This is a genomic window from Thioalbus denitrificans (genome assembly GCF_003337735.1).
Taxonomy (GTDB): Bacteria; Pseudomonadota; Gammaproteobacteria; order DSM-26407; family DSM-26407; genus Thioalbus; species Thioalbus denitrificans.
In genome coordinates this window covers 1-51524 of the sequence record NZ_QPJY01000018.1, presented here as the reverse complement: position 1 = coordinate 51524, position 51524 = coordinate 1, and the positions used below count along the sequence as shown (strand labels likewise).

General features: G+C 71.8%; 44 protein-coding genes and 1 pseudogene. 27 read left to right on the top strand and 18 right to left on the bottom strand.

What is annotated here, in order from left to right:
• The first annotated feature begins 167 nt into the window (after positions 1–167).
• Complete coding sequence (locus DFQ59_RS19045) at positions 168–1391, top strand: glycosyltransferase (protein ID WP_114281326.1); 1224 nt, start codon at positions 168–170, stop codon at positions 1389–1391.
• A gap of 158 nt (positions 1392–1549) precedes the next feature.
• On the opposite strand, the gene DFQ59_RS19040 is transcribed toward DFQ59_RS19045, so the two are convergent.
• A complete protein-coding gene (locus tag DFQ59_RS19040) occupies positions 1550–3418 on the bottom strand; it encodes a pyruvate kinase (RefSeq protein ID WP_114281325.1) in 1869 nt (622 codons plus the stop codon).
• A 56-nt stretch (positions 3419–3474) separates the two neighbouring features.
• Positions 3475–4851: a YhjD/YihY/BrkB family envelope integrity protein gene (locus DFQ59_RS19035; protein ID WP_245937331.1), complete on the bottom strand. Its 1377-nt coding sequence runs from the start codon at positions 4849–4851 to the stop codon at positions 3475–3477.
• Between the two features lie 139 nt (positions 4852–4990).
• Here DFQ59_RS19035 and DFQ59_RS19030 point away from each other — a divergent pair, with 139 nt between their 5' ends.
• The 21 genes from DFQ59_RS19030 to DFQ59_RS18930 all read left to right on the top strand — a co-directional run bounded on the left by DFQ59_RS19030 (position 4991) and on the right by DFQ59_RS18930 (position 26908).
• The gene (locus DFQ59_RS19030; RefSeq protein WP_147275293.1) at positions 4991–5926 is read left to right on the top strand and encodes a M48 family metallopeptidase; all 936 of its coding nucleotides are present in this window, start codon (positions 4991–4993) and stop codon (positions 5924–5926) included.
• Positions 5927–6142: 216 nt separating this feature from the next.
• A complete protein-coding gene (locus tag DFQ59_RS19025) occupies positions 6143–7096 on the top strand; it encodes a DMT family transporter (protein WP_114281323.1) in 954 nt (317 codons plus the stop codon).
• Positions 7097–7122: 26 nt separating this feature from the next.
• On the top strand, positions 7123–8994 hold the full coding sequence (locus DFQ59_RS19020; protein ID WP_114281322.1) for a cation:proton antiporter: 1872 nt from the start codon (positions 7123–7125) through the stop codon (positions 8992–8994).
• An 86-nt stretch (positions 8995–9080) separates the two neighbouring features.
• Positions 9081–10070 carry a GTP 3',8-cyclase MoaA gene (moaA, locus tag DFQ59_RS19015; RefSeq protein WP_114281321.1) on the top strand — a complete coding sequence of 330 codons (990 nt, stop codon included), beginning with the start codon at positions 9081–9083 and terminating at the stop codon, positions 10068–10070.
• 23 nt (positions 10071–10093) lie between these two features.
• A complete protein-coding gene (locus DFQ59_RS19010; protein ID WP_114281320.1) occupies positions 10094–10552 on the top strand; it encodes an archease in 459 nt (152 codons plus the stop codon).
• A 471-nt stretch (positions 10553–11023) separates the two neighbouring features.
• On the top strand, positions 11024–11746 hold the full coding sequence (locus DFQ59_RS19005) for a 4Fe-4S dicluster domain-containing protein (RefSeq protein ID WP_211315008.1): 723 nt from the start codon (positions 11024–11026) through the stop codon (positions 11744–11746).
• A gap of 12 nt (positions 11747–11758) precedes the next feature.
• Positions 11759–12646 (top strand): NrfD/PsrC family molybdoenzyme membrane anchor subunit, encoded by an 888-nt coding sequence (nrfD, locus tag DFQ59_RS19000; RefSeq protein WP_114281318.1) that lies wholly within the window; start codon positions 11759–11761, stop codon positions 12644–12646.
• A 24-nt stretch (positions 12647–12670) separates the two neighbouring features.
• A complete protein-coding gene (locus DFQ59_RS18995) occupies positions 12671–15340 on the top strand; it encodes a molybdopterin-dependent oxidoreductase (protein WP_114281317.1) in 2670 nt (889 codons plus the stop codon).
• A 57-nt stretch (positions 15341–15397) separates the two neighbouring features.
• On the top strand, positions 15398–16147 hold the full coding sequence (locus DFQ59_RS18990) for a TorD/DmsD family molecular chaperone (RefSeq protein WP_114281316.1): 750 nt from the start codon (positions 15398–15400) through the stop codon (positions 16145–16147).
• Between the two features lie 11 nt (positions 16148–16158).
• Positions 16159–17316 carry a glycosyltransferase gene (locus DFQ59_RS18985; RefSeq protein WP_114281315.1) on the top strand — a complete coding sequence of 386 codons (1158 nt, stop codon included), beginning with the start codon at positions 16159–16161 and terminating at the stop codon, positions 17314–17316.
• A gap of 2 nt (positions 17317–17318) precedes the next feature.
• Entirely contained in the window at positions 17319–17744 is a 426-nt protein-coding gene (locus DFQ59_RS18980) for a methylglyoxal synthase (protein ID WP_114281314.1), read from the top strand.
• A gap of 10 nt (positions 17745–17754) precedes the next feature.
• Positions 17755–18897, top strand: coding sequence for an NADH-quinone oxidoreductase subunit I (locus DFQ59_RS20130; protein WP_114281313.1), 1143 nt, complete (start codon positions 17755–17757; stop codon positions 18895–18897).
• Positions 18898–18904: 7 nt separating this feature from the next.
• Positions 18905–19168 carry a hypothetical protein gene (locus tag DFQ59_RS18970; protein ID WP_114281312.1) on the top strand — a complete coding sequence of 88 codons (264 nt, stop codon included), beginning with the start codon at positions 18905–18907 and terminating at the stop codon, positions 19166–19168.
• Complete coding sequence (locus DFQ59_RS18965; RefSeq protein WP_114281311.1) at positions 19159–20235, top strand: Mrp/NBP35 family ATP-binding protein; 1077 nt, start codon at positions 19159–19161, stop codon at positions 20233–20235. Before DFQ59_RS18970 ends, DFQ59_RS18965 begins: the two co-directional genes overlap by 10 nt.
• Positions 20226–21155 (top strand): P-loop NTPase, encoded by a 930-nt coding sequence (locus DFQ59_RS18960; protein WP_114281310.1) that lies wholly within the window; start codon positions 20226–20228, stop codon positions 21153–21155. The genes DFQ59_RS18965 and DFQ59_RS18960 overlap by 10 nt, the downstream gene beginning before the upstream one ends.
• A gap of 21 nt (positions 21156–21176) precedes the next feature.
• Entirely contained in the window at positions 21177–21920 is a 744-nt protein-coding gene (locus DFQ59_RS18955) for a hypothetical protein (protein WP_114281309.1), read from the top strand.
• Positions 21913–22374, top strand: a complete 462-nt coding sequence (locus DFQ59_RS18950) for a rhodanese-like domain-containing protein (protein WP_114281308.1) — start codon at positions 21913–21915, stop codon at positions 22372–22374. Before DFQ59_RS18955 ends, DFQ59_RS18950 begins: the two co-directional genes overlap by 8 nt.
• A complete protein-coding gene (locus DFQ59_RS18945) occupies positions 22371–23237 on the top strand; it encodes a hypothetical protein (RefSeq protein ID WP_147275292.1) in 867 nt (288 codons plus the stop codon). The genes DFQ59_RS18950 and DFQ59_RS18945 overlap by 4 nt, the downstream gene beginning before the upstream one ends.
• Positions 23234–24109, top strand: coding sequence for a substrate-binding domain-containing protein (locus tag DFQ59_RS18940; protein ID WP_245937330.1), 876 nt, complete (start codon positions 23234–23236; stop codon positions 24107–24109). Before DFQ59_RS18945 ends, DFQ59_RS18940 begins: the two co-directional genes overlap by 4 nt.
• A gap of 1 nt (position 24110) precedes the next feature.
• On the top strand, positions 24111–25556 hold the full coding sequence (locus tag DFQ59_RS18935) for a sensor histidine kinase (protein WP_114281306.1): 1446 nt from the start codon (positions 24111–24113) through the stop codon (positions 25554–25556).
• The gene (locus DFQ59_RS18930; protein WP_114281305.1) at positions 25553–26908 is read left to right on the top strand and encodes a sigma-54-dependent transcriptional regulator; all 1356 of its coding nucleotides are present in this window, start codon (positions 25553–25555) and stop codon (positions 26906–26908) included. Before DFQ59_RS18935 ends, DFQ59_RS18930 begins: the two co-directional genes overlap by 4 nt.
• Positions 26909–26975: 67 nt before the next feature.
• On the opposite strand, the gene DFQ59_RS18925 is transcribed toward DFQ59_RS18930, so the two are convergent.
• From DFQ59_RS18925 to DFQ59_RS20580, 10 genes and pseudogenes are all read right to left on the bottom strand, one after another.
• Positions 26976–27206, bottom strand: coding sequence for a thioredoxin family protein (locus tag DFQ59_RS18925; RefSeq protein WP_114281304.1), 231 nt, complete (start codon positions 27204–27206; stop codon positions 26976–26978).
• A gap of 41 nt (positions 27207–27247) precedes the next feature.
• The gene (locus tag DFQ59_RS18920; protein WP_114281303.1) at positions 27248–27751 is read right to left on the bottom strand and encodes an arsenate reductase ArsC; all 504 of its coding nucleotides are present in this window, start codon (positions 27749–27751) and stop codon (positions 27248–27250) included.
• A gap of 21 nt (positions 27752–27772) precedes the next feature.
• Positions 27773–28729, bottom strand: coding sequence for a permease (locus DFQ59_RS18915; protein WP_114281302.1), 957 nt, complete (start codon positions 28727–28729; stop codon positions 27773–27775).
• Between the two features lie 4 nt (positions 28730–28733).
• Complete coding sequence (gene arsB / locus DFQ59_RS18910; protein WP_211315007.1) at positions 28734–29810, bottom strand: ACR3 family arsenite efflux transporter; 1077 nt, start codon at positions 29808–29810, stop codon at positions 28734–28736.
• On the bottom strand, positions 29807–30247 hold the full coding sequence (gene arsC / locus DFQ59_RS18905; protein WP_114281301.1) for an arsenate reductase (thioredoxin): 441 nt from the start codon (positions 30245–30247) through the stop codon (positions 29807–29809). The genes arsB and arsC overlap by 4 nt, the downstream gene beginning before the upstream one ends.
• 31 nt (positions 30248–30278) lie before the next feature.
• A complete protein-coding gene (locus DFQ59_RS18900; RefSeq protein WP_114281300.1) occupies positions 30279–30632 on the bottom strand; it encodes a metalloregulator ArsR/SmtB family transcription factor in 354 nt (117 codons plus the stop codon).
• A gap of 91 nt (positions 30633–30723) precedes the next feature.
• On the bottom strand, positions 30724–32106 hold the full coding sequence (locus tag DFQ59_RS18895) for a leucyl aminopeptidase family protein (protein WP_114281299.1): 1383 nt from the start codon (positions 32104–32106) through the stop codon (positions 30724–30726).
• Positions 32107–32356: 250 nt separating this feature from the next.
• On the bottom strand, positions 32357–33445 hold the full coding sequence (locus DFQ59_RS18890; protein WP_114281298.1) for an alkene reductase: 1089 nt from the start codon (positions 33443–33445) through the stop codon (positions 32357–32359).
• Between the two features lie 152 nt (positions 33446–33597).
• Positions 33598–33822: pseudogene (locus DFQ59_RS18885) on the bottom strand (GxxExxY protein); the annotation flags it as partial.
• Between the two features lie 180 nt (positions 33823–34002).
• Positions 34003–39957: an SUMF1/EgtB/PvdO family nonheme iron enzyme gene (locus tag DFQ59_RS20580; RefSeq protein ID WP_114281296.1), complete on the bottom strand. Its 5955-nt coding sequence runs from the start codon at positions 39955–39957 to the stop codon at positions 34003–34005.
• Positions 39958–40288: 331 nt separating this feature from the next.
• Here DFQ59_RS20580 and DFQ59_RS18875 point away from each other — a divergent pair, with 331 nt between their 5' ends.
• From DFQ59_RS18875 to sfsA, 3 genes are read left to right on the top strand one after another with little or no spacing between them, the layout of a single operon-like run.
• Positions 40289–41059, top strand: coding sequence for an HAD family hydrolase (locus tag DFQ59_RS18875; RefSeq protein WP_114281295.1), 771 nt, complete (start codon positions 40289–40291; stop codon positions 41057–41059).
• Positions 41052–42227, top strand: a complete 1176-nt coding sequence (locus DFQ59_RS18870; protein ID WP_114281294.1) for a pyridoxal phosphate-dependent aminotransferase — start codon at positions 41052–41054, stop codon at positions 42225–42227. The genes DFQ59_RS18875 and DFQ59_RS18870 overlap by 8 nt, the downstream gene beginning before the upstream one ends.
• On the top strand, positions 42224–42934 hold the full coding sequence (gene sfsA, locus DFQ59_RS18865) for a DNA/RNA nuclease SfsA (protein WP_114281293.1): 711 nt from the start codon (positions 42224–42226) through the stop codon (positions 42932–42934). Before DFQ59_RS18870 ends, sfsA begins: the two co-directional genes overlap by 4 nt.
• A gap of 243 nt (positions 42935–43177) precedes the next feature.
• Here the strand turns inward: sfsA and DFQ59_RS18860 are convergent, their stop codons facing one another.
• Positions 43178–43924, bottom strand: coding sequence for a sulfite exporter TauE/SafE family protein (locus tag DFQ59_RS18860; protein ID WP_170142227.1), 747 nt, complete (start codon positions 43922–43924; stop codon positions 43178–43180).
• 319 nt (positions 43925–44243) lie between these two features.
• The gene (locus DFQ59_RS18855) at positions 44244–45140 is read right to left on the bottom strand and encodes a hypothetical protein (protein WP_114281291.1); all 897 of its coding nucleotides are present in this window, start codon (positions 45138–45140) and stop codon (positions 44244–44246) included.
• Between the two features lie 343 nt (positions 45141–45483).
• Here DFQ59_RS18855 and DFQ59_RS18850 point away from each other — a divergent pair, with 343 nt between their 5' ends.
• The gene (locus DFQ59_RS18850) at positions 45484–46680 is read left to right on the top strand and encodes an MFS transporter (protein ID WP_170142225.1); all 1197 of its coding nucleotides are present in this window, start codon (positions 45484–45486) and stop codon (positions 46678–46680) included.
• 42 nt (positions 46681–46722) lie between these two features.
• Here DFQ59_RS18850 and mepK read toward each other — a convergent pair whose 3' ends face one another.
• From mepK to DFQ59_RS18830, 4 genes are all read right to left on the bottom strand, one after another.
• The gene (gene mepK / locus DFQ59_RS18845; RefSeq protein ID WP_245937329.1) at positions 46723–47304 is read right to left on the bottom strand and encodes a peptidoglycan L,D-endopeptidase MepK; all 582 of its coding nucleotides are present in this window, start codon (positions 47302–47304) and stop codon (positions 46723–46725) included.
• A 124-nt stretch (positions 47305–47428) separates the two neighbouring features.
• Positions 47429–49105: a L,D-transpeptidase family protein gene (locus tag DFQ59_RS20575; protein WP_147275291.1), complete on the bottom strand. Its 1677-nt coding sequence runs from the start codon at positions 49103–49105 to the stop codon at positions 47429–47431.
• Positions 49106–49171: 66 nt separating this feature from the next.
• The gene (locus tag DFQ59_RS18835) at positions 49172–49819 is read right to left on the bottom strand and encodes an AAA family ATPase (protein WP_114281288.1); all 648 of its coding nucleotides are present in this window, start codon (positions 49817–49819) and stop codon (positions 49172–49174) included.
• Positions 49820–49864: 45 nt separating this feature from the next.
• Complete coding sequence (locus DFQ59_RS18830) at positions 49865–50671, bottom strand: NRDE family protein (protein WP_114281287.1); 807 nt, start codon at positions 50669–50671, stop codon at positions 49865–49867.
• A 144-nt stretch (positions 50672–50815) separates the two neighbouring features.
• Here DFQ59_RS18830 and DFQ59_RS18825 point away from each other — a divergent pair, with 144 nt between their 5' ends.
• Positions 50816–51301, top strand: a complete 486-nt coding sequence (locus DFQ59_RS18825) for a HugZ family pyridoxamine 5'-phosphate oxidase (protein ID WP_114281286.1) — start codon at positions 50816–50818, stop codon at positions 51299–51301.
• The last annotated feature ends 223 nt before the right edge of the window (positions 51302–51524 follow it).

The window sequence follows — 51524 nt, the reverse complement described above, 5'->3', positions numbered from 1 at the left end:
ACACGGAACACGGAACACGGAACACGGAACACGGAACACGGAACACGGAACACGGAACACGGAACACGGAACACGGAACACGGAACACGGAACACCCCTGTCACACTCCCTCAACACACCCGCCCTAGACTCCCGTCGGAATGGCCGGCTGACGGGGGTTCCTTCACGTGCGCATCCTGATGGTCTCGGATGTCTACTTTCCGCGCATCAATGGCGTCTCCACCTCGATCCAGACCTTCTGGCGCGAGCTCTCCGAGCGGGGCCACGAGCTCACCCTGGTGGCGCCCGACTATGGCATCGAGGGGGCGGACCCGGAGGGGTTGATCAGGATTCCCTCCCGCTATCTGCCCATGGATCCCGAGGACCGCATGCTGCGGCTGCGGGCCATCTACGCGCGGCTGCCGGAGTTCGCCCGCCGCGGCTACGACCTGGTCCATGTCCAGACCCCGTTCGTGGCCCACTTCGCCGGGGTGCGCCTGGCGCGCCGCCTCGGCCTGCCGCGGGTGGAGTCCTACCACACCTTTTTCGAGGAGTACCTGCACCACTACGTGCGCTGGCTGCCGGACGCCTCCATGCGCCTGGCGGCGCGCAAGTTCTCCCGCTGGCAGTGCAACAACGTGGATGCGCTGGTGGTGCCCTCCAGCGCCATGCTGGAGCGGCTGCGCGCCTATGGCGTCAAGACCCCCGCGGCCATCATCCCCACCGGCATCGAGCCCCGGGACTTCCAGTCCGGCAACGGGGAGCGGTTCCGGTCCGCCCACGGCATCGGGCCGGAACGCCCGGTGCTGGTGCACGTGGGGCGCGTGGCGCGGGAGAAGAATATCGGCTTCCTGCTGCGGGTGGTCGAGCGGCTGCGCCGGGAAATTCCCGACGTACTGCTGGTGGTGGCCGGCGAGGGGCCGGCGCGGCACGAGCTGGAGCGGGAAGCCGCCGCCCTGGGCCTGGCCGGGAACGTGCGCTTCGTCGGCTACCTGGCCCGCGACGGGGCGCTGCAGGACTGCTACCGCGCTGGCGACGCATTCGTGTTCGCCTCCCGAACCGAGACCCAGGGGCTGGTGCTGCTGGAGGCGATGGCGTTGGGGGTGCCGGTGGTCTCCACCGCCGTCATGGGGACCCGGGACATCCTGGCCCCGGGGCGGGGGGCGCTGGTGGCGACGGAGGCGGTGGAGGACTTCGCCGCCAGGGCGCTGCGAATCCTGCGCGATCCTCGCCTGCGCCGGCGCCTGTCCGGGGAGGCGCGGGCCTGGGCGGGCGAGTGGACCGCCGGGGCGCTGGCCGAGCGGATGATCGGCTTCTATGCCCGCGTGGTGGAGGCCCACCGGCGCGGCGAGTCTCCCGTCACCGCGGGTGCGGCGGGCGTGGTTCCCTGCGGGGAGAAGGAGGGCGCGTGAGCGGCTGCTACAAGCTGATGCTCTCCAGCAGCGTCCGGCGCGAGGCGGCCCACCGCTTCCATGCCTCGCCCGGCTACGAACGCTATGGCTACGCCTTCACCGTGGCGCCCTGATCCCGCCCGCTGAGGGCGCGGGTTGCGGGTTACCGCCCGCAGGTCCTACCAGTGCAGCGCCCGCAGGCGGGCGCTCTTCTTGCGCTGGTGGGCGCGCATGCGGGTGAGGATGTCGTCCAGGGTCCCCAGCGCTTCCAGGATGTGCGGCCCCTTGTTCAGCATCACGCACTCGGCGCGCACGCCCATGGCCGCGTCGGTGAGCTCGGGCCGCGAGGCCACGCCCTTCTTGGCCAGGCTCTCCAGTACCTGGGTGGCCCAGATGGCCGGCACGTGGGCCGCCTCGCACAGCCACAGGATCTCCTCCTGGATCTCCGCCATGCGCTCCCCGCCCAGCTCCACGGCCAGATCGCCCCGGGCAATCATCACCCCCAGCGGGTGGCGCCCGAGGGTGCCGAGCAGGATCTCCGGCAGGTTGGCCACCGCCAGCCGGGTCTCGATCTTGGCCACGACCGGGAGCCGTGGCGCACCCCGGGCGGCCAGTTCGGCCAGCAGCCGCTCCATGTCCTCCAGGCTCTGGACGAAGGAGAAGCCCACCAGGTCGGCGTTGGCGGCCACGAAATCGAGGTCCCGCAGGTCCTTGGCGCTCAGGGCCGGCAGGGAGAGGGGCGTGTCCGGAAAGTTGATGCCGCGGTCGGGCTTCAGGCGCACCCCCCGGGGGCCGGCACGGGTGACCCGCAGGCGCAGGCCCTCGGCATCGCTGGCCTCCACCACCGTACCCAGCCTGCCGTCGTCGAACCAGACATGGGCGCCGGGCCGCACCCCGGTGAGCGCCTCGGGGCAGGTGCAGGCGATGCGGGCGGATTCCACCACGACACCGGAGCAGTCCCGGCGGCCGGGGTGGCCCGGGGTTGTGTCACGGGTCAGCAGCAGCGGGTCTCCCGCCTCCAGGAGCATGGCCGCCGGTCCCGCCGTGCAGGCTGACAGCGGCCATGCCTGCCCGGGGCGGCGGTCACGCCCGGTGTCGAGCCGGAAGCGGGTGCCGGGGCCCACGTAGCTGCCCTCGGGCGCGCGGACAAGCCAGCCGGCGCCGGCGGCGGCGCCGGTCACCTCCCAGGTCCGGGACTTGCCGCGGGTGTCGGTGAAGTGCAGCCGGCAGCCGGGCCCCAGCCGGTTGAAGAGCGCCTCCGGGGGGGTGAAGCACCAGGGGCCGGCGCCGGGTGGCGGCGCCGCTCCCGGGCGCAGGAGCAGCACGGTGGCGGGCTCGGTGACGCGGCCCAGGCGATCCCGCCGCGGCTTGACGTGCACGGCGCCCGGCTCCGGGCCGATGGCCCCGGTACGGATCTTGTGGCCGGCGAGATCCATCAGGACCCGGCAGCGGCGCCCGGTCTGCGCCTCGGCCCGGCGCAGGTTCGCGATCATCGCCGTCCACTCCGGCGGCCCGTCGTGGGCGCAGTTGATGCGGGCGCAGTCCATGCCGCGGGCGAGCAGGGCCCGGGTCAGCTCCGGGTCCCGCGCCGCCTCGCCGGGCAGGGTCACCATGATGTAGGCGCCCCGCGCCGGCCGGGGGCCGCAGAGGGCCTCCGCATGGGCACGCAGCAGGGCGCGGCCCTGTGCATAGTTGACCGGCGCGGGTTGTTCCGGCGCTTCGGCAGGGCGGCAGGAGACGGCCAGGCTCAGCAGGCCGGCCACCTTGTCCAGGCTGTGCAGGACATGGGATTCGCAGCGGCCGAGGGAGGAGAGCCCCGCGTCGGCGAGCCGGTCCTGGAGCGTGCGCAGATCGTGGGCGCGGAGCGCCAGGTAGTGGGCGAGATTGAGGGCGCTGGGGGAGAAGCCGTCGGGATAGTGGCCGTGATGGGTTTCCAGGCGCCGCTGCCCGGCCGCCAGCACCTGTCGGCGCAGTGCACGGACCTGCTCCAGCAGATCGGCCAGGGCGGTGGTGTCGGTGTCCGGAATCGATGCGGCGGGCAGGTTCATGCCGCCAGCATAGGCCGTCTCCTTGACAGCGGGATGACGCCGCGATGACAGCCCGGTCAGGAGGCGCGGCGTTCCCCCGCACCGTTCTCCCCGGCCGTTCCGGCCTCCCCGCCGACGGCCAGCATCTTCAGGTTCACGTCCGCCAGCGCCGCGCCGGCGGCGCTGTCCGCCCGCTCCAGCATCCGCGCCGCGGGGCTGTCCGGGGACAGCCGCCCGGGGTTCAGGTGGTCGTCCTCGCCGTCCCGGCGAACCGCGTCGAGCACCTCCTTCACCGGGGTCTCCTCCAGGGGGCGGGCGGGAAGGTGGCGGACCGGTTCCGTGCCGGCGCGCACCAGCAGCCCGCCGCGCTCCAGGGCGGTGAGCACCGGGGTGAGCAGGTCCATGGGCAGCCCCAGGCGCTCGGCCAGTCCCGCCGTGGTCCACCCCGGCCTTCCTGTATAGAAGGCCTCGCCCACCCGCTGCATCACCAGCAGCGCCACCTGCTCGCCGAGCCGTGCGCTCAGGCGCTGCTCCGCCCGTGCCGGGCTGAGATGCTCGGGGTGCTGGTGGTAGAAGGCGATGCTGGCGCCCACCAGCAGGATGAGCCAGCCCAGGTAGAGCCAGATCATGAACAGCATCAGGATGGCGAAGCTGGAGTAGATGGCCGTGTACTTGGTGGAGGTGACGATGAAGGCGCCGAAAGCCCAGCCGCTGGTCTGCCACAGGATGCCGGTGACCACCGCGCCGGTGAGCGCCGAGCCCACCTTCACCCGGGTGTTGGGCACGAAGATGTAGATGAGGGTGAAGGCGGCGATGATGAGCAGGTAGGGCAGCAGCTTGGTGACGAACTGCAGCAGGGTGCCGAAGGGTTCGATGGCCGCCAGCCGCTGCACCACCTCCGCGTCCATGATCGTCGCGGTCACGCCCAGGGCGGAGAAGACCAGCACCGGCCCGATCAGGATGACGCTGAGGTAGTCGCTGAAGCGCTGGGCGAAGCTGCGCTGCTCGCTCACCCGCCAGGTGAAGTTGAAGGAGCGCTCGATCTTCTGCATCAGGGAGACGACGGTGTAGAACAGCAGCGCGAGACCCAGGGAGCCGAGCACGCCCGCCTTGACGTTCTCCACGAAGCCGATGATGCGCCCCGTGATCTCCACGCCCTGCTCGCCCATGGGGGCGAGGAAGTTGAGCAGGGCCGGCTCCAGCTGGTTGTGCACGCCGAAGGCCTTCAGCACCGAGAAGCTCACCGCCAGCAGCGGTACCAGCGACAGCAGCGTGGTGTAGACCAGGCTCATGGCGCGCAGGGTGAGCTGGCCGTCGGCGAGATCCCGCACCACCGCCCAGGCGATGCGCAGGGCGCGCAGGGGCATGGCGCGCCAGCGCGGCAGCGTGGCGAGCTCCGGGTCCCAGACCTGGTGGGTGACCCGGCTGTAGAGTTCCCGGGGGGTTGCGGTCATGTGGTCGTCATCTCCCGGCGGGCGGCGGTCATCATCAGGGGCGGGTCCGATAATCGGGCGCAGCCGGGTTCGATTATCGGACGTCTCCTCTAAGGTTATCATCAGACTGCGACAGTGGCAGATCGGGGCGGGGAATTTGATGGAGCAGCGCAGTGGACAGGCCGGACGGCCGCGGGGCATGGCGCGTTTCCCCGGGCTGGGCGCGCGTTTCGAGGGGCTGCTGGAGCGCCTGGCGCATACCGCGCGTCCGGATGCGGGTCCGGTGGTGACGGAAGTCGGACGCCTCAGCGGGGCGCTGGAGGCCGATATCCGCAGGCGCGCCCTCGACCCCGGGCGACTCACGCCCACGCTGCGCGGCATCCGCGGCTGGCTCGCCTATTTCGCCGAGGGCGACCACCTGGACGCCTACCTGGCGGCGCGGCTGGCGCTCCAGGCCGGGCTGCGGGAGCTCGCCGGGCGCCGGCTGCGGGGTCCGTTCACCATCCACCTCCGCCCCATGACCGGCCTCATGCGCCTGCGCGGCGACCGTTCGGGTACGCGCCTGCACCTGCCCGCGGCGGTGGTGGGGCTGTCGGCGGCGGAGCTGGGCCATTGCGCCGACCTGGCCGCCGGGCGGCCGCGCGCCCGGGCCCGGGTCATGGCCGCGCTGATGCAGCCGGCCTGCCGGGCGGTGCGCGAGCGCATGCTGGCCCTGGGCGGCGAGGTGGACGGCGCGGCCGGGGCCTGTCACCACCTGGGCCGGCTGTTCGCCGCGCTGAACCGGGACCACTTCGGGGATCGCCTGGGGCGTCCGCGGCTGGAGTGGAGCGCCCGCCCGTCGCTGCGCAAGCTCGGTCACTACGATCCGCTGCACGACCGGGTGGTGGTGAGCGCGGCGCTGGACCGGGCCGAGGTGCCCGAGCACGTGGTGGCCTACGTCCTCTACCACGAACTGCTGCACAAGCATCACGGCGTCCGGGTGGAGGGTGGCACGGTGCGCGCCCACACCGCCGCCTTCCGCCGCGACGAGCGCCGCTACCCGGGCCACGCCGAGGCCGAGCGGTTCCTGGCCCGGCTCGGCCATTGGCTGTCTTGACAACGGCTCGGGGCCACGGGCAGACTCGTCCCATGAACCCGACTGCCGTCATCAGGAAAGCCCCGTGCCGCCGGCGCCCCATGCGCCGTGCGGGTTTTTCCTGCGGCCGGGATTCCTGAAGCAGCTGACGTCGCTCCGGCGACCATGAATCCAGAGGGGGCCGCAGATTTCCGGATCTGCGGCCCTCTTGCTTTTCCGAGCCCCGGGGAGAGACCCGTGTCCATTCCGGCCGCCTACATCGGCGTGATCCTCATCTGGTCCACCACCCCGCTCGCCATCAAGTGGAGCGGCGAGGGGCCCGGGTGGCTGTTCGGCGTCAGCGCGCGCATGGCGCTCGGCGCCCTCGCCTGCCTGGCGCTGGTGGTCCTGCTGCGCCAGCGCCTGCCGTTCGATCGCGGCGCCCGGCGCACCTACCTCGCGGTGGGGCTGGGCATCTTCGGCGGCATGCTCTCGGTCTACTGGGCCGCCCAGTTCATCCCCTCGGGCTGGATCTCGGTGCTGTTCGGCCTCAACCCCATGGTGACCGCCGTGCTGGCGGCGTTCTGGCTGGGCGAGCGCAGCCTGACGCCGGTGAAGCTGGCGGGCATGGCGGCCGGCCTGGCGGGGCTCGCCATCATCTTCGCCCGCGGCGCCACGGCCGGACCGGGGGCGGTGTGGGGCATCGCGGTGGTGTGCCTGGCGGTGCTCGCCCACGCCACCAGCGCCGTGTGGGTCAAGCGCCTCGGCAGCGGCGTCCCGGCCCTGGCCCAGACCGCCGGCGGGGTGAGCGTCGCGGCGCTCCTGTTCGTCCTGGTGGCGCTGGTCTCCGGCCACGCCTGGCCGACGGCCCTGCCGCGGCGGGCGCTGCTCTCCATCGCCTACCTGGCGCTGATGGGCTCGGTGGTGGGCTTCATCTGCTACTACTACGTGCTCAAGCACGTGGAGGCGGCCAAGGTGGCGCTGGTGACCCTGATCACCCCGGTGCTGGCCCTGTTCCTCGGCGCCGGCCTGAACGGCGAGCCGGTGGGGCCGGAGGTGCTCGCCGGCACGGGGCTGATCCTGGCCGGGCTGGCCCTGCACCAGTGGGGCGGGCTGGCGGCGCGCCGGTCCCGCCGCTTGCTCCGGCGGGCCGAAGCCCGGATGATTGAGGCAAACGAAACGGCCGTGAAGGAGACCGACCGCCTCTCCTGAACCGGCCCTGCGGGACGGGGGAGACCATGGAACTGCACCTGACGCCGGTCCTGGCGCTGCTCGCGGTCCTGGGGATGGGCGCCCAGTGGCTGGGCTGGCGCCTGCACATGCCGGCCATCGTGATGCTGACCCTGGCCGGCCTGCTGGCCGGCCCGGTGACCGGCTGGATCCGTCCCAGCGCCGACCTGGGCGCGGCGCTGGAGCCCATCATCAAGCTGAGCGTGGCCGCCATCCTGTTCGAGGGCGGCCTGTCCCTGCGCCTGCACGAGCTGCGCCAGGCCGCCGCCGGGGTGCGCCGGCTCATCACCCTGGGCGTGGTCTTCAGCCTGCTGCTCGGCGCCCTGGCGGCCCACTACGTCGGCGGCCTCGCCTGGCCGGTGGCGCTGGTCTTCGGCGCCATCATCGTGGTCACCGGACCCACCGTCATCATTCCCCTGCTGCGCCAGGCCCGGCTCAAGCGCCGCCCCGCCTCCTACCTGAAGTGGGAGGGGATCGTGAACGATCCCACCGGCGCCATCCTCGCGGTGCTCGCCTTCGAGTATTTCGTCCAGGCGGAGTCCGGGGGGCTCTCCCACATCCTGCTGCGGCTCGGCCTGGGGCTCGCCGTGGCCTGCGCCCTGGGCGGCGGGGTGGCGTGGCTGCTGGGCTGGGCCTACCGCCGCGGCGCGGTGCCGGAGTACCTGAAGGGGCCGCTCGCCCTGGCGGCGGCCTTCGCCGTCTACGCCCTGGCCAACGGGGTGCTGGAGGAGGCGGGCCTGCTGGCCGCCACCCTGCTCGGGGTGGTGCTCGGCAACCTCAACCTGCCGAGCATCGAGGAGATCCGCCGGTTCAAGGAGTACATCGCCATCCTGCTGGTCTCGGCGGTGTTCCTGCTGCTCACCGCCGATCTCGATCCCGCCATCCTGCAGAAGCTCGACTGGCGCAGCGCCGCGCTGCTGGCGGCGGTGCTGCTGCTGGTGCGTCCGCTCGCCATCTACGCCGCCACCGTGGGCGCCGGCATGGACCCGCGCGAGCGGCTGCTGGTGGCCTGGGTGGCCCCCCGGGGCGTGGTGGCCGCGGCGGTGGCCGGCGTCTTCGGCCCGGCCCTGGAGGCCCAGGGCTACCCGGGCGCGGAGCTACTGCTGCCGCTGGTGTTCGCCCTCATCCTGCTCACCGTGGTGGTGCACGGCTTCAGCCTGCCCTGGGTGGCCCGGCGGCTGGAGTTGAGCGCGAAGTCCCGCAACGGGGTGCTCATCGTGGGCGCCAACCCCTGGACCACCGGGCTGGCGCGGGTGCTCAATGAGCAGGAGGTGCCGGTGATCCTGGTGGACAGCTCCTGGCACCGCCTGCGCACCCCGCGCCTGGAGGGTATCCGGGTCTTCTACGGCGAGCTGCTCTCCGAGCAGGCCGAGCAGTCGCTCGAGTTCAACGAGGTGGGCACCCTGCTGGCGGCCACCGACAACGACGCCTACAACGCCCTGGTCTGCAGCCGCTATGCCGCCGAGCTGGGGCGCAACCGGGTGTTCCAGCTGCCGCCCCCGGGGGTGGAGGAGCGCGAGTCGCGCCAGGTGGCGCGCAGCGCCCGCGGCCTCTACGCCATGGCGGAGGTGGCGCTCTACGAGGAGCTGCTGGCCCACTGGTACCGGGGCTGGTCCTTCCAGAAGACCCGGCTCAGCGAGAGCTTCGACTTCGAGGCGTGCCGGGCGGCGTGTCCCGCCGAGGCCATCATGGTGCTACTCATCAAGGAGAGCGGCGCGGTGCGCTTCAGCGCCGTGGATGAACCCCTCAAGCCGGATGCCGGCGACCTGGTGGTGTGGTTCGGTCCGCGCCAGGAGAAGGCGGTGCGGGGCGAGCGGCTCGAGGAGGCCGCCAACGGTGACGGGGCGCCGGCCCCCGGTGACGAGCCCGCCCCCTCCTAGTCGTCCTCCACCGGTAGGCGCCTGGCCTGCATCTTGCAAACTCCTGTGGGAGTCCCGGTGCCCATCGGGAGACACGGGGGGTTGGCATGGCCGCAGAGAGACTCACGGATCGCTTTGGCCGCGGCATCGATTACCTGCGGCTGTCGGTCACCGACCGCTGTGATCTCCGCTGCGCCTATTGTCGTCCCCCGGGCCGGACGGATTACCACGAACCGGCGGACTGGCTCGGATTCGGGGAGCTGGAACGCATCGTGGCGGCTTTTGCCCGCCTGGGGGTGCGGCGCGTTCGGCTCACCGGCGGCGAGCCGCTGCTGCGCCGCGATCTGCCCCGGCTGGCGGAACGGCTGGCCGCTCTCCCGGGCATCGGGGACCTGTCCCTCAGCACCAACGCCATCCGGCTGGCGCCCATGGCGGCACGGCTGCGGGAGGCGGGAGTCGGGCGCGTCAACATCAGCCTCGATACCCTCGAGCCCGGACGTTACCGGGAGGTAACGGGCGGCGGGGACCTGGCGCGGGTCCTGGCGGGGATCGAGGCGGCCCGGACCGCCGGGATGGCCCCCATCCGCATCAACACCGTGGTGATGCGGGGCGTCAACGATGGGGAAATCCCCTCCCTGGTGGCCTACTGCATGGAACGGAACCTGACCCTGCGTCTCATCGAGACCATGCCCGTGGGTGACGGGGGGCGCGCCGCGGCCGGACGCTTCCTGGCCCTGGATACGGTGCGCCGGCGGATACTTGGGCATCTCCCGCTGGTTCCGGACATCGCTCCCGGGGGCGGTCCCGCCCGCTACTACCGCATCGACGGCACCGATGCCCGCATCGGCTTCATCACCCCGCTGTCGCAGCACTTCTGCGCCACCTGCAACCGGGTCCGCCTCGACGTGACGGGCAACCTCCTGCTGTGCCTGGGGCAGGAGCACAGCTATCCCCTCGGCCGGCTGCTCCGCGCCGGCGTGTCCGACGCCGGGCTGGAGGAGGCGTTGCGGGCGGCGATGGCCCTCAAGCCGGAGCGCCACGAATTCCGCGAGCAGCCCGCGAAGGTGCTGCGCCGGATGTCCATGACGGGCGGCTGAAACCCCGCCGGAGAGGAGCAGCGATGGCGAACTACAGCTTCAGCGAGGACCCCAACGGCGGCGTGGGCATGGAGATCGTCGCCCGTGATCACACCGGGATGTTCGACGCCGCCGCCGCGGCCCTGTGCCTGTTCATGTGGGAGCAGGAGGGGGTGGAGGAGCGCGAGGAGATTCCCCTGGCCTGGTACGGCTTCGATATTCCCACCACCGTGGTGGGACTGCTCTCGGAGCTGCTCTACCGCATGGAGGTGGACGGCTACGTGTTCAAGCGCTTCGTCACCGGCTCCCTGGAGGAGGTGGACGAGCTGGACGAGCGCCACCGCAAGCGGCAGCTGAAGATCACCGGCGTGGCCTACGGCGAGCGGTACGACCCGGCCCGCCATCGGCAGCGCTTTCCCGTCCAGGCGGTGCTGCTGCCGCGGCTCAAGGTGTGCGCGCTCGATGACGGCCGGGTGCGCCTCTACTGCGTGCTGGATGCCTGAGCGGGTCCGGATTCATCCGCGGGACGGCGCCGGGGTCCCGCACCCTGCGGCCGGATTAATCGGACCCCACGTACCCACGCACCCACCCACCCATTCACGCACCCACGCACCCACCCATTCACGCACTCACGCACTCACGCACTCACGCATTCACGGTGACGGCTGATGAGCCCGGCGCCGGTTTCCCTTCACCCAACACTCCGTCTCCCGGTCGCGGCGTCACCATCCGGTAACCCCGGTTGCCGGGTGGTTGTTACCCCCCGGTAACCATGCAAATGCCATGGGAACTCTTCCGGCTTCAGTGGCCGGTCAAAACCCCTCGTAAACAAAGGGAAATCCATCCAATCACCGCTGCTGGCACGGCCCCTGCAATGGTTGCTTCGGGACTGTTGGTCCGGCAGGACGGTGAGGCGCTGATGCCATCACCCGACCCGGATCTCTAATCAACACTGTGTCAGGGGAGGATTCGACATGCCTGTGGGTCTCCAGGCGCCGCCGTCCTTGGGCATGCCCGGCAAGAAGCGCTGGGCCATGGTCATCGACCTGCGACGCTGCATCGGCTGCATGGCCTGTGTCTGTGCCGACAAGGCCGAATACGACGTGCCCCTCGGAGTCTGGCGCACCATCGTCAAGGTGAAGGACACGGGGCGTTTCCCCAACACCAAGCGCCACTTCATGCCGCGGCTGTGCAACCACTGCGACAACCCGCCGTGCGTGCGCAACTGCCCCACCGAGGCCACCTACAAGCACGAGGACGGCTTCGTGCTGCAGCGCTACGAGCGCTGCATCGCCTGCCGTACCTGCATCGCCGCCTGCCCCTACAACGCCCGTCACGTGCTGCCGGGCAACCGGGACCGGGTGAAGATCGGCGGCGTGGTGGACAAGTGCACCTTCTGCCAGCACCGGGTGGAGGAGGGGCTGCTGCCCGCCTGCGTGCAGACCTGCCTCGGCCGCTCGCGCATCTTCGGCGATCTCAACGATCCCGACAGCGAGGTATCGCGCCTGGTCGCCCAGCACCAGGTGGTGGTGCTCAAGCCCGAGAAGGGCACCGCGCCCCAGGTCTACTACATCAAGCCGGAGCGGGTGATGACCGAGCAGGTCTTCAGTGCGCCGGAGTCCTATGCGGCGCGGTCCGACGCGGAAGCCTTCTACCGCCACAACCGCGGCAGCAAGTTCTTCTCCGGCGTGCTCTGAGGAGGGTTCTCCATGTTCGAGTTCATGGAATACAACATCGCCCCCTGGGGGCACGAGATTCCCGTCTACTTCTTTCTGATCGGCACCGCGGCCATGGTGTTCGTCTATGCGGCGGCGCCGGCGGTGTTCGGCAATGTCTTCGGCGGTGTGGCCCGTTCCATGGAGCCGTTCCAGCGGCTGGGGATGGTGATCAGCCTCGTTCTGCTCGCCGTCTGCGGACCGCTGCTGATCATGGATCTCGGCCAGCCGGGGCGCTTCCTCTACCCCATCATCCACTTCCACTGGACCTCGCCGCTGTCCTGGGGCTCGCTGTTCCTGCCCCTGTTCGGCGTCTGCATCCTCGGCTTCCTGTACGGATTGCTGAAGAACCAGGCGGGGCTGATGCGCCTGACCGGCATCCTGGGCGCCCTGCTGGCGCTCTCCATGCCTCTCTACACGGGCCTCGACCTGATGGTCAACCAGGCCCGCGAACTGTGGAGCAATCCCACCATTCCGCTGCTGTTCGTGATCCTCTCCATCAGCTCGGGCACGGCGGTGGTGGCGGTGGTGCAGCTCGCGCGCGGGCAGATGAACGCGCAGACCGTGGAGTTCCTGCACGCCTTCCTCTACCTGGCGCTGGCGGTGACCCTGGCGCTGTTCCTCGCCGAGTGGGTGGTGCTGATGTACGGGTCGGAGGAGCAGCAGCAGGCGTGGCAGATTATCAACACCAGCTTCGGACTGGAGTACTGGGGGCTGACCTTCGTGGTGGGGATCCTGGCGCCGCTCGCCATCGTGGCGACGCCACGGCTGGGTCGCAACCCGGCCCTGCTCACCCTGGCGGCGGTGCTGGCGGCGGTGGGGGCCTACACCTTCCGCGCGGTGTTCATCCACGCCGGCCAGCTGACCCAGATCTACTACTGATTCCAGGTTCGGGGAGAGACGACCATGAGTGACTTCGGACACATCAACCGCCGTGACTTCATCAAGCTCGGCACGGCCGTCGGCGCGGCGGCAGGCACCTTCGCCCTGGGCAGCCGCCGGCTCGTGGCCATGGAGCAGTCCCTCGGCGGACAGGATTTCTCGGCCACCACCGGCGCCGAGCGCCAGGCGGTGCCCTACACCTGCCTGGCGTGCAACATCGAGGACGGCGGCGTGGCCTACGTGGAGAACGGCCGCATCGTCAAGCTCGAGGGCAACATGGACCACCCCAACACCCGCGGCAAGCTGTGCGCCAAGGGCAACTCGGGCTTCCTCCACGTCTACGATCCGGACCGCATCATGACCCCGCTGCTGCGCACCGGGAAACGCGGCGAGGGCAAGTGGAAGCGCATCTCCTACGACGAGGCCACCACCCTGCTGGGGCAGAAGCTGCGCGAGGTGATCGAGCGGGCCGAGCGCGAGCACGACCCGGCCATCCGCAACGAGATCGTCTTCAAGTGGGGCCGCAACCGCACCGGCGGCGCGGTGAAGCGCTTCATGCACGCGCTCGGCTCCAGCGCCATGCTCAACCACACCAACATCTGCGAGTCCTCCAAGAAGGTGGGGCTGGAGCCCTCCTGGGGGCCGGACATCGAGTCCTGCGACTGGGCCAACACCAAGTACATCCTCAACTTCGGCTCCAACATCCTGGAGACCGCCTATTTCATGAATCCCAACGCCCAGCGCCTGGTGGACGGCGTGGTGGGCAACAAGGCCAAGCTGGTCAGCTTCGACGTGCGCATGTCCAACACCTCGGGCTTCGCCGACGAGGCCTTCTACCCCTACCCGGGCACCGACGCGGCCATCGCGCTGGCCATGGCCCATGTGATCATGAACGAGGGGCTCCATGACGCCGACTTCGTCGAGCACTGGACCAACGTCTCGGCGGCCGAGCTCATCGCGCACCTGAAGCCCTACACGCCGGAGTTCGCCGAGGAGGAGTCGGGCGTGCCGGCCGCCGCCATCCGCCGCATCGCCCGCGAGTTCGCCACCACCAAGCCGGCCACCACCTTCTCCTACCGCGGGCCCTGCAAGCATCTCTGGGGCGCCTACCAGGAGGCGGCCATCCACATGCTCAACGTCATCACCGGCAACGTGGAGAAGCGCGGCGGCTACTGCCTGCCGCGGGGCATGGGCTGGCCGCAGCCCGAGCCGGTGCCGCCGCAGCCGGAGGCGGCCAGCAACATCGCCGCCCCGCCGGACTACCCGCTGGCCTCCCACCACGTCTCCACCCACGCCCCCTACATGATCATGAAGGGCGAGGCGAAGGTGTCGGTGTGGATGACCTACTACGACAATCCGGTCTACACCTACCCCTCCAGCCATGTCTGGAAGCACTTCCTGAGCGACGAGTCGCAGGTGCCCTTCCTGGTCTCCTTCAGCCCCTACATGTCCGAGACCACCGAGCTCTCCGATTTGATCATCCCGGATGTCACCTACCTGGAGCGCCACGATCCGGAGTCGATGCCGAGCGGCCTCTATCCCTGCCTCTCCATCCGCCAGCCGGTGGTGAAGCCCCTCGGCGGGACCCAGGAGTTCCGCCAGACGCTCATCGACGTGGCCCGCAAGGTGGACCCGGACGGGGACCTCGGCGTGCGCAGGTACTTCGCCTTCGAGACGGTGGAGGCGTGGATGCGCGCCCACCTCGACAACATCCCCGGCCTGAAGGAGGCGGGCGGCTGGGATTACATGAAGGCCAAGGGGGTGTGGCCCGTCTACGGCAAGGTGGACCCCGGTACGGCCCGCATCGTGGACAAGAACGGCGACGAGGTGGAGCCGGAGTACGGCCTCCACACCAAGGAGCTCTCGCCCGCGGAGATGGCCGCCGCCGAGGTGGACGCCGACGGCACCATCCGCAAGGACGGGCACGCCATCGGCGTGCAGGTGAACGGGCGCAACTGCGTGGGCTTCGGCACCCCCTCGCGGCGCATCGAGATCTACAAGGAGGGGTTCAGGAAGTACGGCTTCAACCCGCTGCCGGTCTACAAGCGGCTGCCCTCCCGCGACAAGAAGCCGAGCGAGATGGTGCTGGTCACCTACAAGGTGAACGTGCACACCCAGAGCCGCACCGCCTCCATCAAGTACCTGGCCGAGCTCTATCACAAGAACCCGGCCTGGATCGGGCCGAAGGCCGCGGCGGCAAGGGGCATCGGCGACGGGGATCTGATCCGCATCACCTCGCCGCTGGGCTACCTCGTCACCCGCGCCCACGTGACCGAGGGCATCCATCCCGAGGTCATCGCCGTCTCCACCGCCTGCGGCCACGCCGCCTACGGCCGGCTGGCCCAGCTCAGGAACCGGGAGCAGGCCGCCGAGTGGGCCCAGGGCGGTGACCCGGACATCACCAACAACGTCTGGTGGAACGACAAGGGGGTTCACCCGAACCCCATCATCCGCCTGGCGGTGGACCCCATCGGCGGCTCCCAGGGCTGGTTCGACACGGTGGTGAGCGTGAGCAAGGCCGAGGCGGGCGATCAGTACGGCGACGTGAAGGCCAGCGTGGAGCAGTCCCTGAAGGACTACGAGGAGACCCTGCGCTACGCCTACACCGGCGACCTGCACCGGGCCAACCACCAGGAGGTGGATGTGGACTGGGACAACCTTCCCAGGCCCGAGCTGCATGGCGGCAGCCACTGAGTGGATTGTGAGGGGTGAAGGGTGAGGCGGGAGGAGTGAGGAGTGAGGAGTGAAGCGATGACCCGGACACAGACGGTGCGGAAGACCCGGCCCTCCGGGGCCGGGGAGGAGGAGCGGCTGGCCGAGTGCCGGGCCCAGGCCGCGCTCTATGGGCTGGTGGGCCGCTGCCTGGAGGAGGAGGTGGACGAGGCGCTGCTGGGACTGCTGCGGGGCACCCTCGCCGGGCCTCTGGCCGCGGTCGGCCTGACCCTGGATGCCGAGCTGCTGCAGGCCCCGGCCGTGCCGCTGCTGGAGGCGCTGGCGGAGGAGTACACGGTGCTGTTCGTGGCGCCGGGAGGCGTGAGCCCGTTCGCCTCGGTGTTCGAGACCGGGTGCATGTTCCGCGAGCCGGCCGACCGGGCCATGGCGGCCTACCGGGCCGCGGGCTGGGACTGGCAGCGCCGCCAGAGCGGCGAGTTTCCGGACCACGTGGGCACCCTGCTGGCCTTCGTGGGGGTGCTGGCCGGGGCCGAGGCCGAGGCCCTGGAGCGGGCGGATACGGACGCGGCGACGCGCTGGCGGCAGCAGCGTGAGTCATTCCTGCTGGAGGAGATCGGCCCCTGGGTGCCGGGCTGGTGCCGGCGGGCCGCCGCTGCCGCCATGCAGCCCTTCTACCGGCAGCTGCTCGGCTTCAGCGGGCAACTCCTGTGGACGGATCTCGCGGCGGTCGCCGAGCGCCGCCAACTGCGGGCACTGGCCGAGCTGAACCGGCGCGAGCCGAAGAAGCTCGACTACAACGCGGATTTCCGCAAAGCCTCGGGGCTGTGAGGAGAGCGGCCATGCGCATCCTGCTGGCGGAGGCATCGGGGCGCGGCTTCCTGTGCCATTACGCCCACGCGCTGGCCCTGGGCCTGCACCAGGCCGGCCACCAGGTGCGCCTGCTCACCGGCGATCGGGATGAGCTGGCGGCCTGGGAGATGCCCTTCCCCAAGGCCGCCTGCCTGGCCTCGGGCTGGCGCGGCTGGCGCTGCCTGGCGCGGGCGGTGCGCGCCTTTGCACCGGAAATCGTGCACCTGCAGTGGGTGGGCAGCGCGCCGGCGGCCATCGCCTTTACCCGCTGGGCCCGGCGCCGCGGCGTGCGGGTGGTCTACACCCCCCACAACATCCTGCCCCACGAGCGGCGCTGGCTGGTGATGCCCCTCTACCGGCTGCTCTACGGGGAGGTGGACCGCATCGTGGCGCGGGACCGCCACCTGGCCTGGGCCCTGGAGGAGCTGCTGGACGCCTCCCGCGAGCGGGTGGTGCTGCTGCCCGGCAGTCCCAACCTGCTTGCCCACCCCGACATGCCGCGGCGGGAGCCGGCGGGCCTGCCGGCGCGGGAGGCGGCGGAGCTGCGGCTGCTGTTCTTCGGCCACGGCTGCAGCCGCAAGGGCCTGGACGGCCTGCTCGGCCTGCTGGCGGGGCGCTCCTGGCCGGCGTCGCTGCACCTGGTGGTGGCGGGCGAGGGGGTGCTGCGGGGGGTGGAGCCGGCGCTGCTGGAGCAGGTGCGCCGGCGGCTGCGCCTGACGGTGCTCGATCACTACGTGGAGCCGGTCGCGGTGGCGGGACTGTTCACCGGGGCCGATCTGCTGCTCATGCCCTACGTGAAGCAGTGCAGGAGCCCGCTGCTCGACCTGGCCGCGGCATTCCGTCTGCCGGTGCTGCGCAGCGACCGGGTCCAGGGGGCGGCATTCTGGGAGGGGGTGCACGGGGTGACCGTGGTCCACGACGACATGCCGGCCCTCGCGGCGGCGCTGATGGGGCTGGTGAAGGGTCCGGAGCGCCTGGTGTCGATGCGCCGGGCGCTGGCCCGGGAGGGCGGGGTGGAGAGTGCCATTCACCGGCTTGCCGCCGGCCACCTCCATCTCTACCGGCAGTTGGCGGCGGTACCCGGGACGACGAGCGCCGCGACTGCGGAGGTGTTCGATCCCGGTTTCGACGGTTCCTGGAGGGGCTGACCATGGGTGCCGGCAAGACACTGATCCTCATCGCCCACGAAGGCAGGCTGGCGGAGCTCATCAAGCTGCTGCAGATGCGCCGGGCGATCTTCGAGCACTACCGGCTGCTGGCCACCACCGAGGTGGGCGAGGCCATCGAGGCGGAAACGGGCCTGGAGGTGACTCACCTCTTCTCCGGCCGGCGCGGCGGCGAGATCCAGCTCTGCGGCCTCATCACCACCAATACCATCAAGGCGGTGATCTTCCTGCGCGATCCGGCCAACGTGCGCCTGGACGAACCGGACATCACGCCCTTCTACCGCGCCTGCGATCTCAACAACGTGCCGCTGGCGAGCAATATCGTGGGGGCCGCCGCGCTGACCCACTGGCTGGGACGCAACCTCGAATCGGAGTCGCCGGCGGCGGATCCGCAGGCGGCGGCGGGATGAGGCGGCGGCGATGAAGGCCGGGAACCTGGAACAGGCGGCGGGTTTCTACAGCGGCAACATGCTGCTTATCGACGAGCCCCTCTGCCTCAACCTGCGCGGCCGCCGGGAGTGGTGCGGCGCCTGCGCCGCGGCCTGTCCGGCGCAGGCGCTCGCACTCACCCCGGACGCCGTCGACCTGGCCGATTCGGCCTGTACCGGCTGCGGCGCCTGCCTGCCTGCCTGTCCGGCGGGGGTGCTGCGGATGTCGGGCTTCTCCCCCCGCCGGCTGCTGGAGCTGGTGCGGGGGCAGGCGACGGTTCACCTACACTGCCGCGAAAGCCGCAGCAGGGACGGCGGGGTGGTCATTCCCTGCCACCAGGTCCTGGACGCCCGGCTGCTGGCGGCGGCCGCGGCGGAGGGCGTCGGGCAGATCCTGCTGCACGGCCTGGAGCGCTGCGGGCAGTGTGACCGCGGCGACGGGGCGGGCTGTGTCGCCCGTGAGCAGGCGCGGCTGGAGGAGTGGCTCGGGGAGCGGGCGCCGCGGGTGGCGCCGGCGCGGGAGCATGAGCGGGGCGGGGGCGAGCGCCAGCGGGCCGACCAGGCCCGCCTGAACCGGCGCAATTTCCTGCGCCTGACCGGCGCGCGGATCGTCGACAACGTGGCGGGCTGGATGGTTCCGGCCGATACCGAAGAGGGGACGGAACTGCCCTTCCACCAGGGCGGTGAGGAGCTGCAGCGCCCGGCTGCCTACCAGGCGGTGGCGGCGGAGCGGGTGGAGCGGATTCCCTGGGCGGCGGAGGCGCTGCCGCCCTGGTCGCTGCGCACCCTGGCGGAGTCCTGCAGCGCCTGCCTCGCCTGCGGGCGGCGCTGCCCCACCGGGGCCCTGCGCGCCCATGAGGAGCCGGAGGGGGTCGCCATCAGCTTCGCTGCGGCCCTGTGCACCGACTGCCGGCTGTGCGAGCGCATCTGCCCCGAGCAGGCGGTGGTGTCGCGCCCGGCCCGGACGGCCGCCGAGGTCTCGGCGCCGCGCACCCGGCTGCTGTTCCGGCAGGCCCGGCGCTGCGGCTGCTGCGGCCAGCCGTTCCAGCCGGCGGAGGAGGCGGAGACGGCGTGCCCCACCTGCCGGAACGAGCAGGAGCTGGATGCGGAATGGCTGGCGATGCTGGGCGAGTAGGCGGGTGATGGTGCCGGCCATCGTGCTGGCGCTGTCCGGAGCCGCCGTGCTCTGGTGGCGGGGCCAGCCGCACACCCCGGAGGCGCTGTTCCGGGCCCGCTGCTCCGCCTGCCACGAGCTGCGCGCCGAGCGGGTGTGCGGGTTCGCGCCGGCCCTGCGACCGGCCATCGTCGACACCATGCGCCGGCTGCACGGAGCGGCGGCGGTCATCGATGGGGCGGAAGCCGCCATCATCAAGCGCTACCTGAGCGAGGAGCTGCCATGTCCATGAACGCCGCCCTGCAGGCGGAGACACTCGAGGAGCAGGTTCTGGAAACCCTCCGGACGGTGGTCACGGCGCCCGACGGGCCGGACATCGTCGGCAGCGGCGCGGTCTACGCCGTGGTGGCCACCGGCGGCGCGGTCCGGGTGCTGATCGACCCGGACCGGATTCCCGCCGGGGAGCAGGAGCCGCTGGCGGAATTCCTCACGCCCCTGGTGGAGGCGCTGCCGGGGGTGGAGCGGGTGGTGGTGAAACCGCGGCCCCGCTCCGTGGCCCAGCGCCCGGAGCTGCCGGACATCGCCCGGGTGGTGGCGGTCCACAGCGGCAAGGGCGGGGTGGGCAAATCCACCGTGGCGGTCAACCTGGCCTGCGCCCTGGCGGCGGCCGGCTACCGGGTGGGATTGCTCGATGCCGATGTCTACGGCCCCTCCGCACCCACCCTGCTGGGGCTCTCCGGCCGCGCCGAGACCACCGCGGACGGTCTGCGCATCCGCCCGCTGGTGGCCCATGGCGTGCGGGTGATGTCGCTGGGCTTCCTGCTGCCCGAGGGCCAGGCGCTCATCTGGCGCGGCTCGCTGGTGGATCAGGGGCTGCCGCAGCTGTTCACCGACGTGGACTGGGGCGGGCTGGACGTGCTGCTGGTGGATCTGCCGCCCGGCACCTCGGACGTGCACCTCGCCGCCGCCCGTCAGGTGGTGCTCGCCGGCGTCGTCACCGTCACCGCCCCGGGGCAGCTGTCGGTGGACGACGTGCGCCGCGGCATGGAGATGTTCGCCGATCTCGCGGTGCCCTGCCTGGGGGTGGTGGAGAACCTGGCCGCTCTGACCTGCCGGCGCTGCGGCGCGGTGGGGAAGGTGTTCGGCAGCGACGGCGGCGCGGGATTGGCCGCGGAGGTGGGGGTGCCGCTGCTGGCGCGCCTGCCCTTCCTGCCGGCCCTGGCGGCATCGGGCGACGCGGGCGTGCCGGTGGTGGTGGGGGAGCCCGACTCCCTGCCGGCGCGGATTTTCACCGGCCTGGCCCGTTCCCTGGCGGGGCGGATCGGCCTGCGGCAGGAGGCGCGGCAGTCATGGACCTGAAGAAACCCTTTCCCGTCCCGGTGGTGAGCGCCGCCGCGGCGCGGCGTGCGGAAGACCCCTGGTATGCCGAACCGCAGAGCCCGGTTCCCGGCGTCCGCGACGTGGTGCTGGTGGGCAGCGGCAAGGGCGGCGTGGGCAAGTCCACGGTCACCGTCAACCTGGCCTGCGCCCTGGCCGCGCAGGGACTGCGGGTGGGCGTGGCGGATGCGGATCTCTACGGTCCCTCGGTGGCGAGGCTGCTGGGCACCGGGGCGGGACTGGCGCACGGGGAGGACGGGCGCACCGTGCCGGCCCTGGCCCACGGCGTCCACGCCGTGTCGGTGGCCAACATCCTGCCCCCGGAGGCGGCCCTGGCCTGGAAGGGCCCGCTGGTGGCCCAGGCCCTGCTGCAGCTGTTCCACGAGGTGGCCTGGCCGGACCTCGACCTGTTGCTGGTGGACCTGCCGCCCGGCACCGGCGACGTGCAGCTCACCCTGCTGGAGCAGGTGCCGGTCAGCGGCGCGCTGCTGGTCACCACGCCCCAGCGGCTGGCCCTGGCCGACGCCGAGCGGGGCATCGCCCTGTTCCACGAGCTGGACATTCCGGTGTTCGGGCTGGTGGAGAACATGAGCCACTATGTCTGCCCCTGCTGCGGCGAGCACCAGCCCCTGTTTCCCGAGGGCGGCGTGCGCGACCTGGCGGCGCGGCGGCACGTTTCCTACCTGGGTTCCGTTCCCCTGGATCCCGCCGGCCAGGCGCTGGCCGACGGCGGCACCCCGCTGGTGGCGGCACAGCCGGAGGCCGCCGCGGCGCAGGCGTTCATCGCCATGGCGGAGCGGCTGCGGGCGGCGGTGGAACTGGAGCGGCGCGCCCTCGACCGGAGCCCGGAGGCCGGCGGGCGGGAGGCGCACGCGGCGTTCTGGGAACAGCTGCTGGACTGACGGATTTACGGAGGCACGACGATGGACGGGATTCGACTGTGGGTGAACTGGGACGCGGCGGCACCGGTGTCGGCGGAGCGGCTGGCCGGTACCGACGGCCTGGTGGTGACCGCGGCGGGGGCGCCGGCGCCGCCGGACGCCTGGCCGGCGCCGGTGGCCGTGCTGTGCGGAGCCGACCCCGAGGCCCTGCCCGCGTGGCGCGAGCGTCCCGATCTCGTGTGGGTGGCCGACGGCGGGGTCGAGGAGGTGGCCCGCCTGCGCGAGCAGTTCCCGGAACTGGCCTGGGTGCCGCGCCTGACGGCCTACCGCCCGGAGGTGCGCTACGACTTTCCCCGCCGCTACAACGAAGAGGGATTCAGCTTCTACGTGCCGGACACCGCGACCGTGCACGGCTACCGCACCGCGCCCGGCGGCCTGGCCCTGGGGCAGGCGCTGGAACGGGCGCGGAGTCTCGGCTTCGAAACCCTGTGGCTGCACAGCCGGCTGGCCGAGCAGCGGGCGCGCGGCTTCGACCTGGAGCTGGTCGAGCAGGCCGGGGAGGATTTCCGGGGCCGTCTCTGGCTCTCCGGCGGCGGCACCGACGAGCGCCACCTGGTCAACCTGGCCCGGGAGGGCGGCGTGGCGGCGGTGGCGGTCGCGGCCGGGCTCTGCGGCGCCTGCGGCGGCGAGCGGCTGCGCCTGGCCCTGGCCAGCGGCGCCGAGACGGGCACGCCGGTACGCTTCGCCGCCGGACGAGGTGAGGAGCCGCCCGCGGTCCATGGCTGACGGGCGGTTCCTGGCCCCATTGCTGCTGGTATTGGTCGTCGCCGCGGCGGGCGGGGGCGAGCGGCCGCCGCCGCTCGCCCCCGGGGCGCTGGCCGAATGGCTGGCGCAGGCGGATCCGCCCCTGGTGCTCGATGTGCGCGGCGGGGAGGCCTATCGGGCGGGCACGGTTCCCGGCGCCCTCGACGCCGGCCGGGACGCGGCGGGCTTCACCCCTGACGGCCGCGGCGGGGCGGTGGTGCTGATAGCCGGCGCCAGCGACGCCCTGCCCGGCTGGCAGGCGCGTCTGGCCGCGGCCGGGCATGAGGTCTACCGGCTGCAGGGCGGCATGGACGCCTGGCGGGAGGCGGGCCTGCCGCTGGAATTCGGGACGCGCTACGTGCGTCCGGGCACGGTGCCGTTCGTCATCCCCCGCGGCCTGTGCGAGATGAACGAGCCGGCCCAGGTGTTCGAATGAATGCCCCTGGCGGCCTCTCCCCTGCGGTGGCGGTGCTGGCCCTGCTGCTCTCCGCACCCGCTGCGCCGGCCGCCGCCCACGGGGACGCAGGCTGCCGGGCGTGCCACCCGCTGGCCGGCGCGCAGTTCGCGCAGACGGCCATGGCCCATGCCGCCGGGAGCCCCGATTTTATCGGCGAGCTCGCCGCTGCGGACAATCCCGCCCGCTGCCTCGACTGCCATGCGCCCGGCGGCGGGGCCGGCCTCGCCTGCACCGACTGCCATGGCGACGGCGGCCATCCCTATCCCGCGGTGGCCGTTCCCGGGGGCTGCGCCCGCTGTCACGACGCGCCGGGGGAGAGCACGGTGCGCCGCTACCTTGCCGGCCCGGCGCCGCTGCGGGGGGAGGACTGCCTGGACTGCCATCTGCCGGGGGAACGCGCCGGCCACGATTTCCGGGGCCCGTCGCGCCCGGGATTCCTGGCGGGCGTGGCGCGGCTGCGCATGCTGGTGCGCCGGGAGCCCGGCGGACCGGTCGCCGTGATCCAGGTGCGCCACCGGGCCGGCCATGCGCTGCCCGGCGGGACCACGGGGCGCGCGGTGTGGCTGCGGGTGACGGGGCTGAAGGGGGATGGCCGGGTCGCCTGGAGCGAGCAGGTGCGCTTCGGCTGGGAACACCTCCCGGACGGGCGCTGGCGCGAGGCTACGATACCGCCGGGCGGGGGTGTTATGCTGGAATTTCCCCGGCCGCAGCGGGGTGGTTCGGTCCGGCTCCGGGCGGAGCTCGTCTACCGTTTCCGGCCCGGTCCGCTGGAGCCCGCCGATCCGCGCCAGGTGCTGCTGGACCGGCTCGAGCTGGCGCTGGTGGAACAGCACACTGAGTGAGCGTGAATCCCGTGCGTGTCCTGCTGAACACGATAGCCGTTCTCCTGGCCGCCCTCGCCCTGGCGGTGAGCGGTGTCGCCGAGTCCCGCGAGAGCGCTGGCCCCTATCGCGTCGGCCTGACGCCGGTGTTCCTGGACAACCAGACCTCCTTCCTGCGCGACTGGGAGGAGTACCTCGAGCGCCACCTCGATCACCCCGTGGACTTCCTCCAGCGCCAGACCTACCGGGAGATCACCGAGCTGCTGCTCACCGGGCAGCTCGACGCGGCCTGGATCTGCGGCTATCCCTTCGTGCGCCACCGTGACGCGCTGCGCCTCCTGGCCGTGCCCCTGTTCGAGGGCGAGCCCCTGTACCGCTCCTATCTCATCGTCCCGGCGGCCGATGTCGAGACCCGGTCGGTGGCCGATCTGAAGGGGCGGGTGTTCGCCTATTCGGATCCCGACTCCAACTCCGGCTTCCTGGTGCCGCGGGTCGAGTTGCGCCGCCAGGGCTACGATCCCCGCCGTTTCTTCGCCCGCACCTTCTTCACCTGGTCCCATCGCGACGTGGTGAGCGCGGTGGCCGACGGCGTGGCCCAGGCCGGCGCGGTGGACGGCTATGTCTGGGAGACCCTCAGCCACACCCACCCGGAGCTCACCGGGGCCACCCGGGTGGCGTGGACATCGCAGCCGTTCGGTTTCCCGCCCCTGGTGGCGCGGGCCGATCTCGACCGCGAGCGGTTCCGCCGGCTGCAGGGCGTGCTGCTGGAGATGCCGGCGGATCCCGAGGGCCGGCGCCTGCTGCAGCGGCTCAACCTGGACGGCTTCAGCCCGGGCGAGGAGGGGCTGTTCGCCGGCATTGCCGCGGCCATGGACCGGTTCGGGGAGGAGTGAGGTGGCGTTCCGCAACCTGAGCTACCGGATACGGGTGCCGCTGAGCCTCAGCCTCGCCATCCTGCTGACCGGCCTGGTGGTGGCACTGGCGCTCACCTGGCGGGCCGCCGAGGATCTGCGCCGCGATCTGTTCCGCAACGCCGTGGAGGTGGGCACCGTGCTCTCCAACTCGCTGCCGGCGGCGATCAAGCACGATGACCTGTGGCAGGCCTACCAGCTGCTGCAGGCGGCGCGCACGCCGGGGGACGAGCGCGGCGAGCGCCTGTTCCTGGTCCTGGACAGGGACCAGCGCATCTACGTCTCGAGCCAGCCGAACCAGTACCCGGTGCTGAGCGAGTTGCGCGGCCAGGGCCCCGAGCTGGCCCGGGTGGAACATGCCGTCCGGCAGGGGCGGACCCTGGAGCCCTATGCCGTGGACCAGTCGGAGAACGAGCGCATCTACGTGGTGCTGCCGATGCTCGACGACGGCGTGGCCATGGGCACACTGGTCATCGGCTACGCCCGGACCCTGTTCCTGCCCCGTTTCCACGGCATTCTCACCCGCGTCGGCTGGTCGGCGCTGATCCTGATGGCGGTGCTGCTGCCCATCGGCTGGTACCTGGGCGATCGCATGGTGCGGCCGCTGATCCAGCTGGCCAACTGCCTCGGCCGGGTGGGGCGTCAGCCGCTGGAGCAGATCCAGTGCACCCTGCACGAGGGCAGCGACGAGATCGGGCAGCTGGGGGTGCGTTTCCACCAGATGCTCCACGAGCTGGAGCAGAAGCAGCGGCTGGAGACGCAGATGGTGGCGGCCGAGCGGCTGGCGGCGGTGGGCCGGCTCGCCGCCGGGGTGGCCCACGAGATCAACAATCCCCTGGGGGGGATGCTCAACGCCATCAGCACCTACCGGCGGCACGGCAGCGCCGATCCGGTCGCGGAGAAGACCTTCGACCTGCTGGAGCGGGGCCTGCAGCAGATCCGCGACACCGTCTCCGCCCTGCTGGTGGAGGCCCGGGCGAGCAGCCACGACCTGACCCCCCAGGACGTGGACGACGTGGCCACCCTGCTGCGCCCGGATGCCCAGAAGCGCGCCGTGCGCCTCAGCCTCGAGAACGGCCTCACCGCGCCGCTGCCGGTGCCGGCCAGCCCGGTGCGCCAGGTGCTCATCAACCTGTCCCTGAACGCGGTGCAGGCCACGCCCGCGGGCGGGGCCGTGCACTGCCGGATCCACCCCGGCGAGGGGCGGCTCGCCATCGAGGTGGACAACGAGGGCGAGACCATTCCGGCCGAGCGCCTGCGCCACCTGTTCGAGCCGTTCGTGCACCACAACCCCGCCGGCCACGGCCTCGGCCTGTGGGTGACCTACCAGATCATCCAGCAGCTGCAGGGCCGGATCGACGTGGAGAGCCAGGCGGGGCGCACCCGCTTCACCGTCCTGCTGCCGGTGGGGCAGGAGCTGGCCGCATGAACGGCCGCGCCCAGCCCCGCCTCTGCCTGGTGGAGGACGACCCCATCATGGGGGAGTCCCTCATGCACCGCTTCGCCCTGGAGGGGATCGCCTGCGACTGGTATCGCGAGGCCGGCGCCGCGCTGGCCGCCGTGGAGGGCCAGGGCTACGCGCTGGTGCTGAGCGATATCCGGCTGCCGGACATGAGCGGCGAGGGGCTCTACCAGGCGCTGCTGGAGCGCTGTCAGGCGCCGCCGCCCATCCTGTTCATTACCGGCTACGGCACCATCGACCAGGCGGTGCGGCTGCTGAAGCTGGGCGCCCGCGACTACCTCACCAAGCCCTTCGACCTCGACGAGCTGCTCGACCGCCTGCGGGCGCTGGCGCCGGCGCTGTTCGGCGGCGGGGCGGAAGTGCTGGTGCCGGTGCTGGGCATATCGCCGCCCATGCGCCGGGTCCAGGACCTGCTGGCCCGGGTCGCCGGCCACACGGTGGGCGTGCTGATTACCGGCGAGTCGGGGGTGGGCAAGGAGTACGCGGCGCGCTATCTGCACGACTCCGCCGATCCGCAGGGCCGCACGCCGTTCGTGGCCGTGAACTGCGCGGCCCTGCCGGAGCACCTGCTGGAGGCGGAGCTGTTCGGCTACGAGCGCGGCGCCTTCACCGGCGCGGTGCGGACCCATCGCGGCGTGTTCGAGCGCGCCGACGGCGGGACCCTGTTCCTGGACGAGGTGGGGGAGATGCCGCCGGCGATGCAGGCGAAGCTGCTGCGGGCCATCCAGGAGCGCACCGTGATGCGGCTGGGCAGCGAGCGGCCGGTCCGGGTCAACGTCCGCCTGGTCTGCGCCACCAACCGGGACCTCAGGAAGATGGTGGAGGAGGGGAGCTTCCGCGAAGACCTCTTCTACCGCATCAACGTCATCCACGTGCCGCTGCCGCCCCTGCGGGAGCGGCGCGAGGACATCGCCTGGTTCGCCCACCGGTTCGTCGAGGAGTACAACCAGGCTCACGGCGTGCGGCACCTGCTGGGGCCGGCGGGCGAACGCTTCCTGCAGGAGCAGCCCTGGCCGGGCAACCTGCGCGAGTTGCGCCATGCCATCGACCGCGGCTGCATCCTCGGCGAGGGGGACCTGCTCGGGCCGCTGGAGCTGGGAGCGGCCCCCTGGACCGCGGAGGGTGAAGGCGGCGCCGAGGCGGCCGGATCGGCCGAGGACCTCAGGACCTACCTGGAGCAGTGCGAGCGGCGGCTCATCGAGGAGACGCTGGAGAGCCACGAGTGGCGCATCGCCGACTCCGCCGCCGCGCTCGGCATCAGCCGCAAGAACCTGTGGGAGAAGATGCGCAAGCACGACCTGCAGCGGGACGAGGAGTGACGCCGGTTCGGCCCCGGCCGCCCGGCCGTTTCCGCAGGCCGGGCTGAAGTCGCCGCCGGGCCCGGGCTCAGAGCCAGCTTTCCACCTTCTTCCGGTCGGGCACGCCGCCGGCGTGCACCACCGTGCCGTCGATGACCACGCCCGGGGTGGACATGACCCCGTAGGACATGATGTCGGCCATCTCCTCCACCTTCTCCAGCCGGATCGCCACGTTGCGGGCCTTCGCCACCTCCTCGATGAGGGCGGCGGTGGTCTTGCAGTTGCGGCAGCCGCCGCCGAGTACCTTGATCTCTTTCATGCCGTTTCTCCTTGCGGTTCCTATCCTGTTGAAGCGGGTGCTCAGCTCCGCCCGATCTCCTCCAGCCGCTCCTGCAGGCGCAGCCTGTCGAGGGAGGCGAGGGGCAGGTTGACGAAGGCCCGGATGCGGTGCTCCAGGGCGCTCAGGGCCTGGCGGAAGGCCTGCATGCGGGTCACCTCGTCGCCCTCCGCGGCGGCGGGGTCGGGCACGCCCCAGTGGGCGGTCATGGGCTGGCCGGGCCAGGCCGGGCAGGTCTCCGCCGCCGCCTTGTCGCAGACGGTGAAGACGAAGTCCATGGACGGGGCGCCGTCGGCGGCGAACTCCGCCCAGTCCTTGCTGCGCGCCTCTCCGGCGGGCAGGTCGAGCCGCTCGAGCAGTTCCAGCGCCAGCGGATTCACCTGGCCGGTGGGATGGCTGCCGGCGCTGAAGCCCCGGAATTGTCCCTGTCCCCAGTGGTTGATGAGCGACTCGGCCATGATGCTGCGGGCGGAGTTGCCGGTGCAGAGGAACAGGACGTTGTAGATTCGGTTCTCGGTCTGGTTCATGTTGCGGTCACCCGTTGCGCTTCAGGTCAGCAGGTTGAAGCCCCACCCCACCAGGATGAAGGCCACGGCCAGCACGCCGGCGAACAGCGCCAGGGCCGGCCACTTGACGACCTTGCGCAGGATCAGCATCTCCGGCAGCGACAGGGCGGCGATGCTCATCATGAAGGCGAGGGTGGTGCCCACCGCCACGCCCTTGGTGAGCATCGCCTCGGCCACCGGGATGACGCCGGTGGCGTTGGAGTAGAGGGGGATGCCCATCAGCACCGCGGCGGGCACGGCGAGCCAGTTGCCCTCGCCGCCCAGGTGGGTGGTCACCCAGTCGGCAGGCACGAAGCCGTGGAACAGGGCGCCCAGGGCGATCCCGGCCACCACCCACTTCCAGATGCGGCCGACGATCTCCCGCACCTCGGCCAGGGCGTAGCGGTGGCGGCCGGCCAGCGAGGTGTCAGGCTCGGCCCGGGCCGCCTCGCCCAGGTGGATGTTCCAGACGTAGGCCTCCACCCAGCGCTCGGGGCGGAAGCGCTGCATGGCGATGCCGCCGAACCAGGCCACCGTCAGCCCGGCGCCCACGTAGAGGGCGGCCAGCTTCCAGCCGAGGATGCCCACCAGCAGCACCGCGGCCACCTCGTTGATCATGGGGCTGGCGATGAGGAAGGAGAAGGTGACCCCCAGCGGGATCCCCGCCTCCACGAAGCCGATGAACAGGGGCACCGAGGAGCAGGAGCAGAACGGGGTGACCGCGCCCAGGGTGACCGCCAGCCCGCGGGCCAGCCAGGCGGGCCGGCCGCGCACGTACTCGCGCACCCGCTCCGGGGAGAGCATCGCCCGCAGCAGGCCCATGGCGTAGATGACCGCCACCAGGAGCACGAAGATCTTGGCGGTGTCCATGACGAAGAAGTGCAGCGCGGCGGCGGCGTGGGAGTCGGGCGCGAGGCCGAGCCAGCGGTAGACGACGAGGTTGGCGAAGACGTCGAACATGGCCTCAGGCCGCCTGCCGCTCGTACCAGCCGCGGCTGGCGTTGACGATCTTCACCACCGAGAGCATCACCGGCACCTCCACCAGCACCCCCACCACGGTGGCCAGCGCCGCGCCCGAGTCGAAGCCGAACAGGGCGATGGCGGCGGCCACCGCCAGTTCGAAGAAGTTGCTGGCGCCGATGAGGGCCGAGGGGCCGGCAACGCAGTGGGCCACGCCGAGGGTCCGGTTGAGCAGGTAGGCGAGCCCGGAGTTGAAATAGACCTGGATCAGGATCGGCACCGCCAGCATCAGGATGACGAGGGGCTGGGCCAGGATCTGCTCGCCCTGGAAGCCGAACAGCAGCACCAGGGTGGCCAGCAGGGCCGCCAGCGAGACCGGGTGCAGGCGCCGCAGCAGCCGCTCCAGCGCCGCCGCGCCGCCGCGGGCCAGCACCGCCCGCCGCCACCACTGGCCCACCGCCACCGGGATGAGGATGTAGAGCGCCACCGACAGGAACAGGGTGCCCCAGGGCACGGTGATGCTGGAGATGCCCAGCAGGAGTCCCACGATGGGGGCGAAGGCCACGATCATGATGGCGTCGTTGAGCGCCACCTGGGTCAGGGTGAAGTGGGGCTCGCCCCGGGTCAGGTGGCTCCAGACGAAGACCATGGCGGTGCAGGGCGCCGCGGCCAGCAGGATCAGCCCGGCGATGTAGGCGTCGTGCTGGTCGGCCGGCAGCCACTCGGCGAACACCCCGCGGATGAAGATCCAGCCCAGCAGCGCCATGGAGAAGGGCTTCACCGCCCAGTTGACGAACAGGGTCACCCCGATGCCCTTCCAGTGCTCGCCCACGTGGTGCAGGGCGGCGAAGTCGATCTTCAGCAGCATGGGGATGATCATCAGCCAGATGAGCAGCGCCACGGGCAGGTTCACCCGGGCCAGCTCCAGCCCGCCGACGGCCTGGAACGGTTGCGGGAACAGGTGCCCGAGGGCGATGCCCGCCACGATGCAGAGAAAGACCCACACGGTCAGGTAGCGCTCGAACAGGCCCATGGGGCTGCCGGCGGCGCGCCTGGCGGTGGTTTCACACTGGGCGCTCATGCCGGCACGCTCTCCCGCAGGCGGGCCAGGAGTCCGGCCACCCGCTCGCGCACCTCGTCGCGGGTGGCGCGGAACACCGCCATCACCTCCCCCTCGGTGCCGGTGGCCTTGGCCGGATCGGACAGCGGCCAGTGCTCCTTGCGGGTGCCGGCGGGCAGCACCGGGCAGTGCTCGTCGGCGTGGCCGCAGACGGTGACCACCAGGTCCACCCCGGCGAGCATGGCGTCGGTGAGGCGGGTGGACTCCTGGGCGGAGATGTCCACTCCGGCCTCGGCCATCACCGCGATGGCGCGGGGGTTCTTGCCGTGGGCCTCGATGCCGGCGGAGAGGCATTCGAAGCGTTCGCCGCCGAGGGCGCGGCCCCAGCCTTCGGCCATCTGGGAGCGGCAGGAGTTGCCGGTGCAGAGAAACAGGATGCGGGTCTTGTGGGGGGGCACGGCCGGATCTCCGGTGGGTCGGGTCAGTACGTCAGACGGCGCAGCGGGCCGGTGGCCGGCCCGCCATGGTGGCCAGCCGCTCGCGGTCGCCGCGGTAGGGCGCCCGGGCGTTGAGGCCCGCGGCGGTCTGCGTGAGTACCGCCTGCACCCAGCCGGGCAGGCCGGGATTCAGGCGGTAGTGGATCCAGAGCCCCTCGCGCCGATCCTCCACCAGTCCGGCGCGGCGCAGCTGGGCCAGGTGGCGGGAGATCTTGGGCTGCGACTCCTCCAGGGCGTGGGTGAGCTCGCACACGCACAGCTCGCCGAGCCCATGCAGCAGCACCAGGCAGCGCAGGCGGGTGGGATCGGCGAGGCTGCGGAACAGGGCTTCAGGGTCTGTATTCATGGGGCCAAATATACGTTGAAACGTATATATGTCAATACGCATATATTGTGCCGGGCCGGTTCCGGGCTCAGGTTCGGATGGTGCGCCCTGCTCAGCCGCCGTAGCGGCGGCTGAGCAGGGCGTGGAGGGCGCGCAGGGCCATGGCCTCGCCCCCCTTCGGGCGGCCGGGGCGATCCTGGTCGTTCCAGGCGTAGAGGTCGATATGGGCCCAGGCGGGCGTGTCGGTGACGAAGCGGGAGAGGAACAGCCCGGCGGTCACCGCGCCGGCGTGGCCGTTCTCGCTCACGTTGGCGAGGTCCGCCACCGGGCTCTCCAGCCACTTGGCATAGCCGGGCCACAGGGGCAGGCGCCAGAGGGGATCCTCCACCGCCGCGGCATGGCCCAGGAGCTCGCCGGCCAGCCCGTCGTCGGGGCTGAACAGCGCCGGCAGGTCCGGTCCCAGGGCCACCCGCGCCGCCCCGGTGAGGGTGGCGCAGTCCACCAGCAGGTCGGGCTTTTCGGCGTCGGCCTCGGCCAGCGCGTCGGCGAGCACCAGCCGGCCCTCGGCGTCGGTGTTGCCCACCTCCACGGTGAGTCCCTTGCGGGTGCGCAGGATGTCGCCGGGGCGGAAGGCGTCGCCGGAGATGGCGTTCTCCACCGCCGGCACCAACACCCGCAGCCGCACCGGCAGGCCGGTGTCCATCACCAGCCGCGCCAGCCCCAGCACGGTGGCCGCGCCGCCCATGTCCTTTTTCATGTTGCGCATGCCGCTGGCCGGCTTGATGTCCAGCCCGCCGCTGTCGAAGCAGACCCCCTTGCCCACCAGGGTCACCTTCGGCGCGTCCGCCGCGCCCCAGGTGAGGTCGATGAGGCGCGGGGCGCGCAGGGCGGCGCGGCCCACGGCGTGGACGGCCGGGTAGCCGGCGCTGAGCAGGTCGTCGCCCACGATGACGCTGAAGCGGGCGCCGAACCCGGCCGCCAGCGCCTCGGCGGCGGCGGCCAGTTCCGCCGGCCCCATCTCCGCCGCCGGGGTGTTGACGAGATCCCGGGTCAGGGTCATGGCGGCGGCGGTCTTGCGGGCCAGTCCCGCATCCGCCCCGGCCGGCGGCACCAGCGCCGTCTCCGGGGCGGGCTTTTCCGCCGGGCGCTTGAAGCGGTCGAAGCGGTAGCCGCCCAGCAGCCAGCCGGTGACGAGCGCGGTGGCCTTGTCCGCGGGCGGCTCCCCGGCGAGGCGGTAGCTGCCGCCGGGCAGCTGCGCGGGCAGCCCGGCCAGGCTCCAGGGGCCGAGCGGCTCCTCCACACCCGCGAGCGCGCCGCCGAGCCCGCCCGTGCCGGGCAGCAGCAGGATCCTGCCCGCCTCGGCGCCGAAGCCCGAGGCCCGCACCCAGGCGGCGGTGGCCTCCGGCTGGGCCGCGAGCCAGGCTTCGAGGCTCGCGGGGGTGACGAGGTGGAGGGGCAGGGCGGTGGCGTCGGCGGCGGCCAGGGTCGCGGGCACGGTCGGGCTCCTTGAGTGCTTCAGGCGTATGGGAGAAAGGGGGATTTAACCACGAAGGCACGAAGGACACGAAGCTTGTCTGGTCGGGTTATCAGCTGGCGCGTTGCCGTTACGGCGAACGGCGCGGCGACCACAACCGTGGGGGATGAGAAATCCGGTCAGGCACCCTTAATCTTCGTGTCCTTCGTGTCCTTCGTGTCCTTCGTGTCCTTCGTGCCTTCGTGGTGAACAGACGGACTAACCGGCTCCACTACGCCGGCTCGATCTCCTCGAGGGTGGGGTAGTCGGTGTAGCCGTGCTCGCCGCCGCGGTAGAAGGTGTCGGGGTCGGGGGGGTTGAGGGGGGCGTTGCGGCGCAGGCGCTCGGGCAGATCGGGGTTGGCGAGGAAGGGCACGCCGAAGGAGACCAGGTCGGCGTAGCCCTCGGCCAGGGCCGCCTCGGCCCGGGCCCGGTCGTAGCCGCCGTTGGCCATGTAGACGCCGTGCCAGCGGCGGCGCAGCTCGCGGAAGTCCACCCGCTGCTCGGGGCCGCCGGGCGGGGCGCTCTCGGTGACATGCAGGTAGGCCAGGCCGTAGCCGTCGAGGCATTCGGCCACGTGGTTGAACAGCGCCTGCGGGTCGGAGTCGTGCATGCTGTTGAAGGTGTTGCGGGGCGAGATGCGCACGCCCACCCGATCGGCGCCCCAGACCCCGATCACCGCCTCCACCACCTCCCGCAGGAAGCGCACCCGGTTCTCCACCGGTCCGCCGTAGCGATCGCCGCGCCGGTTGCTGCCGTCGCGCAGGAACTGATCGATGAGGTAGCCGTTGGCGGCGTGGATCTCCACGCCGTCGAAACCCGCCACCTCGGCGTTCTCCGCCGCCACGATGAACTGCTCCACCACCTCCGGCACCTCCTCGGTATCCAGCTCGTGGGGGGTGACGTAGGGCTGCATGCCCTCCGGAGTGACGGCCTCGCCCTCGGGGCGGATGGCCGACGGCGCCACCGGCAGCGCGCCGTTGGGCTGCAGGCTCGGGTGGGAGATGCGCCCGCCATGCCACAGCTGGACGAAGATGCGCCCCCCCTGTCTGTGCACCGCCTCGGTGATCCGGTGCCAGCCGCCCACCTGGCCGGGACTGAGGATCCCGGGCGTGCGGGGGTAGGGGATGCCCTGCGGCGAGACGTGGGTGGCCTCGGTGATGATGAGTCCGGCCGAGGCGCGCTGGGCATAGTAGCGGGCCATCAGGTCGGTCGGCGCGCTGACCGCGTTGGCGCGGTTGCGGGTCAGCGGCGCCATCACGATGCGGTTCTTCAGTTCGATCGGGCCGAGCTGGAAGGGTGAGAAGAGGTCGTTGGCCATGGGGGTCGGGAACCGGTGTGCGCGTGCAGTGGCTGGCGTGGAGATTCGAATACTATAACCCGGCCGGTAATGAAATTGGGCTCGTCAGCAGGATTCGTGGGTGCAGAGATGAAGAAGTTTCCTCTCGCCAAGACGCCAAGAACGCCAAGGAATCAAGAGTTCTCTTCCAGCCGATTGACGATGAGAGTGATCCCATGCTTCATGAGCGCCTCGCCGAAATTGAGCAAGTAGCCGAGCCTCCCGTCGACAAGTCGCAAGTACGTGAGGAGTTGCTTCTTGAGCGCGTCATTGAGCTTTTCGACACACTTGAGTTCGATAATGACTTTGTTTTCGACAAGGAGGTCGGCGCGAATGCCATCGTCGAAATTGAGACCTCGGTACTCGGCTTCCCTTGGCGTTCTTGGCGTCTTGGCGAGAGCCTAAAGGATTTGTCCCGGAATGACACAACCCGAAGAATGTGCCTCGTCGCCACTATTATCCATGCGCATCATGCGCTTGGCGCTCGTTACGAGCGGAACATCCACCCACGGAATCCGCTGACGAGCCTGGAATTGCCGTCAGTCCTGGCGCACGACGCGGAAGCCGAGAGTGTCGAGCGTGCTGTCCGGCAAGGTTCCGCCGCGCTTGGCGCTGCGCAGGTTGCCGGAGGTGCTGCGGTAGTGGCCGCCGCGCACGACGCGCTTCTCGCAGGCGCCGTCCACCCAGGCCGCACCGTCGTCGGGAGCGCCGCGGTAGTTGGGGTGGTAGCAGTCCTGCACCCACTCCTCGACGTTGCCGGCGGTGTCCTGCAGGCCGTAGGGATTGGCCGTGAAGCTGCCCACCGGGGCGGTGCTGCTGCCGGCCCAGCGGCTTTCGCAGTCGAAGCAGTTGGCCTTGGCCTCCGCCGCGTCGCTGCCCCACCAGTAGAGGGTGGTGGTGGCGCCGCGGGCGGCATACTCCCACTCGGCTTCGGTCGGCAGACGGTAGGTGTGGCCCGTCTGGCCGCTGAGCCAGCGGGCATAGGCGACGGCGTCGTTCCAGCTGACATTGATGACCGGATGCTCCCCCCGTCCCCAGCCGCCATCGGCGGGGAGGCGGCGGCCGGTGGCGCGGGCGAAGCGATCGTACTGGTCGAAGGTCACCTCGGTGCGGCTGATGGCGTAGGGGGCGAGCGCCACGGCATGGGCGGGACGTTCGTCGAAATGGGGTGAACTGCCGCCGCTGCCCATGGTGTAGCGCCCGCCGGGCAGGGCGATCAGCTCCGGCCCGCGCCCGCCGCCGGCGAGGGTGTCGCTGAAACGGCGCGGGACGGAAGCGGCGGGTTCGACCGGAGCGGCAGCCGGCGTCGCCGTGGGTGCGCGCGCCGTCGCCGGCGCGGGTGAGGCCGGGGTGGCTTCCGCCGCCGGCGCGGGGGCGGGTGAGGCCGGGGTGGCGTCCGCCGCCGGCGCGGGTGTCTTGGAGGCCGTTTGCGGTCGTGCCGGCGCCGTCAGGGCCGCCGTGTCCGTCTCCCCCAGTCCGGGCAGCCCGGGCAGCCCGCCCGCGGGAAGCAGCAGGAATACCGCGGCGGCAGCCACGGCGCCGGCCACGGCGCCGGCGAGGGCCGGCAGCAGTCCGCCGGTGCGCGCCGGTGCGCCGGCGGACGCCGGCAGCGGGGCGACCGGCGCGGATCTCGACGCCGGGATCGGAGCGCCCGCGGCCTCCGGACGGGACTGGTACTGGAGGGCCTCCAGCTCGTTGCGCAGTCCGCCCGCCTCCTCCTCGAGCTGGGCCCGGCGGCGGGATTCATCCTCCAGCTCCTGCTGGGTCACGGCGAGCCGGTCGCGCAGCTTGGCCACTTCCGCGACGAGCCGTTCGCCCCCTTCACCGCCGGCGGCACCGGTCGTGGCCGCCTGGCGCAGGGCATCCAGCTCGGCTTCCAGGTCCGAGGCATGGTGCTGCAGGTGCTCGAGGCTGCGTTCGGCACGGGCGCGCGCGTCGGCTTCGTGATCGGCCTCACCGCGGGTGGCCTCGAGCTGCAGCTGCACCTGCTCGAGCATGGCCCGGGTCTCCTCGAGGGCCTTGGTGTACTCCTGTCCCGCCTCCTTGCGTGCCGCGTCCAGGGCGGTCGCCAGTTCGCTCTCCTGGTGGGCGTGTCGGACCTCGGCCTCCATCTCCAGGGTCTCGATGCGCTCCCGCAGCAGCGCGACCTGGGCGCCTTCGCCGCCACCCGCCTGCATGGCCCGCTCCAGCTTTCCGGCGTGGCTGCGCAGCCGCTCCAGCTCCTGGCGGGCCTGGTGGAGATCGGCGCTCGCCTCCTGCTCGGCATGGCGGGCCTCCTCGGCCTCCTTGCGCAGGGAATCGAGATCCGCCTCCAGGTTCTCGGCCCGCTCCCGCGTCTGTTCCAGGTCCTCCAGGAGGAGAGCATGGTCCTGCTGCAGCCGTTGGACGGCCTTGTTGCGATGGGTGACCTCGCCCGCCGCCGCCTGCAGCGCGTCGCGCTCCCGGGTGATATTTCCCAGCGCCTGCTCGAGCTCCGCCAGCCGGGTGTGCGCCTGTTCCCGTTCCGACTCCGCCTGTTCCAGCCTCTGCCGCAGCTTGGCGAGCTGCTGTTCGGAGGATTCGCGTTCCGCGCTGGAGGCGGCGCCCGCCTCCTCCGCCTGCCGCAGGCGGCCGGTCAGTTCCTCCAGCTCCCGGGCGGTCTCCGCCGCGGTCCGCTCGCCGGCGTCCCGGGCTGCGGCCAGCTCCCCGCGCAGTGCCTCGTCCTGCTCCCGCAGCCCGGCCAGCTGCGCCTCGGCGGCGGCCAGCTCCTGCTGCAATCCCGCCAGCTGTTCCTCGCCGCTGCCGGCTTGCTGCTGCAGCCGTGCCTCCAGGGTCTCGGCCCGGGTCCGCTGGCGATCCAGCTCGGCGGCGAGCTCGCCCTGTTGCCGCTCGGCCTCGGTTCGCGCCTGTTCGAGGCGCGACTCGGTCTCCTCCAGGCGCGCCTGCAGCTCGTCCAGCAGCTCCGCCTGGGCGGCGCTCTCGTCCTGCAGCCGGGTCTCCAGCCCGCGGGCGCGATCCAGCGCCTGCTCCAGCTCGGCGGCCCGTTCCGAAAGGGCCTGTTCCAGCTCGCCGCGGCTCGACTCCAGCGCCGCCTCGGCGGCGGCGAATTGCTCCTGCAGCGCCTCGAGCGACTGTTGCAGACGGCCGCGCTCGGCCTGGGCGGCGCCCGCCCGCTCCGTCGACTCCGACAGCTGCCGCTCCAGCGTCGCACGGGCCGCCCCGGCCTCCTCCTGTGCCGCCCGGGCCTGTTCCAGCTCCCCTTGCAGCTGCTTGGCCCTGGCTTCGAGGTCGGCGCGGGCGCCCATGGCCTCGGCCTGGTCCTCGCTGATCTCGTGCAGCTGCTGTTCGTAGGACTCGAGGCGGGATTCCGCTTCCTCGCGCCGGCTGTGGGCCTGCGCCAGCTCCTCCCGGGCGCTCTCCAGCGCCTGCTGCAGCTCCCGTGCCTCCTCCGCGGCCCCGGCGAGGCGGGATTCGCTCTCCCGGAGCTGCGCCGTGACGGTCTCCACGCTCTGCTGCAGCGCGGCCTGCCCGGTCTGCTCCAGGTTCAGCGCCTCCTCGTGCTGCTGCAGCAGCCGTGTCCGTTCCGTCTCTTCCTCGGCCAGCTTCCGCTGCAGGGTCTCCACTTCCCCGGCCAGGGCGTCACGGCTCTCGCCGAGGCGGGTGAGCGCTTCCCGTGATTCCTCCGTGGCGGCTTCGGCCGCCGCCAGCCGCTCCTGCAACGCGGCTGCCGTGGCGTGCGCCTGCTCCAGCTCCGTCAACCGTTCCCGCAACTGCCCGGCGTCGCGTTCCTGCCCGGTGCGGAGCCCGTCGATCTCCTCCCGCAGGGCGGTCCGTTCCGCTTCCGCCGTCTCGGCCCGGCTCCGGGCTTCCTCCAGGGCGGCGTCGAGCTCTTCCCGCCCGGCGGTCAGCGCGGCCAGCTCGCCCTGGGCCGCGTCGCGGGCGGATTCGGCCTGCGCCAGCTGTCCGGTCAGCGTTTCGGCCTGTGCCCGGGCCGCGTCCAGTTCGGCCTGGCGTTCGGCCAGGGCGGTCTCCAGCTCCGCGCTGCGCTGCCCCAGCTCCGCCACGCTCTGATCCCGCTCGGACCGCAGCGCCTCCAGCTCCTGCTGCAGCCCGGTGCCCGTTTCCGCCGCCGCGGCGGCCTCCGTCCGCAGCTGTTCCAGCTCCGCGGCCAGGGCCTGGCGCGCCTGCTCCAGCGCTTCCAGGTCCCGCGCCGTGGCATCCCGCGCCGCCTCCGCCGCCGCCCGCTGTTCCTCCAGGCCGGCCGCGCGGCTCTCGGCGCTCTCCAGCGCCTGGCGGCGCGTCTCCAGCTCGGCCTGCAGGGCATCGACCTGCTCCCGCAGCGCCGACTCGCTGCCGCCGAGCTCGTCCCGGGTCTGTTCGAGCGCCTGCTCGGCCACGCCGCGGGCGGTTTCCGCGGCCTCCAGGCGGGTCTCCAGCGCTTCGAGCCCGCGCCGGTATTCCGCGTCGGCCTGCGCGGCCGATTCCTGCAGCCGGGCCAGCTCCCGGGCCTGGGCATCGCGCTCCTGCGCCAGGGTGTCGGCACTGGCGGCGAGGGTCTCGAGACGGTCGGTGAGCTCGTCGCGGGCGTGGGCGAGGGCGGCCAGCGCCTCCTTCGCACGGCCCCGGGAGCTGTCGGCGGCCTCCTGGCGTTCCGCCAGGCGCTGGATCTCGCTTCGGGCCTCATCCAGCGCCTGCTGCAGCTCCTCGGCGCGCGCCTGGCCCTCCTGCATGGTCTGCTCCAGGCGTGCCTGCAGTCCCGCGGCTTCCGCGCGGGCCTGCTCCAGCTCCTGCCCGAGTCCGGCCCGCGCCGCGGCGGCCTCCGCCGCATTCTTTTCCATCTCCTCCCGCAACGTCGCCAGCTCGGCGGCCGCCTCGTCCCGGGCGGATTCGGCCGCGGCCGCCTGGGTGCGCACGCGCTCCAGCTCGGCGGCGGTGGTGTCGCGGGCCTGGGTGAGATCGATCAGTGCCGCTTCCAGCTCATCCCGGCGTTTCTCGTTATCGGCGAGCCGCCCGCCCAGCTCGTCCTCGATGGCGCTGCGCTGCTGCTCCGCCTCTTCCCGGGCCTGTTCCGCCTCCAGTTGGCGGGCGTTGAGGCCCTCCAGCTCGTGGCGCAGGTTCTGCAGCTGCTGCTCCAGGGCCCGGGCCTCGGCGACGCGCCGCTCGTAGTCCTTGAGCTGTTCCCGGGCCCGGCTGAGTTCGCTCTCGGCCTCCTGGCGGGCGGCGTCGGCCTCGACCGTGGCCTCGCGGTAGCGCTCCACCTGGGCGCGGGCCTTGTCGCGGATGGCGGCGAGCTGCTTCTCCGCGGCGAGGCGCAGTCGCTCCAGGTCGCGGGCGGATCCGCCCTCGCCGGCACCCTCCCCGCCGGGGCGGACGCCGGCGGCCGGCAGCTCGATGACCTCCGCCGTGCCGGACCCCCTGGAGCCGGCGGCCGTCCGGGCGCGCACGGGCTGGTGGGCGCTGCCCTCGAGCCGGGCCTGGTCCACGGCGGCCAGCCCTCCGCTCAGGACCCGGCACTCCAGGCCCTGTTCGCTGAGCAGGAATGCCGCGGCGGCGGCGCGCTGGCCGGTGTCGGAACAGACGATGTAGCTGCGCCCGGTGTTGAACTGGGGCAGCGCCTCGCGCAGATCGGCGAGGCTGAGGTTGATGCTGCCGGGGAGGTGGCCCTCCAGGAACTCCTCCGAGCCGCGCACGTCGAGCCAGACCGCCTTGCCCTCGTCCACCAGGACGGAGGCCGGCTCGAGGTCGATCTGGTCCACCAGGGGCGACTTCATCAGCTCGAGGAAGTCGTCCTTGGACAGGCGCATGAGGATGCCTTCGCTCAGCATGGTGACCGTGGCGTTGCGCCGGGTGCTCGAGAGCAGCGCATCCTCGCCGAAGCTGTCGCCGCTGCCGAGCTCGGCCAGCGCCATCGGCCTGCCGTCCGGCCCCTTGCGCGAGACGCTGCAGCGGCCCTGGTTGATGATGTAGTAGTAGTCGCCCTCGTCGCCCTCCCGGACCACCACGTGGCCGGCCTCGACCGGCTCCGCCTCCATGCGCATGAGCATGCGCTGGATGTTGGCCGCCGGGATGCGCAGGAAGGCCTTGGACTGGAGCATGCGCGTCATCCAGTCCTCGTCGCCCTCGTCGCTGCCCAGCTCCGAGACCTCGTAGCCCCCGGCGCTCTCGCCGGTGAGGAGGACATCGAGGAGGGTGGTGTCCATGTGGGCGATGAGCGCGGGAGTGAGGGTTTCGCCCGTATGGGGCCGGGGCTGCTGGTTGGCCAGGGCGTGGTGGGCCAGCTCGCTGCCGGCCTCCACCCGCGCGGTCATCCTGCCGCGGCTGGAGAGGCCGACAGTCCCTTCGAGCAGGTAGATGGTCTGGTGATCCCGGGTTCCCTCGCGGAACAGGACCCGCCCCTGCGGCACACGCTCGAGCACGAACCGGGCGGCGATCTTCTCCAGCCGGTCCATGGACATGCCCCCGAAGGGTATCAGCCCCTTCAGGGTCTCGATGTCGATGTGGTTGACTTCAGCCATGCCTCTCCCGGGCGGCGCTACCTGTCTCGTTTCCTCTCCGTCGGACCACGCGCCGCACCCGGGCGTCAGGATGCGCGCCGGAGCGGCCGGGGTCGGTACGGGCCTGGGCGCCTGCCGGTCCGGCGGGCGATATCCCAGGCGTCTCGGCTATTTATAGCGCACCCGGTGGGGGGTAACCATCATCCTCCGTCACATAACGGCACCTCCGTGAACCGCAGATGGATGCGTTAGAAGGTACAATGCAGACGTTCCGCGCATCCCCCCCGCGGTCGCGTGAGAGCCAATCGACCTGCCCCGGCAGGACTGCCGAAAACAGCAAGGAGACCAGTTCATGACACGCCTCCGGGCCCTGATATTCGACGTGGACGGCACGCTGGCCGATACCGAGCGCGACGGCCACCGTGTCGCCTTCAACCGCGCCTTCGCCGAGGCCGGGCTGGACTGGGACTGGGATGTGCCCCTGTATGGCGAGTTGCTGGAGGTGACCGGCGGGCGCGAGCGCATTCTCTACTACCTGGACCGGTTCCGCCCCGATTTCCCCCGCCCGGACGATCTTGACGGCTTCATCAGGGGCCTGCACCAGGCCAAGACCCGCATCTACACCGATCTCCTCGGCAGCGGCCGGATCCCGCTGCGGCCGGGCGTGGAGCGGCTGCTGCGCGCGGCCCGGGCGGCGGGGCTGCGGCTGGGCATCGCCACCACCACCACCCCGGTGAACGTGCTGGCGCTGCTGGAGAACACCCTCGGGCCGGAGAGCCCGGCCTGGTTCGACGTCATCGCCGCGGGGGAGATGGTGCCGGCCAAGAAGCCGGCGCCGGACATCTATGTCTACGCCCTCGACGCGCTGGGCCTCTCCGCCGCCGAGTGCCTCGCCTTCGAAGACTCCCGCAACGGCCTGCTGGCCGCCCGGGCGGTGGGCCTGCCGACCCTGGTGACCGTCAACGCCTATACCCGCGACCATGATTTCACCGGGGCGAGCCTGGTCATCGACGAGCTGGGCGGGCCGGAGCGCCCCTTCACGGTGCTCCAGGGCGAGGCCGGCGCGGCGCGCTGGGTGGATCTCGACCTGCTCGCGGAGGTGCACCGCCGTGCCCATGCCTGAAGCCCGCTTCCGCCTCGCCCCGCGCATGGCCGAGATCCAGCCCTTCTACGTGATGGAACTGCTCGGCCGGGCCAAGGCCCTGGAGGCCGCCGGGCGCGACATCGTGCACATGGAGGTGGGCGAGCCCGATTTCCCGACTCCCGAGCCGGTGCTGGAGGCGGTGCGGGAGGCCCTGGAGCACGGACGCATGTTCTACACCCCGGCGCTGGGCATGCCGGAGCTGCGCGCGGCCATCGCCGGCTTCTACCGGGACCGCTACGGGGTGGAGGTGGCCCCGGAGCGGATCCTGGTGACCCCGGGCGCCTCCGGCGCCCTGCAGCTGGCCACCGCCGTGCTGCTGGCTCCCGGCGAGGCGCTGCTGATGGCCGACCCCGGCTACCCCTGCAACCGCCACTTCGCGCGCCTGGTGGAGGCGCGGGCGGTGGGCGTGCCGGTGGGCCCGGAGAGCGGCTACCAGCTCACCGCCGCCCAGGTGGAGGCCCACTGGACCGCGGAGACCGCCGCGGTGCTGGTGGCCAGCCCCTCCAATCCCACCGGCACGGTGGTGGAGCGGGCCGAGATGGCGGCCATCGCCGCGGCCGTCCACCGGCGCGGCGGGCGGTTGCTGGTGGACGAGATCTACAACGGGCTGGTCTACGAGGGCGACGTGACCACCGCCCTGGCGATCACCGACGAGGCCTTCGTCATCAACAGCTTCTCCAAGTACTTCGGCATGACCGGCTGGCGCATCGGCTGGCTGGTGGCCCCGCCGGCCTACGTGCGCGACCTGGAAAAGCTGGCCCAGAACCTGTTCATCTCCGCCCCCACCCCCTCCCAGTACGCCGCCCTGGCCGCCCTGCGGCCCGAGACCCTGGCCATCGCCGAGGAGCGGCGGCTGGCGTTCCGGGAGCGGCGCGACTACCTGCTGCCGGCGCTGCGGGAGCTGGGATTCCGCATCCCGGTCACGCCCCAGGGCGCCTTCTACCTCTATGCCGACATCAGCGCCTTCAGCGACGACAGCCACCGCTTCGCCATGGACCTGCTGGAGCGGGCCGGCGTGGCCGTCACCCCGGGGCTCGATTTCGGCGCCAACGCCCCCGGGCGCCATGTCCGCTTCGCCTACACCACCTCCCTGCCGCGGCTGGAGGAGGCGGTGGCCCGCATCCGCGCCTACCTGGAGGGCCCATGATTTTCGATCCCCCCCTCGAGTCCGCCGAGCTGCTGCGCCGCTACCAGCGGTTCATGGCGGAGGTCTATCTCCCCTGGGGCGAGAAGGCGGTGCTGCACTGCCCCAACACCGGCGCCATGACCGGCTGCTGCACCCTCGGCAGCCAGGTCTGGTTCTCCGATTCGCGCAATCCGAAGCGCAAGTACCCCCTCACCTGGGAGATCGTGGAGGTGGACGGCGGCCACCTGGTGGGCGTGAACACCCACCGCGCCAACGCCCTGGTGCGCGAGGGCATCGAGGACGGGACCGTCGCCGAGCTGCAGGGCTACGACCGTATCCGCCGCGAGGTGCGCTACGGCGAGGGGGAGCGGCGCAGCCGCATCGACCTGCTGCTGGAGCGGGAGGGGGAGCGCTGCTTCTTGGAGGTGAAGAGCGTCACCCTGGGGCGGGAGGACGGCCTGGGACTGTTTCCCGACGCGGTGACCGCCCGCGGCACCAAGCACCTGCGTGAGCTGATGGGGGTGGCCGCGGCGGGTGATCGCGCCGTGCTGCTGTTCTGCGTCCAGCACACGGGCATCGACCGCGTGGCCCCCGCCGACCAGGTCGACCCGGTCTACGGGCGCACCCTGCGCGAGGCGGCCGCCGCGGGGGTCGAGATCATCGCCTACGGCGCCGAGGTCTCCCCGGAGGCGATCCGCCTCACCGGGCGCCTGCCGGTGCTGCTCTGATTGCTGGCTCTTCCGCCAGATGGCGGGTGGGGAAACGACGAGCCACTCTCGCCAGGACGCCCAGGCAATGGCCTGGCTGCAAGCCCCTTCAGCGATGCGCCTGCGCCGCTGCACCGACCGTCTGCGTCCCAATCTCTCCATCCGTCATTGCCGGCCGCTCCCTTGGCGGCCTTTGCGCCTTGGCGAGAAGGCTGAACAGGACCCGGGGCGCACGGGCAGGACCGGGGGAGGGGCCACACCCGCTCAGGCGGGGATCACCAGCGTGAGGCCCAGTACGCCGAGCAGGGCGAAGGCGAGGCGGCGCAGGGCCGGGTCGGACAGCGGCGGGCGCCAGCGGCGGCCGGCCCAGGTGGCCGCCAGCACCACCGGCACGCAGAGCAGTCCCAGGGTGAGGCGATCGGCGCTCAAACCGCCGTCGAGCCAGACCAGCGCGAGGCGCACCAGGGTGGTGAAGGTGAACGCCGCCAGCAGGGTGACCCGCACCACCGGCACCGGCACCGGCTCGCGGTAGAGGTGGTAGACCAGGGGCGGCCCGGCGGTGCTGAACATGCCGCCGCCGAGTCCGCCCAGCAGGCCGGCGAAGAGGTTGCCAGGCACGCCCGTGCGGCGCGGCCGCGGCTGGGGCCGGAACATGAAGATGGCGCAGGCGCCGAGCAGGAACAGGCCCAGAGCGGTCCGCAGGGCCTGGGTCGCCGCGCTGTCGAGGAGGGTCAGCAGCCACAGCCCCAGCGGCACTCCGGTGAGCATGCCCGCCGCGAGCTGCAGCAGGATCCGCCGGTCCACCTCCCGGTGCACCCGCACCAGGGAGTAGCTGGTATTGAACAGCGACATGATGCTCACCACCACGGCGGTGAAGGGGATGGGCGCCAGGTGCGCCACGCTCACCGCGCCCATGACGATGAGTCCGAGGGCGAAGCCGGTGACGGTCTGGACATAGCTGCCCAGCGCCACGAGCGCCAGGAAGGGGAGAAGGATGGAGAGTTCGGTCACGGGAAGGGGCTGCGGCTCGGCGGCCGGGTGGAACAGGGCTGCGCATTGTAGCCCCCCTGTGGGAGGAGATCACCCGCAGCGCAGGGCGCGGGGGGCGGTCGCGAGCGCCTCATCCGGGGGCTGGGGCTCTTCAGCACCCTGAACTCACGCCCCGGATGAAAAGTCCGATGCACTGGTGCGCACGGCGCACCCTACGCAGATCGCACAACTGGCCGCCGGGGCCTCCGTAGGGTGCGCCGCGCGCACCGGGCCGTCACTGCCAGCCTTCGCCAAGCCTCCTGTTCCCTGCGCGTCGGGGCGGCGGGCACGCTGCCGCGCCTCAGCGCCCCGTGCCCTCGATGCGCACGCGGCTGAAGGCGAAGTCGCCGCCCTCGTTCACCAGGGTGAAGCCGGTGAAGGGATCCCGCAGCCCGCGGTCGCTGGCGCTGAACAGCTCGCCGCCGTCCAGCAGCACGGTCATCTCGCCGCTGTCGCGGCGCTGCCAGGTGAGGGTGTGGGTGCCGCCGTCGTCCAGCGCCGGCACATCCTCGCGCACCTCGACGATGGCGCTGCGGCGGGGGCTGTAGCGGCGCAGCTCGATGGCCGGGCGGGCGCCGCCCAGGTAGACCAGCTGGTAGCCGGTGTCGCGGTAGGGGCCCTGGTAGGGCCCGAAGCTGAAGCGGCTGTCGCCGCTGCCGCCGAGCGCCGCCATCTCCACCTCCACCAGGAAGGCGTTGGTGATGGGCAGCTCGGTATGGATCTCGCCCCGTCCGGGCTGGGCGGCGGGTTGGGCCTGCTGCTGGCCGCCGTTCTTCAGCACCTCCTGCATCAGGATGCCCACGATCTGGGATGCGGCGTCCCGGGACCCGCCCTGCTCGGCGGGGGGTTGCGCGGACTGGGCCGTCACCCGGCTGCGCAGGCCGACGCTGCGCGCCACCCAGAACTCGCCGCTGTCCACCATCCAGGCCGGCCCGCGGGTGTAGTCCCCGTCGCTGAAGGTCTCGTCGAGGAGGGTCTCGCGCCAGGGCCAGTGGTAGCGGCGCAGCACCTCGCGGGCCTCCTTGATGAACCAGGGGCTGGCGCTGCGATCGCTCTCGGCCTGGTCGAGCAGCCGGTTCATGTCGTCCACCAGGGCCTGGGTGTTGTCCTCCGCCGCGGTCACCGGACCGGCGAGGAAGGCGGCCAGGGCGGCGGCCGCCAGGGGGGCGATTCGCGGGTGCATGTTCTTCTCCTCCATCCGGCCGGTTCTCCGGCGACACCATGCCCCGAGTTTGCCACCCCCGCCGCGCGGGGCCAAGCCGTGACGCGGGGGCGGTGATCATTTCAACGCGAAGACGTGGCAAGGACGGGCTGGGAACGCCGGCGCCCAGCCCGCCTGCCCTGGATGCCGGCCGGTACCGGCCTGTCGCTACAGCGCTGTACCGCCATGAAAGCCCTGCGGCGTGCAGGACATGAATTTTCATTGTTTGGCGTCATGGCGTCATGGCGTCATGGCGTCTTGGCGTTGAAGTGACCGTACCCGTTGCGGGGCAACTTTGCCGCGCGTTATACTTACCCCCTTCGCCGCCCCGATGCCGACCATGTCCCGCTGGAATTTCCTCAGCTCCCTGCGCCACCGCGATTTCCGCCTCTACTACGTGGGGCAGCTGGTGTCGCTCAACGGGACCTGGATGCAGACCGTGGCCCAGTCCTGGCTGGTCTACCGCCTCACCGACTCCAGCTTCATGCTCGGCCTGGTGGCGTTCCTGGCCATGCTGCCGGTGCTCCTGTTCGGCCTGCTGGGCGGGCTGCTGGCCGATCGCCTGCCGCGGCGGCGGCTGTTCCTGGTGGCCCAGGCCCTGGCCATGGCGCAGGCCCTGGTGCTGGCCACCCTGGCGCTGGGCGGCTGGATCGAGGTCTGGCACGTGATGGTGCTGGCCCTGCTGCTGGGGCTGGTGCACGCCTTCGAGATGCCCGCCCGCCACACCTTCATCGCCGAACTGGTGCCCCGGGAGGACCTGCCCAACGCCATCGCGTTGAACTCCAGCGCCTTCAACATCGCCCGCTTCGTGGGGCCGACCCTGGCGGGCTGGGTGGTGGCGGGTTTCGGCGAGGGGACCGCGTTCGCGGTCAACGCCGTCACCTTCCTGGCGGTCATGGGGGCCATCCAGCGCATGAACAACCCGCCGCCGCTGCCCGACGGGCGGGAGGGCGGCCCCGGGCGCCTGGCCGAGGGGCTGCGCTTCGCCTGGGGCGCGCCGGTCATCCGTTCCGCGCTGGGAATGGTGGGGCTGACGAGCCTGCTCGGCTCCTCCTACGCCATCCTGATGCCCGTGTTCGCCCGCGAGATCTTCGCCGGCGGCGCCGGTACCCTCGGTCTGCTGCTGGGGTCCGCGGGCGCGGGCGCCATGCTGGCGGCGCTGCGCCTGGCGCAGCGGGCCAGCGGCAGCGGGCTGGATCGGCTCATCGGCCACTCCGGGGTGGTGGCGGGCGTGTTCATGCTGCTGTTCGCCGGGGCGCGCCACCTGGGGCTGGCGCTGGTGCTGCTGCCGGTCATCGGGTTCTGCTTCACCAGCCTGGTGGCGTCGGCCAACACGCTGATTCAGCTGGAAGTCCCGAACCGGTTGCGGGGGCGGGTGATGTCCCTGTTCTCGGTCACCTTCATCGGCCTGACGCCGCTGGGCAACCTGGTGGCGGGCACGCTCGGACACTGGCTGGGGGCGCCGCTGACGGTGGCGCTGTTCGGTGGCGCCTGCCTGGCGGGCGCACTGGCCTACCTGGCTGCGGCACCCCGTTGAGGGCCTCGGGAGCGAGGCCCTCAACGGGGTGCGTCGATGGATTCAGCCCCAGCTGCGCACGCGGCCGGTATCCACGTGCACGAAACCGGACTTGGGGTAGTAGCCGACGCCGCCGGCCTGGAGCGAGAGGGCGGCCTTGCGCAGGTGGGCCAGGTCGCAGCCGGGCAGGCGGATGTCGATGGCCTTGCCCTCCATGTGCAGGCTGCGCTTGGCCACGCCGCTGGACTTGGCGCGGAGCATGGCGTTGGTGGCGGGCGAGCGGTAGCCGGAGATGATCTCGAAGGACTTGCCCTTGCAGCCCACCTTGAGCTGGAGCCGGTGCAGGATGTCCATCAGCTCCGGGTCGATGGAGGTGACCTCGTCGTTGCGGTAGTCGCGGAGGATGTGGTTGATCTCGTCCAGGCCCTCGTCGAGGTAGCTGCCGTTGGCCCAGTAGGTGGTGCGCAGGCGTTCGCCGGTGTGCAGGTTGAGAAACGCGATGTGGCGTTCGCGCTCGGTGCCTATCTTGGCCAGGGCCGCGGGGCTGGCCAGGGTGGCCGCCGTGGCCAGGGAGATCCCCAGGAAGCGGCGGCGATGGTGACAATGGGGCTGCTCGATAGTGCTAAGTAGCCGTCTACGCGTCACGGTTACCCCCTCCAATCGGTTGTCAAAAGTAAAAATCTGTAGCTTTTTAACCGAATCGGAGGGGCAAAGTAAATGATCCCGCTCACATTGGGCGGGAATGCGGACCACCGTGCGGCGGCGCGGATCAGTGGCGCGGGTAGCCGAACAGGGCCTGCTCCATGCGTCGATCGCGGTCGTAGATATCGTTGCGGAAGTTCACCACGCCGGCGGCGTCGACCCAGGCGGTGAGGTAGACCAGGTAGACGGGAATGGACCTGGGCAGGGAGATGATGCGGTGCTCGCCCGAGTCGATGGCCTCCAGCAGCGACGCCTCGTTCCAGCTGCTGCCCTCCAGGACGCGCAGGGCCAGCTCGATGGGTTTTTCCAGGCGGATGCAGCCGGAGCTGAAGGTGCGCACGGTGCGCTGGAAGAGGTTGCGCGACGGGGTGTCGTGCAGGTAGATGTCGAACCGGTTCGGCAGCATGAACTTGATCCGGCCGAGCGCGTTCAGGGGGCCCGGCAGCTGCTGCAGCCGGTAGGGGAACGCCCGGCCGGAGCCCGGTTCCCACTCCATCTCCGCGGGCGGGATGACCTCGGCGTTGGCGGACCAGTCGCTGAGGATCCGGATGCCCTGGCGATCGAAGTACTCCGGGTCGCGCTCCAGCTTGGGCAGGAGATCCAGGCGGGCGATACGCTTGGGGACGTTCCAGTAGGGATTCAGCTCCAGATAGGTCATCCGCTGGGTGAAGGCCGGTGTGCTCCGGTAGGTGCGGCCGATGATGACCTTCATGTCCAGCGGCGGCTGGTCCCGTTCCAGGTATTCGAGCTCGAAGGCGGCGACATTCACCTGGATGTGGCGGGGCCCGAAGTCGCGGGGCAGCCAGCGCCAGCGCTCCAGGTTGATGACCAGCTGGCGGACCCGCTCCCGGGCGCTGGCGGCGAGCGCCGCCCGGGTGCGCCGGCCCACCACGCCGTCCACCTCCAGCCCGTGGCGCGACTGGAACGCCCGCACCGCCGCGTCCAGTTCCCCGTCGAAGAGCTCCGGGTCGGCCGGGAGGCGGGACGGCGCGTCACCGGTGATCTGCAGCCGGTGGCGGAGGATCGGGACGCGGGCGTCGCGCATGCCCGACTCCAGCTTCTCGCCGGCGGGCAGCTCGGGCCAGCCGCCGGAGTCGGCCAGGGCCCGGTAGCGGACCAGCGCCTCGCGCAGGCGCCGGTAGCCGGGGTGGGCGGGGCGCTGGCTGTCCAGGGCCCCGCTGACGGGACGGCCGGCCGCCACCTGCCGGAGCAGGTCGCCCGGGTTGCCGGCCTGGACCGGGATGTGCCAATCCGGGTCCACGTCGGCGGGGCGGCGGCGTCCCTCGGCGAGATGCCGCGCCAGGACCAGGAAGGCGTCGCTGAACAGCAGCTCCAGCCGGGCGGCGTCGGCGCCGTTCAGCGGGGTGGCGAGCAGGAGCGGCTCGATCTCCGGCAGGTGGTACTCGGCGGGATTCAGCCCCTCGTCGCCGCTGGCGCGCACCGCCTCCAGCAGCGACCGGGCCGCGGCGGTGGGGCCGTCCCGGTCGATCCAGAACGGCCGCCAGTCGCGCTCCGCGTAGAAGCGCTCCACCTCGCGCGGCGTGTACAGGGTGAGCAGGCCCACCAGCCGGGGCTCCAGCAGGGTCCCCGCGGGGCCGGCGGCCTCCCCGGGCTCCGGGCGGACCGGCTCGGGCGGGGTGGTGACGGCCGGCGCGGCGCTGGCGACACCGAGCAGCAGCCACAGCATCAGGAACAGGTGGCGTCCGGCGCTGGTTGGCCGGCGATCGACTGCTGCAGGCTTCATGTCCATATCCATCTTGACCGTCTCCGGGCGCCGGATCTTTCCCGGCTTCCCGGCGCGTTCGAGGCGCTAGTTTTTTACTTCGAATACGGCCCGGGCGAGATGGTCGATCTCCTCGGCGGCCTTGGAGCGGGGGGCCCACTCCGCCGCGCCCAGCCCCTCGGTGAGGCTGCGGCGCATGACCACGCGGTAGCCCAGGCTGGTGGGAGCGAGGCTGATGCCCTTGACGTGGTTCATCGCCTCCTCGGTCTCCTGGGTTTCGCGGATCTGCTGGTTGGTGTCGGCCTTGTTGATGACCACCATCACCGGCAGCTCGGGCTTGGCCTGCCGGGCCTCCTCGATGAGTTCCATGGTGTCGCTCAGCGCCCAGACGTCGGCCTGGCCCGGCAGCAGGGGGATGAGCACCTTGTCGGCCACCTTGAGGGCGGCGCGCAGGCCCACCTTGTCGCCCGCGGCGATGTCCACGATGATGTCGTCGAAGAGGTCGCTGATGCGATCGATCTCGTCGGCCAGGGCCGTTTCGGCGGCGATGAGGCTGTAGATCACCGGCTGGTGGCGCTCCTCCTTGCGTACGGCCAGGAGGGTGGAGATGGTGTGCAGCGGGTCGGAGTCGATGATGAGGGCGCGGCGCATCTGGTAGGCCGACCAGACGCCCAGATTGAACGAAATCGTGCTTTTTCCCGTGCCGCCCTTCAGGTTGCCCACCAGCAGGATCATGACGTCGCCCCCTCCGGCCAAGTCTTGTTTTTCGAGGGTTTCATCTTATACCGGCGGAGGAGCCGCTGGATAGCCGGGGCGCAGGGGGAAGCGCAGCAGCTCCTCGCCACGGATCTCCCCGTCCGGCCCGAAGCGCCTCTCCCGCAGCCACACCTCCCCCGAGCCGGTGACCACCAGGGCGGTGGAGGACCGGGTGCCGTAGTCGCTGCCGCGGATGAAGCGGGGCGAGAGCAGGCGCTCCCGATCCGCTCCCACCCCGGTGTCGGGCAGGTGGGCATCGGGCGCGACGGTCTCGTCGGCGAGCAGGGCCAGGAGCGACTCCAGCAGGGGCGCCGCCCCGCCGGCCCGCTCCAGCGCCACCGCCAGCGCCGCGCAGCCGCCGGTGACCTTGGGCCAGGGCGTGTTGAGCCGGTGGTTGCTGAGCCCGTGGATGCCCGGACCGAGGGGTGCGGTGCCGCCGCCCCGGTTGGAGAAGTAGTGCAGGTTGCGCAGGTCCCCGGCCAGCAGGTTGAAGCCCCGGTAGCGGGTGGCCGTCTCCGGCAGGCGGGCCAGGAAGCCGGCGGGGTGTTCGCTGCCGGTGAGGTAGCGGCTGACCAGCTCGCCCCGCGAGGCGGGTTGCGGCGGCGGCGTGGCCCGGGGTTCGCGGACGTTGGTCACGGCGGCGAAGCGTCCCTCGCGGGTGATGCCGAGCCAGGTCCCGCCCGCCTCCAGGTCGCGTCCGCCCGCCACCTGGGGTGCGTCGGGCCAGAACGCGACCGGCGCGGCGGGACGGGCGTGGAACTCGTCGCGGTTGGCGGTCACCACCAGCGGGTACTCGGGGTGGTGGCGGAAGGCGAGCAGGATCAGGCACATGGATGTTCGGCTGGTGGCGGGACGTCTCTCCAGTGTAGACGCGCGGGACGGGGGAAAGTGCCCCCGGGCCGGCGGCCCGGGCTGGCCTGGCCGCGTTCGCGGGCGGTAGGATGCGTGGCGGGACAACCGACCGGAGGACTGGGCATGGCCATGGATCGCGAGGACGAACGGCTGCTGGCGGAACTGCTGCGCGGGCAGCGCTGGGGGGCGCTGGCCACCGCCGCGGCGGATGGGCCGCTCGCATCCATGGTGGCGTACGTCGCCGAGCCGGGCTGCTCCGGCCTGCTGCTGCACCTGAGCCGGCTGGCGGCCCATACCCGCAACCTGCGCGCCGATCCCCGGGCCTCGCTGGTCATCGGCGCGCCCGACGGCGGGGAGGGCGATCCCCAGACCCTGCCGCGGGTCACCCTGAGCGGCACGGTGGAGATCGTGGAGCGGGACGCGGTGGATTACGCCACGGCCCGGGAGCGCTACCTGCAGCGCCTGCCCGGCGCCGAGCCCCGGTTCGGCTTCGGCGACTTCGGCCTGTTCCGCCTGCGCCCCCGGGAGGCCCGCTACGTGGGCGGCTTCGGCCGTGCCTGGACCCTCGGTCCCGAGACCCTGGCGCGGCTCTGTCAGGGTGGTGCGTGAATGCGTGAATGCGTGAATGCGTGAATGCGTGAATGCGTGAATGCGTGAGTGCGTTAGTGCGTTAGTGCGTGAGTGCGTGAGTGCGTGAGTGCGTGAGGGGCGAAGGGGTTGCGCGGGTTCTGGATTTCCGGGGACGCTCTTGACGGAACACGGAACACGGAACACGGAACACGGAACACGGAACACGGAACACGGAACACGGAACACGGAACACGGAACACGG

Coding starts and splice junctions, on each gene's coding strand:
- DFQ59_RS18830 (WP_114281287.1), bottom strand. CDS start 50,671: ATGTGCCTGATCCTGCTCGCCTTCCGCCACCACCCCGAGTACCCGCTG.
- DFQ59_RS18890 (WP_114281298.1), bottom strand. CDS start 33,445: ATGGCCAACGACCTCTTCTCACCCTTCCAGCTCGGCCCGATCGAACTG.
- DFQ59_RS18990 (WP_114281316.1), top strand. CDS start 15,398: ATGACCCGGACACAGACGGTGCGGAAGACCCGGCCCTCCGGGGCCGGG.
- DFQ59_RS20575 (WP_147275291.1), bottom strand. CDS start 49,105: ATGAAGCCTGCAGCAGTCGATCGCCGGCCAACCAGCGCCGGACGCCAC.
- DFQ59_RS18915 (WP_114281302.1), bottom strand. CDS start 28,729: ATGTTCGACGTCTTCGCCAACCTCGTCGTCTACCGCTGGCTCGGCCTC.
- moaA (WP_114281321.1), top strand. CDS start 9,081: ATGGCCGCAGAGAGACTCACGGATCGCTTTGGCCGCGGCATCGATTAC.
- DFQ59_RS20130 (WP_114281313.1), top strand. CDS start 17,755: ATGAAGGCCGGGAACCTGGAACAGGCGGCGGGTTTCTACAGCGGCAAC.
- DFQ59_RS18965 (WP_114281311.1), top strand. CDS start 19,159: ATGTCCATGAACGCCGCCCTGCAGGCGGAGACACTCGAGGAGCAGGTT.
- DFQ59_RS18900 (WP_114281300.1), bottom strand. CDS start 30,632: ATGAATACAGACCCTGAAGCCCTGTTCCGCAGCCTCGCCGATCCCACC.
- DFQ59_RS19030 (WP_147275293.1), top strand. CDS start 4,991: ATGGAGCAGCGCAGTGGACAGGCCGGACGGCCGCGGGGCATGGCGCGT.
- DFQ59_RS18985 (WP_114281315.1), top strand. CDS start 16,159: ATGCGCATCCTGCTGGCGGAGGCATCGGGGCGCGGCTTCCTGTGCCAT.
- DFQ59_RS18955 (WP_114281309.1), top strand. CDS start 21,177: ATGGACGGGATTCGACTGTGGGTGAACTGGGACGCGGCGGCACCGGTG.
- nrfD (WP_114281318.1), top strand. CDS start 11,759: ATGTTCGAGTTCATGGAATACAACATCGCCCCCTGGGGGCACGAGATT.
- DFQ59_RS18870 (WP_114281294.1), top strand. CDS start 41,052: ATGCCTGAAGCCCGCTTCCGCCTCGCCCCGCGCATGGCCGAGATCCAG.
- DFQ59_RS19035 (WP_245937331.1), bottom strand. CDS start 4,851: ATGACCGCAACCCCCCGGGAACTCTACAGCCGGGTCACCCACCAGGTC.
- DFQ59_RS18980 (WP_114281314.1), top strand. CDS start 17,319: ATGGGTGCCGGCAAGACACTGATCCTCATCGCCCACGAAGGCAGGCTG.
- DFQ59_RS18995 (WP_114281317.1), top strand. CDS start 12,671: ATGAGTGACTTCGGACACATCAACCGCCGTGACTTCATCAAGCTCGGC.
- DFQ59_RS18875 (WP_114281295.1), top strand. CDS start 40,289: ATGACACGCCTCCGGGCCCTGATATTCGACGTGGACGGCACGCTGGCC.
- DFQ59_RS18920 (WP_114281303.1), bottom strand. CDS start 27,751: ATGAACCAGACCGAGAACCGAATCTACAACGTCCTGTTCCTCTGCACC.
- DFQ59_RS18855 (WP_114281291.1), bottom strand. CDS start 45,140: ATGGAGGAGAAGAACATGCACCCGCGAATCGCCCCCCTGGCGGCCGCC.
- DFQ59_RS18950 (WP_114281308.1), top strand. CDS start 21,913: ATGGCTGACGGGCGGTTCCTGGCCCCATTGCTGCTGGTATTGGTCGTC.
- DFQ59_RS19010 (WP_114281320.1), top strand. CDS start 10,094: ATGGCGAACTACAGCTTCAGCGAGGACCCCAACGGCGGCGTGGGCATG.
- DFQ59_RS18945 (WP_147275292.1), top strand. CDS start 22,371: ATGAATGCCCCTGGCGGCCTCTCCCCTGCGGTGGCGGTGCTGGCCCTG.
- DFQ59_RS19020 (WP_114281322.1), top strand. CDS start 7,123: ATGGAACTGCACCTGACGCCGGTCCTGGCGCTGCTCGCGGTCCTGGGG.
- DFQ59_RS18925 (WP_114281304.1), bottom strand. CDS start 27,206: ATGAAAGAGATCAAGGTACTCGGCGGCGGCTGCCGCAACTGCAAGACC.
- DFQ59_RS18835 (WP_114281288.1), bottom strand. CDS start 49,819: ATGATCCTGCTGGTGGGCAACCTGAAGGGCGGCACGGGAAAAAGCACG.
- DFQ59_RS19005 (WP_211315008.1), top strand. CDS start 11,024: ATGCCTGTGGGTCTCCAGGCGCCGCCGTCCTTGGGCATGCCCGGCAAG.
- arsB (WP_211315007.1), bottom strand. CDS start 29,810: ATGAGCGCCCAGTGTGAAACCACCGCCAGGCGCGCCGCCGGCAGCCCC.
- sfsA (WP_114281293.1), top strand. CDS start 42,224: ATGATTTTCGATCCCCCCCTCGAGTCCGCCGAGCTGCTGCGCCGCTAC.
- DFQ59_RS19040 (WP_114281325.1), bottom strand. CDS start 3,418: ATGAACCTGCCCGCCGCATCGATTCCGGACACCGACACCACCGCCCTG.
- DFQ59_RS18930 (WP_114281305.1), top strand. CDS start 25,553: ATGAACGGCCGCGCCCAGCCCCGCCTCTGCCTGGTGGAGGACGACCCC.
- DFQ59_RS20580 (WP_114281296.1), bottom strand. CDS start 39,957: ATGGCTGAAGTCAACCACATCGACATCGAGACCCTGAAGGGGCTGATA.
- DFQ59_RS18825 (WP_114281286.1), top strand. CDS start 50,816: ATGGCCATGGATCGCGAGGACGAACGGCTGCTGGCGGAACTGCTGCGC.
- DFQ59_RS18850 (WP_170142225.1), top strand. CDS start 45,484: ATGTCCCGCTGGAATTTCCTCAGCTCCCTGCGCCACCGCGATTTCCGC.
- DFQ59_RS18960 (WP_114281310.1), top strand. CDS start 20,226: ATGGACCTGAAGAAACCCTTTCCCGTCCCGGTGGTGAGCGCCGCCGCG.
- DFQ59_RS18970 (WP_114281312.1), top strand. CDS start 18,905: ATGGTGCCGGCCATCGTGCTGGCGCTGTCCGGAGCCGCCGTGCTCTGG.